Raw genomic sequence first — 55,448 nt, 5'->3', positions numbered from 1 at the left:
GCGTGCTCTTCGAAGAGTTTTACCGGCAGCAGGATCAGGTCGTCGAAGTCCACCGCGTTGAACGCCTTGAGCGTGCGCTGGTAGTGGGTGTAGACGATGGCGGCGGTCTGTTCCTTGGGGTTGCGGGCGTTTTCCAGGGCCTGGGCCGGCAGGATCAGGTCGTTTTTCCAGGCGCCGATCATGTTCTTGATCTCGTCGACGCCGTCGTCGCCTGCGTATTCCTTCTGCATGATGTCAGTCATCAGCGACTTGACGTCGGTCTCATCGAAGATCGAGAAACCGGGTTTGTAGCCCAGCCGTTCATGTTCCTTGCGGATGATGTTCAGGCCCAGGTTGTGGAAGGTGCAAACGGTCAGGCCGCGACCTTCACCTGGACGCAGCAGGGTGCCGACCCGTTCCTTCATCTCGCGCGCGGCCTTGTTGGTGAAGGTCATGGCGACGATGTACTGGGCGCGAATGCCACAGTTCTGGATCAGGTGCGCGATCTTGCGGGTGATCACGCTGGTCTTGCCGGAGCCGGCACCGGCGAGCACCAATAGAGGGCCGCCGACGTAGTTCACGGCTTCTTGCTGCCGGGGATTGAGTCGGGACATACGAAAATTCGGGAGTCGTTGACGAAATGGGCCGGCATTTTAACAGGCTCAGCGATTTGTGCTGCTCTCTCCGACTTGTGACGTACCACGCGATTCAAATTTGCCGGTTTTGTTACTTTCACGCAGGATGCGCGGTGATTTTGCGGCTAATGTACTCATTCGTGACACAAAATAACGTTTTGATAACCGTTGTCATTGGTCATTGTTCTTCGCAACGGCATAATGCCCGCCGCCCACATCATTGCAGAGTCTAGGGAGTCAGCTTGTCTACGCCTGTCGAACCCTTGCGTTTGCTGCTACTGGCCGAAGAGCCAGCGTGGACAGCGTTATTGCGCGAGTGTCTGGCTCCGATGGGGAGCGCAGCGGTGCTGATCAGCGCGCCAAGCTGGGAGTCGGTCAGCACTCTGTTCGAAGACAACCGCCATGCGGTGCTGTTGACCGTTCCCGCGTTGCAGCCGGCGCCCGGCCGGTGCAACCTGCCGACGGTGTTGCTGCTGGAGCACGAACCGGCGACCGCGCCCGACGGCGTCAGCGACTGGCTGGTGTTCGATGCCCTCGATGCCGGCATGCTGCGGCGTTGCCTGCGCCATGTGCGCGAACGCGGCGTGCTGGAAAACACCCTGCAACGTCTGGCGGAGCAGGATCCGCTGACCGGTATCGCCAACCGCCAGGGCTTTCAGACCTTGCTGGCGGCGCGCCTTGCCGAAAATGACGGCCGTGGCCTGGCCCTCGGCCATCTCGATCTCGATAACTTCCGCTACGCCAACGATGCCCTCGGCCACCAGGCCGGCGACCGCTTGATCCTGCAAGTGGTCGCCCGGCTGAAAAGTCAGCTGGAGGCCGGCGATCAACTGGCGCGTCTGGGCAGCGATGAATTCGCCCTGCTGATCGACACCCGTCGCGCCCCGCAACGGGCCGAATGGATGGCTGAGCGTATTACCGAAGCCTTGGCCGAGCCTTACTGGATCGACGGTGAAAGCCTGTTGATCGGTTCCAGTCTGGGCATCGCCCATGCCCGTGCGCAGGGGGGGGCCGATCCATTGATGTGGCACGCGCACATTGCCATGCAGCAGGCCAAGAGCACTCAAGGCTGCACCTTTCACATCTTCAACGAACGGATCAACCGCAACGCCCGGAGCATTGCCGACCTCGAAAGTGAGTTGCGCCGGGCGCTGCGCCGCGACGAACTGGAGCTGCATTACCAGCCGCGCCTGAACCTGCAGGACGGCCAGATCGTCGGCCTCGAGGCGCTGGTGCGCTGGCGTCACAGTGAACGCGGTCTGCTGCCGCCGAGCGAATTCGTGCCGCTGGCCGAGCAGAGCGGTCTGATCGTGCCACTGGGTTACTGGGTCATTTCCCGGGCCCTGCGCGACATGCAGGCCTTGCGCGAACGCGGATTGCCGGCGCTGCACATGGCGATCAACCTGTCGTTCCGCCAGTTCCAGGACAGCCAGTTGCTGCCGACCCTCAGCCGTTTGATTGCGGAGCGCGGGGTTGAGGCGCAATGGCTGGAATTCGAACTCACCGAAACCGCCGTGATGCGTCGCAGCGATCTGGTCAAGCAAACCATGGACGCCCTCGGTCGCCTCGGTGTGCGTTTTTCGCTGGATGATTTCGGCACCGGGTTCTCGTCGTTCGTGCACCTCAACAGCCTGCCGATCACCTTGCTGAAGATCGACAAGAGCTTCGTTGGCGGCATGGAACAGCGCGAAGAGAACCGCAAACTGGTGCACGCGATGATCAACCTTGCCCACAACCTGCACCTGGAGGTGGTGGCCGAAGGGGTGGAAACCCGGGAGCAACTGGATCTGTTGCGCGGGTTCGGCTGCGATCAGGTGCAGGGTTACCTGATCAGCAAGCCGTTGCCACTGGCGGAACTGGTTGACTATCTGATTGCTGACGCCAGCCAGCCTCCGCTGGGGATCGTGGTTTAGCTTCAAATCTCTGTGGGAGCGAGCGTGCTCCCGCAGGGAAACTCACTCGGGCTGAGCGATTTTGAAGCCTTGAGATTGCGGTTCCAGTCGAATCATCCGCTTCATCTTCCATTCGAACGCCAGCGTCAGGCTCACCGCCGCGCAGGCCAGCCCCAGCGCCAGACCCCACCAGACGCCGGTCGGCCCCCAGTGCAGATGAAACGCCATCAGCCATGCTGCCGGCGCGCCGATCAGCCAGTAGCAACCGAGGCCGACCAGGAAAGTGGTCTTGGCATCCTTGAGTCCGCGGATGCAGCCCATGGCAATCGTCTGGGTGCCGTCGAACAGCTCGAACCACGCCGCGACAGCCAGCAGGCTCACCGCCAGGCGGATGACCTCGGCGAACGCCGGGTCGTTATGGTCGAGGAACAAGCCGACCAGCTGATTCGGCAGCAGCCAGAACACCATCGCGAACCCCAGCATCACCACTGCACCAAAGACGATGCCGACGCGCCCGGACATCCGCGCATCGCTCAATTGCCCGGCGCCGTAATGCTGGCCGACGCGCATGGTGATCGCATACGACATCCCCGCCGGAACCATGAACGCCACCGAGACGATTTGCAGAGCGATCTGGTGCGCCGCCAGTTGGGTGCTGCCCATGGTGCCCATGCACAGCGCCGCGAAGGCGAACAGGCCGACTTCCACCGCGTAGGTGCCGCCAATCGGCAGGCCCAGGCGCCAGAGTTCTTTCAGGTACTGGCGGTTCGGCCGCGACAGGCCCTGGCGCAGCGGGTAAGCGTCATAGGCCGGATGCCGTCGGATATGCCACGCCAACCCCAGCGCCATGCAGTTGGCAACAATCGCCGTAACCAGTCCGATCCCCGTCAGCCCCAGTTTCGGCAGGCCGAACATGCCGGTGATCAACGCGTAATTGAGCAGGAAATTGGCCACGGTGCCGGCGAGACTGATGACCATCACCGGCGTTGCGCGGCCGATGGCACTGGTGAAACCGCGCAGGGCCATGAAGCTCAGGTAGCCGGGCAGGGCGAACGGCAGGGCGATCAGAAATTGCCCGGCGGCGTTGACGTTGGTCTCGGTCTGGCCGAACAGCAACAGCACCGGTTTCAGATTCCACAGCAGCAGCCCGGCGCCCAGCGCCATCAGCCACGCCAGCCACAGTCCGGCCTGGGTCAGCTTGGCGGCGCCGAGAATGTCGCCGGCGCCCTGACGGATTGCCACCAGGGTGCCGACCGCCGCGATCACACCAATGCAGAAGATCGACACGAATGAATAGCTCGCCGCGCCCAGACCGCCGCCGGCCAGTGCTTCGGGACTGAGGCGCGCCATCATCAGGGTGTCGGTCAGCACCATCAGCATGTGCGCCAACTGCGAGGCGATCAACGGCCCCGCCAGCCGCAGGATGGCCCAGAGTTCGTTATGCACAGGACGCTGCATGGTGTTCACATCCTTATAAAAGAGGGAGCAAGAGACAGTCGATTCTCAGGGTTTGGCGCAGGTTGCACAAAGGGATAAAAAGGATGGGTGGCATGATTAAAACTCATCCTGCCGCGATTCTGCTAAGTTGGCGCAATCCCGCCATTGGAGTGCTGTGCATGTCCCGTCGTCTTCCACCCTTGTATGCCCTGCGCGCATTCGAAGCGGCGGCACGCCACAGCTCGTTCACCCGCGCAGCCGAAGAGCTTTCGATTACGCAGAGTGCGGTCAGCCGGCATATCCGCACGCTCGAAGAGCACTTCGCCTGCCGGCTGTTCCATCGCAGCGGACGCAATCTGCAACTGACCGAATCGGCGCGCCTGCTGTTGCCCGGCATCCGTGAAGGTTTTGCGGCGCTTGAGCGAGCCTGCAATACGTTGCGTGCCGAAGATGACATCCTGCGCATGAAAGCCCCATCGACCCTGACCATGCGCTGGCTGCTGGCGCGGCTCAGTCGCTTCCGCCATTTGCAGCCGGGTAACGAGGTGCAGCTGACCAGTGCCTGGATGGACGTGGACTCGGTGGACTTCAACAACGAGCCTTTCGATTGCGCGGTGCTGTTGAGCGACGGGCATTTTCCGCCGGACTGGGAGGCCAGTTTGTTGTTCCCGGAAGAACTGATCCCGGTCGGGGCGCCCAACCTGCTCAATGACCAGCCCTGGGATGTGGCGCGACTGGCCGCCACCGAATTGCTGCACCCGACCCCGGATCGTCGCGACTGGCGCAGCTGGCTGGAGCACATGGGGTTGTCCGATCAGGTGTCGCTCAAGGGCGGGCAGGTGTTCGATACCCTGGAACTCGGGATGATTGCGGCCGCCCGTGGCTATGGGGTTTCCATGGGCGATCTGCTGATGGTGGCCGAGGATGTCGCGCAAGGGCGCCTGAGTCTGCCGTGGCCAACGGCCGTTGCCAGCGGACTGAATTATTACCTGGTGTGGCCAAAGACCCGTCCGGGAGGTGAACGTTTGCGCCGACTCAGCGACTTCCTGCAAGGCGAAGTCCACGCCATGGTGCTGCCGCAGGTCGCGCGCTTGAGCTGAAACGTTCGAGCCGCCACAATGCAGGCCCGGGGCCATACCCCTGCTGTGCGCTCAAGTATTCGCGTTTACCGCCGAATATGTCCAAGTGGAACCGTCGTGCCGGTTCCACGCATCACCCCCATTATTAGAATTTTCCGAGCCGCGATCAGGGAGGATCCGCAGACTCGGCCAGGAGCTGTCCATGTCTCAACCTCGCGCTCGGATCGCCTCGCAGCTGGGCCTCGCGCTCGCCGTGATACTGGCGATAGTCATCAGCGGCAGTACGGTGTTCGCCCTGCGTTCGCTGGATACCGCCAACCTCGCCACCCGTGAAGAACACCTGGCCAGCGAAGCCCGCCTGCTCGCCGACCAGTTGAGTACCTTCCACGGCACGCTGCGTGAAAGCACCCAGCGCCTCAGCGGGCTGTTCGAGAAGCGCTTCAGCGCGGGCCTGAGCATTCACCCGGACGAGCCGGTCAGCGTGGCGGGCACCCAGACCCCGGGCCTGCACCTGGGTAGCGAAGTGTTGAACAACAACTTCAAGGAAGTCGACGAATTCAAGCAGATGACGGCGGGCGTTGCCACGCTGTTTGTGCGCAGCGGCGAAGACTTCGTGCGGGTCAGCACCTCGCTGACCAAGCAGGACGGCAGCCGCGCCATCGGCACCTTGCTTGATCACGCTCACCCGGCCTACGCAAAGTTGATGGCGGGGCAGGGCTACGTCGGTCGCGCGCTGCTGTTTGATCGTTCCTACATGACTCAGTACACCCCGGTGCGCGACAGCAGCGGCAAGGTGATCGCGGTGTTGTTCGTCGGTTTCGATTACACCGACGCGCAGAACGCCCAGTTCGACAACCTCAAGCGCTTCCGCATCGGCCAGACCGGCTCGCTGGCGCTGCTGGACGAAAAGAACCAGTGGCTGGTGGCGCCGGCCGGCGTACAGGCGCTGGATCAAGCGGTCCCGGTGATCAACGGTCTGGCGAAACCACCGGGTAAAGGCCGCTTCTGGAGCGACAAGTCCGAAGACTTCTACAGCATCGCCGTGCCGTTCGAAGGCGGCCCGTGGTCGGTGGTGGCGAGCATGCCGAAAGCCGAGATCCGCGCGGTGACCTGGAGCGTCGGCACTCAGCTGGCCATCGGCAGCCTGCTGGCGATGCTGCTGGCAGTCGGCTCCGTAGTCTGGTTGTTGCGCAGCAAACTGGCGCCGCTGGGCGATCTGGTGCGTCAGGCTGAAGCCTTGGGTGCCGGTGATCTGAGCGTGCGTCTGAACGTGTCGAGCAACGATGAAATCGGCCAACTGGCCCGCGCCTTCAATCAGATGAGCCAGGCGCTGTCGACCATGGTCGAGCACATCCGCCGCGCCTCGGAAGAGGTCAACAGCCGTGCCCAGGCGCTGTCCGGTTTGTCCGGTGGCGCTTACGAAGGCATGGAGCAGCAGTCGGGCGAAATCACCAGCATGGCCGGCGCGGTGGAAGAGTTCTCCGCCACCTCGCTGAACATTGCCGACAACATGGGCAACACCCAGCGTCTGGCCCAGGAAAATGCCCAGCAGACCCAGATCGGTCGCAGCTCGATGGAAGAAGCGTCGTCCTCGCTGGAGCAGATTGCCGGTGCGCTGAACACCACGGCGACCGTGATCAACACCCTGGGTCAGCGCTCCCAGGAAATCGGCGGCATCGTCAGCGTGATCACCTCGATTGCCGAACAGACCAACCTGCTGGCACTCAACGCTGCCATCGAGGCGGCCCGTGCCGGCGAGCAAGGTCGCGGCTTTGCTGTGGTGGCCGACGAGGTGCGCAGCCTGGCTTCGCGTACCCGTCAGGCGACGGATGAAATTTCCAGCATGATTCACAGCATTCAGCAGGAAACCGGCAACGCCATCAGCACCATGGAGCAGGGCAACCTGCTGATGCAGGAAGGCCTGTCGCGTAACGCCAACGTGGCGTCGGCGCTGGCGCGGATCGATGAGCAGAGTCGTTCGGCCGGGCAGCAGTTTGCGGCAATCACCACTGCGACCCAGGAACAGAGCAGCACCGCGACGTTGTTGAGCAGCAATCTGCAGAGCATTGCGATGGCCAACAGCGAACAGCGCGAAGTGGTGTCGAACCTGGCGATCACCGCCAAGGAGCTGGAAGGCCTGGCAGCCGACCTGCGCCAGGAAGTCGACCGCTTCCGTTGATGTGGCAACAGTAACCTCCTTCGTGATTGTTTTGCGAAGGAGGTTTTTTGTTTTTACTTAAAAAATTCCTAAATCCTGCTCTTCGTCTCGCAAGGTTTCGTTTGTGATTTGCTGGTCTAGAACTGAGATGTAGTTTTTTGCCCATCTTCGAACGTTGTTGTTCTTTTTAGTAGTCAATGTTGCGATGGCTTGTTTGTCTGCCTCTAAATAAGGGACTAGAGATCCTGTCCACCCACGAGAGGCTAAATTTGCTCTTAATGTATTTATTACTTTATTTTTGTCGCCGAAAGTTTCCAGTAAAGATATGAATAATTTCGAAGGTTGGCGTCCATCTTCTATGTTTTCAATCACGTCTATGCAGCTGGCTACGAAAATTGGAGCAGTATCTGGATTTGCTAGGCACCAATCAATAACTGCTTTGACGGGCAGCGCTGATAGTACACTTGGTAGCTGCGTGCTAACGCTGTTTTCGCGATCGAGGAGTTGCTGGAGCCAATAGAGTTCCATGCCCTGTGATTTGAGAATGGCTTGGGAGAATATCGGCCATATTACTTCTCCGTACTTTTTCATTATTTCGGTAAGCAGTGGCTTTGTGTACGTCCAGATGTCATTGTGATCGTACCCATCTTTACAAGCAAAAATTAATTGATTGGCTATTTCAACTGCAAACTGCTCATCTCTAACTTTCAATATTTCATTCGATAGGTCTTGCCAGTGATGCATGTCTTTAAATAAATTTTTGTCTTTTTTACTAAGTGGGACTCTAGTGACTAGGGTCTTAATAGTGCTTCTGAGGTTGGCCTTACGGTCAGGATTGCTAAAACAATGCATATAAACGATGTTAAGTGCAACCCATGCTTCTTGACTCCCAATTTCGGACAGTTGTAGGCAGAAATTAGATATATCCTTGTCGCAGACGTTGTCTGTTACACTTCCATAGCTAAGGGTGTTGGCGGTATTGCCGTCAATTTCTCTGCTTCTTATTAAATTTATTAGTTTTTGAAGATGGTGTTGTTTTATTTCTCCGGTTCGAATAAATTCTGGATAGTATCTTTTTAGATTTTTGTTGTTGGCTAGTGTTTCGATTAGGTGTTCCCACGAGGCTGGATCTTTTTCAAAGACGCCATTAAACAAACCAAGAATGAACAATAAGTTTGGTGCTTGTTTGGTTGCTATGCGAGTCAAACTCTCTTCAATTAGTTTGATCGTGCTATTGCTTTCAATAGATAATGTTCTGCCGAAAATATAGGCTTGTTTTTGCTGGCCATCTAAAAGCAAATCTACATGAGGTAATAATTCGGTGGTTCTAGTGCTAATATTTTTTGCTAGATTCTCGGCTTTTTTTGCGGCTATATCATCATAGCCTCCATGTTCATTTTTTTTATGCTCCCATGGAGGATTTGTTACTAGGATTTTTAGCTTGCTGGGCAAGTCGGAATCTTCTGGGTTTAAAAGATCAGACCAATGATCTAATGCTGCGCGAGCTTCTGAGTTTAAGCTTTCTATATCGAAATTATATGCGTTCTTTATGCTTTCGGCGGCGGAAGGCCAGTATTTTCCGTTAATTTTAATTATTTTGTTTATTGCACCGTCGAGCATTGCAATGCGCCCTTTGCTTACAAATCCACGAATGGAGTAACCTATCGCATTCAGAACGGCTTCTTTCTGAGACGCACCTCTAGTCATCAAAATCAAGAGCAAATCGATAGACTCCTGCCAATAGTCGAAGACTTCCTGCCATATTGTCGGTCGCCACTCTTGAAGCGGTGCTTTTGTACCTTGGTACTCAGCACCGATGGTTCTATGGCCGCCGTACAAGCTTATCGCTTGCTCTAAAGATTTAATTAAAACAAGATCAATTGTTGGGGATTTTTTTTGTAAGGCTCTAGTTAATACCGAAAAGCGAGAGCTTGGAGGGGCCGAGGTTCCTGATAAATCAATTCTGAAAAGCTGAGTAAATGTTCCCGTTGCATTATTACTCCATGTTTCGTTTTCGTTTGCAGCTAAGAGCAGTAGACACCATGCCGCCTCTTCAAATACTTCCGAGTGAAAACATAGTTTTTCCAGTGCCCATACTAAGTTTCTCCGAGTGTCTCCTTGAATAGACATTAAATCTGAATGTGTTAGATTTGTTAAAGTGTTGTAGAGCGCGGAAGTGGTATCGTCGGAGTTCACGTTCACAAAAGCGCGGAAGAGTCTTGAGCCCCGTTCAGATAAGATCACCTCCGCTTGGCCAAAAGGGCCTTTTGGCCCACATAGAGCTTCGGTCAAAAGTTTAACGTTTGTATGGAAGTCTAATTTTTCAATCTGAAGGCAAAATCTATCAACCATGCCTTGTGGTAAACCATCAATAAGCTCTCTCTGTTTCTTTTCTCTAGTGTTAGTCCACCATTGGCCCGCTAAACGAATTGCTAATGGTTTTGGAACTACTTGACCAAATCGGCCCCGTCTGTCAATCAATCCCCTGCTAGTGAAGCGTTGGATGCATTCGTAAACTTTGTCAATTTCTAAACTTGTTAACTGTGCTATATACTCAAGCTGATATTCTACGTCCTCCTCTACTCCAAAAGCATCAAAAAGGGAGCAGGCTTGCAAAGTTTTTAGGTAGTCAATGTTTTCATGTTCATCTCGAGCCCATAATAGTTTATTGGCTAGCTCGTCTTCACTAAGTTCCCCTAACTTTGGGTTTTCATTTAGTCTGGCTTCAGCTAAGAGAACCGCCATTTGGGGGAAGCCTTGTGCGAAATCTGAAACTCTTTGCAGGTCGGTAAGTTTGTTTCTGTAAACTGGGTTTAGCATGTCGACGAGCTCTTCGTCGCTCATTTGCTGTAATTTATAGGATATGGTTGGAGATGAGACTGAGTCGAAGTTGTAGTCAAGTGTTAACAGGCTAATATGACTTTTCTCTCGTCGCACTTCTTTTACTAATCGCTCATGTAGTCTGTATTCGCAATTGTCAATAACTAGGATTGCCCTAAATCCTAAGCTAACCCAGTCTGCAACAAGTGCGTCAATCTGAGGTGCGTGATTTGCATCTACATAAACTACTAAGTTTTGAAGAGAAGAGTTTCCAGCGAAAACCTCAAAGGCGGTTCGAGTTTTACCAAGCCCGGAAAGCCCCATAATTCTTAGACAGGATTTTGGATTGGGGAGTTCGTTTCTTAGACTCTCAACTATTGCAGTTCGACTACTTGCGTCGAAAAAAGGAAGAACCGAAAAGTCTTCGTGCTGAGACCATAATTCAAATGTTTTTAACCCTCTTTCTACAGGTCTCCCAGACCAATGCTGTACCGCAACAACTGTGGTGATATAGCAGTTAACCCATCCTGCGATGTCGCTTGCGTCGTAAATAAGTAGTTCGCATGTGTCATGATATTTTTTATTTTTGTTTTTCAATGTTTCGCGTAAAGAACTTATTCGAGCATTTTTTTGCTTTTTATTAAGCTCTTGAGTAGTGAAGACGACGTAGCTCCCATTGTTTGACAATACTGTATCGACCTGGTTCTTAATATCTCCCTTTTCTGTCAAAAGCTCTTTTCCATAAGCTGCCGGTCCCATTTCAGTAGCTTTATTCTGGAATAGTGTCAATCTGTTTGGAATATAATCAGTTTTAGATATGCCATTGTTCCAACTAATGCGGCCGTCCTCTCCGCCATCTCCGGTAATAATATTCAGTGCAACTTCTATGCTGTTTTGTGAAAGTTCAAATTTAAAAGCCTCGGAGTGCAGAAGTTCCTTTAGTAATTGTGTTAGTTGAATGTCGCTTAGTTGCTTTATATCGGCCGATTCAATTTTGAAAGGTTTAGTCATATGAACGCCTTTGCTGAAGTCGTCGTAATATTCTTGGGGTCGCGGTGAAGCTAATCAACTCGGACTGAAGATAGCAGAAGTGAGATCAAGCGGTACCAATCAAAATTGCTCTCCGATCTTCTACGTCAATCAAAGCTGATTTAAATTCCGATTATTCAATCCGCGTTCGTGTCCCTACTCTACTGTGGCCGATACTGCAACGCTTCGGCCAGATGTTCCCGATTGATATCCGCACGCTTCTCCAGATCCGCCAACGTCCGTGCGACCTTCAGCAGCCGGTGCGCCGAGCGCAGCGACAAGGTCAGTCTTTCGCACGCCGTCTCCAGCCAGGTTTCATCGGCTGTGGATAACTTGCAGTGCTTCTTCAGCCCCGGCAAATCGAGAAACGCATTGGCACAGCCCTGGCGTCTTTGCTGACGCTCGCGGGCCTCGGCGACCAATGTGGCTGCGCTGGCGCTGTCCTCTCCCGGTTTCACCGCCGGGTTCAACGCTGTCGCTTCCCTCGCCACCGTCAGGTGCAAATCGATCCGATCGAGCAACGGCCCCGATAACTTGTTGCGATAGCGCTGCACCATGTCCGGCGTGCACGAGCACTTGCCGCTGGGCTCGCCAAGATATCCACAAGGGCAGGGATTCATCGCTGCCACCAGCTGGAATCGTGCGGGAAACCGTACCCGTTCCTTGGCCCGTGCGATGACGATGCAGCCGGATTCCAGCGGTTCGCGCAGAACCTCCAGCACCTTGCGGTCAAACTCGGGCAGTTCATCAAGAAACAATACGCCGTGGTGGGCGAGGGTGATTTCGCCGGGTTGCGGTTTTGAGCTGCCTCCGACCAGCGCCGGCCCGGAGGCCGAGTGATGCGGTTGGCGGAACGGGCGCTGCGGCCAGTGAGTCAGGGGCGCCCCGCTGGCGACGGATTGAATCGCCGCCACTTCCAGCGCTTCACTCTCGGCCAGCGGTGGCAGCAAGCCCGGCAAACGACTGGCCAGCAACGTCTTGCCCGTCCCCGGTGGCCCGCTGAACAGCAGATTGTGCGCACCGGCGGCGGCAATCAGCAGTGCCCGCTTGGCGGCCAGTTGGCCTTGTACCTCATTCAAGTCGGGATAGGGTTTGGCGGCATGGATCAGCCCGTCCGAGACATACGGCTCGACCGGTGTATGCCCATTGAAATGCGCCACGGCCTCCAGCAGATGATCCACCGCGATCACCCTCAGTCCCGAGGCCAGACAAGCCTCCTCGGCATTCGCTCGCGGCACCACCAGCGTCCGCCCGGCCTTGCGCGCCGCCAGCGCCGCCGGCAACACCCCACGCACCGCCCGCACTGCGCCGGATAACGCCAGCTCACCCAGACACTCCACGTCATCGAGCGTCAACGTCGGCACCTGCACACTCGCCGACAGAATCCCCAGTGCAATCGCCAGATCGAACCGCCCGCCATCCTTGGGCAGATCCGCCGGCGCCAGATTCAACGTGATCCGCCGCGCCGGAAACTGCAGCCCGGAATTGATGATCGCACTGCGCACCCTGTCCTTGCTCTCCTTCACCGCCGCTTCGGGCAGGCCGACCATGGTCAGCGAGGGCAAGCCATTGGCGAGGTGAACTTCAACGGTGACAGCGGGGGCATCCACGCCAATCTGGGCGCGACTGTGGACGATGGCGAGGGACATGGTCGTTCCTTGAGTTGAATCGGGGGCCGCTTCCTGCGGGTTTTTTAAGGGTAGTCGGGGAGGAGAGTGTTGGAGGGACGGCTGCCTGGGCAAACCTTCACTGGATGTTGCTGGAGTCGAAATGATTAATCGTCAGGCGTAAAAAAACCGCCAACTAGGCGGTCTTTTAATTCGGGATTCAGGTTCCGCCACCGGCGAGCCAGCCATCTGGCTCCAATTCTTTGCCATAGGTCGCGGCGACCTTCAAAAAGTGCCGCTGACTGGCAGAAATCGTATCGGCCAAACTGGGCGCTTCTACACGAAGCCTGGATGCAAGTAACGGCTGTTTTTTCCGCTTCTTCTGTTTCATAGACACCTCTCGTGTCTGGAGGAATGAATCGATCTTATTGGTCGTCCAGTGGAAAGACAAGGCGGTCGGTTGTATCGAAATGAAAGCCAAGTTTTTGGTAGTAAGGGATGGCGCCAGAGTCAGGTTCCTGGACCTCGATTTCAGTACATCCCAGTCTCCGTGCGTAGAATTCAGTTGTCAGTAGCGCCATGGGTGCGATCCAGCCTCGCAAGGTGTGGGTTCTGCCAGTTCGTCCCTGCAAAAGGATGATTTTTATGCAGATCGTGCTTTTGCGCGGAGTTGCGTAACACAAGCCGCACAGTTCTCCTTCGTACCAAAAAGCTAGGTCCAGACCCTTTGCGTCTTTGGTTTTCCACTTCAGCACGTCATCCCATGGATAGCTCACGGGCCCGCTCCACTGGTGGTATGCATTGATTGCTACAGGAGTAATTGGCTCAATTCCGAGTGATGTTGCATCCACCCCGGCCGCTAATGCTTCCGGGTCCATAGATACGGTTCGGTGTGCAAGTTTGCGGGCTTCAGATTTGAGTGTCTGATTACGGAGCTCGGTACCTTTTCCTTTTCTTCGCATTGTCTGTGTTCTGTTTGGATCAGGCCGCAGAAGGTAGCGAAGGCAGGGATACTCACGTAATCAGGCATGGGGGACAGTCCTTGTAGGACGGTACTTACGTAAGTGAAGGACGTTGGTTTGGACGGATTCAGGATTTTCTGCCCGCCAACAAGCCGCTTGGCTCAAGCTCAGGTCCGCACGTAAGGGCGACTTCAATAAACCTCCGTTGATTGGCTGACATATTTCCAGCCAGTCGGAGTGCTTCAAGGTGTAGTTCAACAATCAGAAGTAGCTTTGTCTTCCTCTTTTTATCCTTCACAGAGACCTCCATCCTGATGGGTGCATTTTCGTTTGCCAATGTAATGACAGGTGTAAGGACTGCATAACCAGGCGTAGACGCCGATTTTTGTAGGGGCATGCCCTAATAGTTGTAGGACGCCAGCGAAAGCGACTCGACGGTCTTGTATCGCAAAGTCGGATGCTCCAGTTTGACCACTCAATACAGCCTCTGGAGGCGAAAAATGAACCGCAATGGTATGCGCTCGATTCATCCCGGCGAGGTTCTGAATAAGGAGTTCATGGAGCCGTTGGGCATGCCTGTCATGGACTTGGCCATGCCCACGAACTGGCCTGAAACCGAGATCGAGAAGCTTGTGAAATGCCAGCTCAGGATCTGCGCCGATCTGGCAATCAGGCTGGCCATCCACCTCAATACCACACCTGAGTTCTGGATGAGTCTTCAGTCGACTTACGATTTACGCAGGGCCCAGCTCCGGCATGCGGGCCTATAGCGATTGCAGCATCCGCGAAGCCCTCTTCCACCAAGTGCCCGGTTCTGGGCGCTTTAGCTTTTCCCGTTCTACCACCATCAACGGCACATCCTGCAACCGAATCCACGGCTGGTTATTCCAGTGCAGCAAACTCAACGACATCTCGGGCCAATTCAGAAGGCTTAGCTGTGGGCGTTCGCTTGTGGTGGGGTGCTGGGCGTCGCGCAGGGTGGGGATGACCTGATGGGTGAGCCATTCGCGCAGGGCACGGTATTCGGGGCAGTAGTGATAGACGAGGAGGGCGTAGATGCCGGATTCGCTGATCAGGAGGGTGTTTTCGATCTGGTTGTGGATCAGGGTTTTGCGGGTTTGGTATTGGTCGGGGTCGAGTTTTCGCAGCATGCGTTCGTTGAGGTAAATGTGCAGCAGACGGCCCAGGTCGCGGGCGGAGAACCAAGGTTGGTTCTGGATAAGAAGGGCGTGAAGGTGGAGTTTGTGGCGGATGAAGACGTTGGGAATTAAATAGCTTTCGTCCATGACTCGGTTCTCGAATGTGGTGAAGAAAGCTGCCTCTGATCGTCGCCAAACAAAGAGGGTGGCAGCTATGCGCGGATTGGCGAACCGGGACATTCGAAAACCGGCAGACCCGAAGGTCTCCCACGCACAGCCGCCATAATTCGAGGTGGGAGTATTTCCCTCGTTCGAACATCATCGCGCTGCGTCAAATGTTGCCGGGTCGCCAAACCCAGTGCTGAACATTCAGCATTGGGTGAGCTTAGGAATCAGGGCTTCACGACGCAATCGGACGGCGGGGTTGCAAGCTGTAGGATTCTGCCGAGAGTCGATAGCGAATCCTGAATGGCGGGAAGGTCGTTCCGACCTTCATTCGCGGGCAAGCCCGCTCCCACAAGGGACCGCATTCACAAAGAAACGAGGTGTTACTCAGCCGGGGGCGTCAGCTTCGCTTCCAGCTCAGCCACCTTCGCCTCAAGGCTCTCAAGCCGGGCGCGAGTGCGCGCCAGCACCACCATCTGACTGTCAAACTCTTCGCGGCTCACCAGGTCCAGTTTGCTGAAGGCACTCTGCAGCAGCATCTTGAACTGGCTTTCGATTTCGGCTTTTGGCAAGGGCGTGTCGCCGCTGAACAGGCGGGAGGCGGTGCCGCTCAGGGCGTCGAGGAAGTCTTTGGGCGCGAGCATGGGATATGTCCTGGAAACAATGGCCGGCAGTGTATCACGCAGTGTCTATAGTCATTGGCGCAGGCACGGATGCACGCTTTTCGCGCAATGGGATGCACGGCTGCGCACCGTTGTTGTGCGTATCCCGTGTGCCATTTGGGTGATGGCATCTGCGACAGCGGCCAAGGGATTGAAATCAGTGGTTTTTGGCGAGATGGCAAGCTTTCTGCTTAGTCACCTTCGACCCATGCACTGATGCAGTCGCTGTGACGAATGCAGTGCGGCAGACGGAGCGGGGAGTTTCGTCTGGAGCGGTTAGCTGGCGTCGACAACGAAGCGTTACAAAGCCAGGCACTGCGCTTAGACTTGAGTCGGGTTTGTTTTCCTGGGGCAAGTCCACCAATTCGGGAGAGAGTTTCATGAAGCTAGTCACTGCCATCATCAAGCCGTTCAAGTTGGACGACGTGCGCGAGTCGCTGTCCGAAATCGGCGTGCAGGGCATTACCGTTACTGAAGTCAAAGGCTTCGGTCGGCAGAAGGGTCACACCGAGCTGTATCGCGGCGCGGAGTATGTGGTCGATTTTCTGCCCAAGGTGAAAATCGACGTTGCCATCGACGACAAGGATCTGGATCGGGTTATCGAGGCGATAACCAAGGCTGCCAACACCGGCAAGATCGGTGACGGCAAGATCTTCGTGGTCAATCTGGAACAGGCGATCCGCATCCGTACCGGCGAAACCGATACCGACGCAATCTAAACGCCGCCACAAACCCAACGCCCCAGGAGAAAACAATATGACTCTGCGTAAATTCGCAGGGCTAGGAGCCCTGTTGTCTATCGTAATGCCCGGCCTGGCCATGGCGGCAGACGAAGTGGCAGCTCCAGTCCTGAACTCCGGCGACACCGCCTGGATGCTCACCTCCACAGCCCTCGTGCTGTTCATGACCATTCCCGGCCTCGCGCTGTTCTACGGCGGCATGGTTCGGTCGAAAAACATTCTTTCCGTGATGATGCAGTGCTTCGCCATTACCGGTCTGATCAGCATCCTGTGGGTCATTTATGGCTACAGCATTGCGTTCGACACCACCGGCATGGAGCAGGGCGTCGTCAACTTCAACTCGTTCTTCGGCGGCATGGGCAAGGCGTTCCTCGCCGGTGTCACACCTTCGAGCCTGACCGGCCCTGCGGCGTTGTTCCCTGAGGCGGTGTTCATCACCTTCCAGATGACCTTCGCGATCATCACCCCGGCGCTGATCGTCGGTGCGTTCGCCGAGCGGATGAAGTTCTCCGCGATGCTGATCTTCATGGGCATCTGGTTCACCCTGGTCTATGCACCGATCGCGCACATGGTCTGGTCCGGCAACGGCGGCCTGATGTGGGACTGGGGCGTACTCGACTTCGCCGGCGGCACCGTGGTGCACATCAACGCCGGTGTGGCCGGTCTGATTGCCTGCCTGGTACTAGGCAAGCGCAAAGGCTTCCCGACCACCCCGATGGCCCCGCACAACCTCGGTTACACCCTGATGGGCGCGGCCATGCTGTGGGTCGGCTGGTTCGGCTTCAACGCCGGTTCCGCTGCGGCCGCCAATGGCACCGCCGGCATGGCGATGCTGGTGACTCAGATCGCGACCGCCGCTGCCGCACTGGGCTGGATGTTCGCCGAGTGGATCACTCACGGCAAACCAAGCGCACTGGGTATTGCATCCGGCGTCGTTGCCGGTCTGGTCGCGATCACTCCGGCTGCTGGTACCGTGGGCCCGATGGGCGCACTGGTGATCGGTCTGGCGGCAGGCGTGGTGTGCTTCTTCTGCGCCACCACCCTGAAACGCAAACTCGGTTATGACGACTCCCTGGACGCCTTCGGTGTGCACGGTATCGGCGGTATCCTCGGTGCGATCCTGACCGGTGTGTTCGCCGCACCGTCGCTGGGTGGCTTCGGCACCGTCACCGACATCGCCGCACAAGTGTGGATTCAGTGCAAAGGCGTCGGCTTCACCGTGATCTACACCGCCATCGTCACCTTCATCATCCTCAAGGTGCTGGATGCCGTGATGGGTCTGCGCGTGACCGAGGAAGAAGAATCGGTCGGCCTGGATCTGGCACAACACAACGAGCGCGGCTACAACCTGTAAGCACGCGCCGCAAAAAACTTGCCCGGCTCGCCGGGCATTTTTTTGTCTGGAATTTGTCTTCCCTGATACAGCTGAAAGGATTTTTCGTACTGCTTTGGTCGTGTTTACGACGAGTGTTTTTCTGCGGCCAAAGGCTTACATCATTGAAGGAATATTAGGGCCTTTGTTTTTTTCCAGAGCGCGCTAGAATGCGCCCCGAACGTGCGGAGAACTGTATGTGGCAACAGACTCTGATAACCCTGCGGGCACGGCCCCGGGGCTTTCATCTGGTGACGGACGAGTTGCTCGCCGGCCTGCCTGAACTCAGGGCATGCCGGGTCGGTCTGTTGCATTTGTGGCTGCAGCATACCTCGGCGTCGTTGACCATCAACGAGAACGCCGATCCGGCGGTACGTCGCGACTTCGAACGATTTTTCAATCGTCTGATCCCACAAGGAGCAGACGGCTATGAGCATAACGACGAAGGCCTGGACGACCTCCCGGCGCACTTCAAGGCCAGCGTGCTGGGCTGTCAGATCAGTTTGCCGGTAACGGCGGGTCGACTGGCACTGGGTACCTGGCAAGGCGTTTATCTGGGCGAGCACCGTGATCATGGCGGTGCCCGTAAAGTCCTCGCCACCTTGCACGGTGAAGGGGCATAAACCGTTGGTCACCAATGGTTACCGATTTTTTTCCGGCGACTTTCGACAGTCGCCAAAGCTGGTCTATAACTAATCTGCTTTTCGCAAGTCATGAGGTAGAACATGAGCGACGATGATCTGGAAAACGACGACCTCGAAGTAGGCGACGAAGACGAGGCCGAAGACGGTCTGGAAGCAGCAGCGGAAGACGTTGCTGAAGACGATGGCGGTGACGATACGCCGGCCCCGGCTGCCAAAGGCAAAGCCAAGGCTGCGGTGTCGGTCGACGAGTTGCCGAGCATCGAAGCCAAGAACAAGGAGCGCGACGCCCTGGCCAAGGCCATGGAAGAATTCCTTGCGCGCGGTGGCAAGGTTCAGGAAGTGGAGGCCAACGTGGTCGCCGATCCGCCCAAGAAGCCGGACAACAAGTACGGCAGCCGCCCTATCTGAGGCGTGTCGCTTGCTTGCTGAAATAGCCCGCCGTCGCTGCGGGCTTTTTCATGGGCGAAAGAAACTAGCCGAGGCTGTTCCAGCGGGCGAGCACCGCGGGCAGATCGTTAAGACTGCGAATCTCGGCATCCGGCAGGCGCTCCGCTTCCCAGACCTTGCCGGCCGGGTTGAACCAGATCGCTCGCAGACCGGCCTGCTGCGCCCCGGCGATGTCATCCCCCGGGTGATCACCGATATGCACCGCTGCTTCGGCGTTCACGCCACCGCGCTGCAACGCTTCATGGAACAGTCGCGCATCCGGCTTGGCGATGCCGATGTCTTCGGCGCACAGCGCAAACTTGAAGTAGTCCGCCAGCCCGAGGCGACGCACATCGGCGTTGCCGTTGGTGACCACGCCGAGGGCGTAGTGTTTGGCGAGGGTTTCCAGGATTGGCTCGACTTCCGGGAACACGTCGATCTGATGCCGGGCATGCAGAAACACTTCAAAACTCTTGTCCGCCAGATCCGACGCTTCGCCGTGGGCGTACCCGGCTTCTTCCAGCGCATGGAACAGCACCCGCCGCCGCAACGCGCTGATGCGGTGCTTGAGCCCCGGTTCGCGGGCCAGCACCCGCTCGCGGATCGACCACAGATGCTCCACCGGCACCGCGCCCAGATTCGGTGCATGTTCGCCCAGCCATTCACGCAAAACCGCTTCGGCGCTGACGATCACCGGGGCGGTGTCCCACAGGGTGTCGTCGAGGTCGAAGGTGATCAACTGGATGCTCATGAATCGTCGCCTTTCATGCGTTTGGCCCGTGGGTGGGCGCTGTCATAGACCGCCGCCAGGTGCTGGAAGTCCAGGTGGGTATAGATCTGGGTGGTCTTGATGTCCGAGTGGCCGAGCAGTTCCTGCACCGCGCGCAGGTCCTGGGAGGACTCGAGCAAATGGCTGGCGAAGGAATGTCGCAACATGTGTGGGTGCAGGTTCTGCCCCAGTTCGCGCTCGCCGGCCAGTTTGACCCGCACCTGAATCGCGCGCGGGCCAAGGCGTCGGCCTTGCTGGCTGACGAATACCGCGTCGTCCGCCGGGTTGGTCAGCGCCCGCAGCGGCAGCCATTGCTCCAATGCTTCCCGAGCCTTTTTGCCGACCGGCAACAGACGCGTCTTGCTGCCCTTGCCGAGTACCTGAACCATGCCGTCGGCCAGATCGAGCTGATCGAGATTGAGCCCGGTCAGCTCCGACAGACGCAGCCCGGAGGAATAGAACAATTCCAGAATCGCCTGATCGCGCCGGGCCAGAAAGTCGTCCTCGACTGCGCCTTCGAGCAGTTGCAGCGCTCGGTCGGTATCGAGGGTTTTCGGCAAGCGGCGCTCGCCTTTGGGCGGTGCCAGGCCGGTAGCCGGGTCGTGATCGCAAAAGCCTTCGCGATTCAGGTAGTGATAGAGCCCGCGCACCGCCGAAAGCAGGCGTGCCAGGCTGCGGGAGGACTGGCCCTGTGCATGCAGGCGGGCGATCAGGCTGCGCAGGCGCTGGATGTCAAGCGCCTGCCAGCTGCCGATGTTCTGCTTGTTGCACCAACCGAGGACTTTATCGAGGTCGCGGCGGTAGGCCGACAGCGTGTGCGGCGACACCTGCCGCTCACTGCGCAGGTGTTCGCAGTAAGCGTCCAGTTGTCGTTCCATGCTCAGCGTACCGAGCGCAGGGAGCTGTTGACCCGTGGCAGCACGCGGCCCATGACTTCGGCGATGTAGCTGAGGAACAGCGTGCCGACCGAGCTCTTGTAGTGCTGCGGATCACGGCTGGCAATGGCCAGGATTCCGTGGATGCCCTGATGGCTGACGGCGACCACGGCGGTGGAGCCGATCTGCTTGCGCTGCTCCTCGCCGAACAGGAAGTCCAGCTCATGCTCGCGCAGGCTGCCGCTGACGCTCTTGCCTTCGGTGAGCAATCCACCGATGGCGGTTTGTGCGTCGGCGTGGGTCACCCAGCGGCCGACCGGGGCCGGGTTGTCGCCGAGCAGGATCAGGCTGACGAAGGGCACCTGAAAATCCTGACGCAGACTGTCTTCGACGCTGATCACCACATCTTCCAGAGTGGCAGCGTCCATCAGGGCGAGGATCAGGCGACGGGTCTTGTCGAACAGGCGATCGTTGTCCCGGGCCACGTCCATCAAGTGCGAGAGGCGATGGCGCATCTCGATGTTGCGGTCGCGCAGGATGGACATCTGGCGCTCGACCAGCGATACGGTGTCGCCGCGACGATGAGGAATGCGCAGGGACGGCAGCAGCTCTTCGTGTTCGATGAAGAAATCCGGATGAGCCTCCAGGTACGCGGCAACCGCTGCCGCCTCCAGACTTTCGGGCGCTGTTTCAGTGGACTTTCGGGCGGGTACCTGAGGCTTGTCGGTCATGGCTTCTGCTCACTCAAAGACGCACTTGTCCTTCGTATACACGCACTGCCGGGCCGGTCATCAGCACCGGTTGGCCGGGGCCTGCCCATTCGATGGACAGGCGCCCGCCCGGCAGGTCGATCAGCAGTGGCGAATCCATCCACCCCTGGCTGATCGCAGCTACAGCAGCAGCGCAGGCACCGGTACCGCAGGCCTGGGTTTCCCCGGCACCGCGCTCCCAGACGCGCAGTTGCGCGCGATGGCGGTCGATGACCTGGAGAAAACCGACGTTGACCCGCGCCGGGAAGCGCGGATGGTGTTCGATTTTCGGCCCCAGTTCATGCACCGGTGCAGTGTTGATATCGCTGACCCGCAGCACCGCATGGGGGTTGCCCATGGACACTGCGGCCAATTCGACCGGCGTACCGTCGACATCGACCTGATAACTCAAGGCCTGCTCCGGTGCCTGGAACGGAATGTCCGCCGGCACCAGGCGCGGGGCGCCCATGTTCACGCTGATCTGGCCGTCATTACGCACGTCCAGTTCGATGATGCCGCCCTTGGTCTCGACGCGGATCTGCCGCTTGGCGGTCAGACGCTTGTCGAGCACGAAGCGGGCGAAGCAGCGCGCACCGTTGCCGCACTGCTCCACTTCGGAACCGTCGGAGTTGAAGATCCGGTAACGGAAATCCACATCCGGATTGCTCGGCGCTTCGACGATCAGCAACTGGTCGAAACCGATGCCGGTGTGCCGGTCGCCCCACATTTTTGCGTGCTTGGGCTGAATATGCGCATGCTGGCTGACCAGGTCGAGAACCATGAAGTCGTTGCCCAGGCCGTGCATCTTGGTAAAACGCAGCAGCATGGGGTTACTCCGGCAGCAGGCTTTCGCCGGCAAACAGCTCGGCCACGGTCTCGCGGCGACGCACTTCAAATGCCTGATCGCCATCTACCAGCACCTCGGCGGCACGGCCGCGGGTGTTGTAGTTGGAGCTCATTACGAAACCATAGGCGCCGGCCGAATGCACGGCCAGCAGATCGCCTTCTTCCAGCGCCAGTTCGCGTTCCTTGGCGAGGAAATCGCCGGTTTCGCAGATCGGGCCGACGACGTCATAGGTGCGCGCAGCGGTCTCGCGGGGCTTGACCGGGGTCACGTCCATCCAGGCCTGGTACAGCGCCGGGCGGATCAGGTCGTTCATCGCCGCATCGACGATGGCGAAGTCCTTGTGTTCGGTGTGCTTGAGGTACTCGACCTGAGTCAGCAGCACGCCGGCGTTGGCGACGATGAAGCGGCCCGGTTCGAACACCAGCGCCAGATCACGACCGACCAGACGCTCGCGCACGGCCTTGATGTAATCGGCGGCCAATGGCGGCTCTTCATCGCGATAACGCACACCCAGACCGCCACCGAGATCGATGTGGCGCAGGTGGATGCCGCAATCGCCGAGGCGATCGACCAGATCCAGCAGGCGATCGAGGGCATCGAGGAACGGAGGCAGAGTGGTCAGTTGCGAACCGATGTGGCAGTCGACGCCGACCACTTCCAGGTTCGGCAGGTGCGCGGCACGCACGTACACGTCTTCGGCGTCGGCGATGGCAATGCCGAACTTGTTCTCTTTGAGACCGGTGGAAATGTACGGGTGGGTGCCGGCATCGACGTCCGGGTTCACGCGCAGCGAGACCGGCGCACGAACGCCCAGCTCGGCGGCGACCACTTGCAGGCGCTCAAGCTCGTCGGTGGATTCGACGTTGAAGCAATGCACGCCGACTTCCAGCGCGCGACGCATGTCGTCACGGGTCTTGCCGACGCCGGAGAACACGATCTTGTCCGGGCTGCCGCCAGCGGCCAGGACGCGTTCCAGCTCGCCACGGGACACAATGTCGAAACCGGCGCCGATACGGGCCAGGACATTCAATACACCGAGGTTGGAGTTGGCCTTGACCGCGAAGCACACCAGGTGCGGCATGCCGGCCAGCGCATCGGCATAGGCCAGGTACTGGGCCTCGATGTGGGCGCGGGAGTAGACGTAGGTCGGTGTGCCGAAGCGATCGGCGATGGCGGACAGCGCCACACCTTCCGCGAACAGCTCCCCGCCACGGTAGTTAAAAGCGTCCATGGCGATCCCTTAGTAAACGTCGTGCTTGTGTGCCTTGGAGACAGGCTGCTTTTGCGAAGACTGGGCTTGCTCGGCCGGGTCCTGATCTTCATCGGGCAGGTACAGCGGGCCTTTCTGACCGCAGGCCGAAACGAGGCAGGCAACCGCGACGAGCGCAGCAAGGGAAGAGATCAGGCGCTTCATGGCGAAATCCTTGAATATGCGTTAATTGCGCCGGAGTATACCGGCCACCCGGCAGCTTGCCTATGCGACGGAACTCCCGTCCGGCGGGGCTCGGGCTGCGGCGCGGAAACTTTTCCTGCAAGGCGGGTGCATATTTCGTCGCCGGGCAGGGCGCTTGGTCGTTATCCTTTGCAATCGGCTGGCCGCGTCCGTATCTTGCGGCGCTTGAGCCTGATCAGACATTTTTTGAGGTTGCCGCAATGAGTTTGTCCGAAGCCCGTTTCCATGATCTGGTCGATGCCACCCAGCAAGCGCTGGAGGACATCTTTGATGAAAGTGGCCTGGATCTGGACATGGAGAACTCGGCCGGTGTGCTGACTATCAAGTTCGACAACGGCAGTCAGTTGATCTTCAGCCGTCAGGAACCTCTGCGTCAGCTGTGGCTGGCCGACCGTTCCGGCGGTTTCCATTTCGACTATGACGAGCAGGCCGGCAAGTGGGTCTGCGAGAAAACCGAAGAGTTGCTGGGCGAAATGCTGGAGCGCATCGTCTGGGAGCGCGCCGGCGAAAAACTCGATTTCGACGAAATCTGAGATGAGTACCGCGCCACGGCCTGCCAAGCCGCTCTACAGCAACGTCAGCCCGGCAGTGCCTTCGCCGTGCACCGGCGTCTGTCGGCTGGATGAGCAGAAGGTCTGTCTCGGCTGCCTGCGGCATGTCGAAGACATCCGTGAATGGCGTTCGGCCGATGACGAGCGCCGCCGGGTTATCTGTGCCCAGGCGATGCAGCGCAGGCAACTGTCCGGGACGTAGCTTGTATATTTTTTGAGCTGTGATAGTGTCCGGAAACGCCTCAACCCATCGAGGCCTGGTGAAAACCCCGTCTTTTTTTGGCGGGGTTTTGCTTTTTTTGTGTGCAGAAGAAAGGAGTCTGCCCGGATCATGACCGCACCTTCCATCACCCTTACCCGTCTGGACGTGCAACGTCTGGAGCGCCTGATCGACAGCCTGGATGAATCGCTGCCGGGCGTGATCGCGCTGCAAACCGAACTGGACCGCGCCGATACCCTGGTCGGCCACGATGAAGTGCCCGCCGACGTCGTAACGATGAATTCCCGTGTGCACTGTCGCGAAGAAGGCAGTGGCAAGGACTACCACCTGACTCTGGTCTACCCGAAGCACGCCAATGCCGACGAAGGCAAAATCTCGATCCTCGCTCCGGTCGGCAGTGCGCTGCTGGGCCTGAAAGTCGGCCAGCACATCGACTGGCCGGCACCGGGCGGCAAGACCCTGAAACTGACGTTGCTTGAAGTCGAATCGCAGCCGGCCAACGGCGGCGACTTTCCGGAGTAACTCCGCCTCAGACCTGCTCGAGCGCCTCGTTCAGAGAGCGTTCCAGGTCGGCCTTGTAACGCAGATACAGATTGCTGGAACTTTGCCCGTCACCGAGCAGGCCCGAGAGGTCGAGGTCGGTGATGTAGCAGCGGTAGCGCTCGGTTTCCCGGCGCTGGCCGACGATTTCCCGGGCGACCACGCTGAACAGCTGGTCGCCATGTTCCAGCTCGCTGAATTCCCGTTGATTGCAATACAGCGTGACCTGCACTTCGCCGGGCGCGGCTTTGCCGACGATCGCCTGCACGTCGTAGAACGGTTTGTTGACTGGCGTCTGCGGTGCGGTGCGCATTTCCACCCGTCGCGCGCGTCCGGGCCCTGATGGCAATAACTGGTAATACAAGATTTCGAGGCTGGCGGCCTGGCTCGCATCCATCGGCAGCAGCGCTTCGCGCCGGAACTGGATCGATTGCAGGAACCGCTGCAACGGCACCAACAGGCTTTGCTCGTCGTGGTAGGGCAAGTGCTGTTGCCACAGCGCATTGAATTCGTCGAGTACGTACAGCTCGGCTGTTTGCTCGATGATCCGGTAGAACACCTGTATGCATTCGGGCTGGCCCATCGGCAGGGTCAACGCCAGGTCGTGGTCTTCCAGTGCCATCGGGTCCAGGTGCAGCGGGCTATAGCGTGGCTGTTCCTCGCCCAGATAATCGAGCAGCGCCGGCAGGGTGGCGAGGGCGACGTGGTTGACCTGGCCCGGCACCAGCTCCAGCACGTGATAGTGCTGCTGCACCTGGATCAGGTAGCGGTGATTCAAGTCGCTGAGCAACAGGGTCTGCGCGGTATCGACGATTTCTTCTACCCGGCGGGCGATGAATTGCGCGCGGTTGTGGCAGAAGCAACGTACCCGCAGCGATGGCTGCTGCGGTCCGCGCGGCAGGTTGTTGAGGTAATCGCGCAGGCAGTCGAGCAGCGCGTGCGGGCCGTCGAAGCGGTTGACCAGCACTTCGTTCCAGCTGTTGAGCGTGACCTGATCGAGGGTCAGTACGAGGTTCTCGCGGACCCCGGCATAACTCAGGGAATCGGTGCGCTCGGTGGTCATGAGGATGTTCAGGTCGCGGTGATGCTTGAGCGGGTCGACCCCGACATTCACCAGCATCAGCACCTCGCTCGGCACACTGGCGCGCAGCAGTGGTTCTTCTGCAACCGTGGTCAGGGGCAGGGCAATGCTCTGTTGCAGGCTGCCGAGCAAATTGAACAGCTCGAACTCGCTCATGTCGCTGGTGCCGGGGTGCAGCGCCAGTCGTGTGCTGCTGTCGATCACGCCGTTGCGGTGACACCAGGTCAGTAGCTCCAACAGATGCCGGCAGCGCTTGATCGGAGCGAAATGCTCCCACTCCAGCGCCGTGAGACTGCCGTTGTACAGGCCCCATTGGGTTTGGCCGGGCTCCTTTTTGTTCGGCGACTGCACCAGGGTCAGGGTGTCTTCAGCCAGGTCAGGGGCGATGCCGGGGTTGATGAACTCGACCTTGTCGGCCTTGCGTTCGAATGCGGCGTACAGGCGCCGGCCGAGAACGTTGAGGTCGCGCTTGTTGATCAGGCTCACGGTCTGTTCGGTGCGGGCGAACTGGGTCAGGAAGCGGTAGCTGTAGTTCAGCTCGTTGACCAGGGCACGGCGCTCCGCACTGACCTGGCGGACTTTCCACTGGCTGCGGCTGTCGAGCAGTGCCAGTTGCCGCTGGTCCCAGTGCCATTCGCTGGCCAGTCTTTCCAGCAATGAGCGCTGCCAGCTCTGGGTGCGGCTGTTGCCGGTGAGCTTGCGGTTGATCTTGAGGTACAGCGCCCGACGCACCAGCTCCAGCCGTTCCGGCTCGTTGCGCGCAGTGAGGTACTCCTCGATCCGGCGGTAAACCACCATGTACGGATCCAGCTCGTCGAGATCCAGCCGATTGGCGAATACGGCCTGCTTGAAGCGCAGGCTGAGGCATTGCACCTGCGGATGTTCGCTGGCGTAGACCTCGATCAGCAGCAGCTTGAGCACCGACTTGTAAGGCGACTCGATGCCCTTGAACAGTTGCCACAGCCCGGCGCCCACGAACTCGCCCGGCGGAATGTGGGCCAGGGGGCCGAGGTCGAGGGTTTCATCGTTGCGGATGAAACGCTTGGAAATCAGGGTGTGGGTGTACGCGTCGTAGGCACGTTCTTCGTAAACCGGCACCAGCCACCAGATCGGCGTACGCCCGGCCAGCCAGATCGCGGTGCGGTAGAACTCGTCCAGCAGCAGATAGTGCTGAGTGGTGCCGCAATCTTCGGAGCTGAGCTGGGTATCGCGCTCGCCTTTGACGAAGCGTGCCGGGTCGATCAGGAAGAAATGCGCCTCCGCGCCCTGGCTGGCGGCCCAGGTTTCGAGCAACTGGCACTTTTTACGCAGCTCGGCCAGTTCACTGTCGCTCAGGTCGGGGGCGTGGCACACCCACACGTCCATGTCGCTCTGGTCGGCCTGGGCCAGGGTGCCGAGGCTGCCCATCAGGTACAAACCATGAATAGGCCGTGGCGGATTGCTGCCATGGCGCGGCTTGTAGGAAAACGAACGCGTCAGGCGCTGGGCTTCGGCGAGTGCATCGGCGTCCGGTTCGTAATTCGACAGTCCGGCCGGCGTGCTGCCCGAGACATAGCCGGGCAACAGCGGATGATTGACGTGGAAAAACAGCGGTAACAGGGTCAGCACGCTTTGCTGGCGTGTCGACAGGCCTTCGAGGGCCCGGTTCAGGCGGCCTTCATTGAGTTTGAGAAAGCGTGCACGCAGCTGGCTGAGAACCTTGCGGTCGATGCCTTCGTCCAGGTCGGGGCGGATTTCATGGGTGAGGGTCATGTCGGCTCAAACCGGCGCGCAGGGCTCGGAGGCAAGGGGTCTCGGGTGTCCGGGAGTTTAGCGCCTGAGCGGCAGGAGTTTTAAGCTGAATTTGTTTTTTTGACGTCAGATTTCTATCGCGCGGCGAGGGGCGACGTTCATGGCTGGCCCGCGGAAATCCCGTGGCAGGGGTTTCCGTGGGCAAAGTCGGGAGGATCAGGCGGTTTGTTGCTCTTTGAGAATCGTCAGTACGGTTTGCACGTTCTGTGCGGCATCGCGACCGAGGCTGGTCAGGTAACCGCCATCAGGCTGGTCTGTCAGTTCTTTTTCGAACAGGCGTTGTGCAGCGGCAATGTGCTTCGGGGCAGCGGTCTGATGAATTTTCAGACCTTCCTGGGAACTGTCCAGGTTGAAGAGTGCGAGGACTTCCAGTTCGGCAACCAACTCAGGGGTAAGCGACATAAGGACTCCAGACTTTCTAGGAATTGGACGACAGCGCCCCTAAGGTGAACCTGCCGGCGCGGCCTGTCCAGTACGCGTGCCAGGGTTTTTGTCCCGGGGTGGATTCCAGTGTAGTCAGAGGGCGGGAGAAGGCCGCAGAGATGGGTGACAAATTGTGTGGGAGCAGGTCTGCTCCCACAGGAGCGGCCGTTTACTGCTTTTCCGGTGGCAGTTCCGGCAGAGCGCGCAGCGCCGTTTCGTACCACTCGGTATCGAACGCGCGGTCATCGTCGAGCATCGCGTCGATTTCGTAGGCCAGCACATGGGCCATCAGGTTCAGAATGTCTTCGCGCTCGTAGCCGACCAGGGTCAGCTTGTTGAAGGTTGCCTTGGCCGCTGGCGGGTTGTCGCTTTCGATCTGGTTCTCGATCGCTTCGATCAGCGTCGATTCGGTGAACTCTTCTTCATCATTGTCGATGTCAGTCGGCTCGCTCATGGCAGGCTCCTCAAGGAAAGGCGCCAGTTTACCCGCATTCAGCGGCGTGATGCTGCTGGCACGAATCCCCGGGGCGATCTATAAACAGGCACTGCCCACCCCGCACGGCCTGGAGGCTATGTGATGTTCAAGCTCTACGGATTCTCAGTCAGCAACTACTACAACATGGTCAAACTGGCGCTGCTGGAAAAAGGCCTGCCGTTCGAAGAGGTCACGTTCTACCCGACGCCTACGCCTGAATCTCTGGCCATCAGCCCGCGCGGCAAGGTCCCGGTGCTGGGGGCCGAAGGCGGCTACATCAATGAAACGATGGTGATGCTCGAATACCTCGAAAGCAGCCAGAGGGGCGTCCCGCTGCTGCCGACGGAACCGTTCGCGCGGGCTCAGGTGCTGGCGGTGGCCAAGGAGATCGAGCTGTATATCGAGCTGCCGGCCCGTGCCTGTTACGGCGAAGCGTTTTTCGGCACGGCGCTGCCGGAGGCGATCAAGGAAAAAACCAAGGCTGAATTGCTGCTGGGCTTTGCGGCCCTGGGACGCCACGGCAAGTTCGCCCCGTATGTGGCGGGCGACCGCCTGAGCATTGCGGATTTGTACTTTCTCTACAGCGTGCCGCTGGCGGCTGCGGTGGGGCACAAACTGTTCGGTCTGGATCTGCTGGCGGACATGCCGAAGGCCAAGGCGTTGCTGGAGCGACTTGAGCAGAATCCGCATGTGCAGAAGATTGCGGCGGACAAGGAAGCAGCGATGCCGGCGTTTTTGGCGATGATCGCCGCCAAAAAGTAGAAAACCTTGAGCAAGTTCGCGGGCAAGTCGACAACTCGACTTGCCCGCGATGCTTTTAGCGGCTGGCGATCAATGCCTGACCGCGAGCAACGGCTGCCTTGACCTGTGCCGGCGCAGTCCCGCCGATGTGGTCACGGGCATTCACCGAGCCTTCCAGGGTCAGTACGGCAAACACGTCCTGCTCGATCTGGTCGCTGAACTGACGCAGTTCTTCCAGGCTCATCTCCGCCAGATCCTTGCCGGTGTCGACGCCGTACTTTACCGCGTGGCCAACGATCTCGTGGCAGTCACGGAACGGCAGGCCACGGCGTACCAGGTAGTCGGCCAGGTCAGTGGCGGTCGAGAAACCGCGCAGTGCCGCTTCACGCATGATTGCGTGTTTCGGTTTGATCGCCGGGATCATGTCGGCAAAGGCACGCAGCGAGTCGCGCAGGGTATCGGCGGCGTCGAACAGCGGTTCCTTGTCTTCCTGATTGTCCTTGTTGTAGGCCAGTGGCTGGCCTTTCATCAGGGTCAGCAGGCCCATCAGGGCGCCGAACACACGGCCGGTCTTGCCACGTACCAGCTCTGGCACGTCGGGGTTTTTCTTTTGCGGCATGATCGAGCTGCCGGTGCAGAAACGGTCCGGCAGATCGATGAACTGGAACTGCGCGCTGGTCCACAGCACCAGCTCTTCGGAGAAGCGCGACAGGTGCATCATCGCGATGCTGGCGGCCGAGCAGAATTCGATGGCGAAGTCGCGATCCGACACGTTGTCCAGCGAGTTGCCGCCGACAGCGTCGAAGCCCAACAGCTGTGCGGTGTATTCGCGGTCGATCGGGTAGGTGGTGCCGGCCAGCGCGGCGCTGCCCAGCGGCATGCGGTTGGTGCGCTTGCGGCAGTCGACCAGACGCTCGTAGTCGCGGCTGAGCATTTCGAACCAGGCCAGCATGTGGTGCCCGAAGGTCACCGGTTGCGCGGTCTGCAGGTGGGTGAAGCCCGGCATGATGCTCGCGGCTTCGCGCTCGGCCTGCTCCAGCAGGCCTTTTTGCAGGCGGGTGATCTCGGCCAGAATCAGGTCGATCTCGTCGCGCAGCCACAGGCGGATGTCGGTGGCGACCTGGTCGTTGCGGCTGCGGCCGGTGTGCAGTTTCTTGCCGGTGATGCCGATGCGGTCTGTCAGGCGTGCCTCGATGTTCATGTGCACGTCTTCGAGGTCCACGCGCCAGTCGAACTGGCCGGCCTCGATTTCGCCCTGGATGGTCTTCAGGCCATCGATGATGCTGTCGCGCTCGGCATCCGTCAGCACACCGACCTTGGCCAGCATGGTGGCGTGGGCAATCGAGCCCATGATGTCGTGGCGATACAGGCGCTGGTCGAAAGTGACGGAGGCGGTGAAGCGGGCGACGAAGGCGTCGACGGGTTCACTGAAGCGGCCGCCCCAGGACTGATTGGTCTTGTCAGTGCTCATGAATTCGCTCGTATCGGCTTGAAGAAAGAAGGCGTGAAACGCTGGCGCGGATAATAACAGGGTTGCCAATCCTGTCGCTGACACTGGTCGATACGTTTTTTTCTCATCTCTGCGTTCATAGTCACCGCCGGTTCCGGGGGATTTGCGCAAGGATATTTTCCGATTGAGCAATATCGGCCCGGCAAGCGTCTACAGTAGGACTAAGGGTCGGCGCGACTGTGGATCGTGCAAAGGTCTGGCAGCCGACTATAAGAAGAGAGGGGTGGGTGTTTTGACCATCGGCATACCCTGCGTAAAACGCAGACAGGCGCGAGCCTTGAGGGGTGCGTCCCGGGTGCCGGCAAATATTGCCGGCCGACGTACGGCACTTTTTGGCGCTCGCGCTAGTCTTAGCGTGGATCGCGGTGACGGACGTCACTCCACTTGTCTACGCTATCCTTGTGCGAGACTCACGCAGGAATCCAGCGCAATATGAATGTCCTGATCGTTGATGACGAACCACTGGCCCGCGAGCGCCTCGCCCGAATGGTGAGCGAGCTCGAGGGCTACACAGTCCTGGAGCCCAGCGCCACCAATGGCGAAGAGGCGTTGGCACTGATCGACAGCCACAAGCCGGATATCGTGCTCCTTGATATCCGCATGCCGGGCCTCGACGGCCTGCAGGTGGCTGCCCGTCTGTGCGAACGTGAAACACCGCCAGCCGTGGTGTTTTGCGCAGGTCCCGATGAATTTGCCGTGGAAGCCCTGCAGGCCAGCGCCGTGGGCTATGTGGTGAAACCCGTGCGAACCGAACATCTGCAGGAAGCCCTGAAAAGGGCCGAACGTCCGAATCGGGCTCAGCTATCGGCCCTGACTCGTCCTGCCGCGGAAAGCGGCAATGGCCCCCGCAGCCACATCAGCGCCCGAACCCGCAAGGGCATCGAGCTGATCCCGCTGGACCAGGTGGTGTATTTCATTGCCGATCACAAATACGTGACCCTGCGCCATGAAACCGGTGAAGTCCTGCTGGACGAGCCCCTCAAGGCACTGGAAGACGAGTTCGGCGAGCGCTTCGTGCGGATCCACCGCAATGCGCTGGTCGCCCGCGACCGCATCGAGCGGCTGCAACGCACCCCGCTGGGCCACTTCCAGTTGTTCCTCAAGGGCCTGAACGGTGACGCGCTGATCGTCAGCCGCCGGCATGTGGCGGGCGTGCGCAAGATGATGCAAGGGCTTTAGTCCGCTGGCGTCGGGCGGCTCGTTTTTCCATTCACCAGGCATTGCCGGCCAGGGAGGCCACGCCGTTTCTGATTCAGGTCAAAGTGGATTTGGCTGAGCTGTTATTATCCGCCGTATCTATTCAGTACGGATTGATCCATGTCCTCTCGCGAAATCCGCATCGCCACCCGCAAAAGTGCACTGGCCCTCTGGCAGGCCGAATACGTCAAAGCCCGTCTGGAAGCAGCCCACCCGGGACTGCTGGTGACGCTGGTGCCCATGGTCAGTCGCGGCGACAAGCTGCTCGATTCGCCCCTGTCGAAAATCGGCGGCAAGGGCCTGTTCGTCAAGGAGCTGGAAACCGCGCTGCTGGAAAACGAAGCCGACATTGCCGTCCATTCGATGAAAGACGTGCCGATGGATTTCCCTGAAGGCCTCGGTCTGTTCTGCATCTGCGAGCGCGAAGATCCGCGCGACGCGTTTGTCTCCAATACCTGTTCCAGCCTCGACGCGTTGCCGGCCGGCAGTATCGTCGGCACCTCCAGCCTGCGTCGCCAGGCACAGTTGCTGACCCGTCGTCCCGACCTGGAAATCCGTTTCCTGCGCGGCAACGTCAACACCCGTCTGGCCAAGCTCGATGCCGGCGAGTACGACGCGATCATCCTCGCGGCGGCCGGTCTGATTCGCCTCGGTTTCGAAGATCGCATCACCTGCGCAATCAGTGTCGACGACAGCCTGCCGGCCGGTGGCCAGGGCGCCGTCGGTATCGAATGCCGCAGCGCCGACACTGAAATCCACGCCTTGCTCGCGCCTTTGCATCACGCCGATACGGCTGACCGTGTGAGCGCCGAACGTGCCCTCAACAAACACCTGAATGGCGGCTGCCAGGTGCCGATCGCCTGCTACGCCGTGCTTGAAGGCGAGCAATTGTGGCTGCGTGGCCTGGTCGGCGAACCGAGCGGCGGCAAGCTGCTGAGTGCCGAAGCCCGGGCGCCGCGCTCTGACGCTGCAGCGCTGGGCGTGCAAGTTGCTGAAGATTTGCTCCGCCAGGGTGCCGACGACATTCTCAAGGCGGTCTACGGCGAGGCAGGTCACGAGTGACGGCCTGGCGCCTGCTGCTGACGCGCCCCGCGGACGATTGCGAGGCGCTGGCCGAGGTGCTGGCCGGGCAGGGGATTTTCAGCAGTTGCCTGCCGCTTTTGGAAATCGCGCCGCTGCCGGTCTCTGACACAATGCGCCAGACGTTTGCCGGGTTGTCGCGCTACAGCGCGGTGATCGTGGTCAGCAAGCCGGCGGCGCGCATCGCTGTGCAGATGATAGATGCCGTGCCGGCCATACCCTGGTTCAGCGTGGGTGCGGCGACGGCGCAGATTCTTCAGGATCGGGGTCTCGATGCGCATTGCCCGGACGAGGGCGATGACAGTGAAGCCTTGCTGCAATTGCCGCGTCTGCTCGACGCCGTTGCACGGCCCGGCGCACGGGTGTTGATCCTGCGCGGAGAGGGCGGTCGCGAGCTGCTGGCCGAGCGCCTGCGCGAGCTTGGTGCTAGTGTCGAGTATCTGGAAATGTATCGCCGTGACCTGCCGGACTATCCGGCGCAGGAACTGCCCCGACGGATTGCGGCGGAACGCCTGAACGGGCTGGTGGTCAGCAGTGGACAGGGTTTTGAGCACCTGCGCCAATTGGCCGGCGACACATGGCCGGTGCTGGCGCAGTTGCCGTTGTTTGTTCCAAGCCCAAGGGTCGCCGGGCAGGCACGTGCCGCCGGGGCCCAAACAGTTGTGGATTGCCGCGGCGCGAGTGCCGCGGCCTTGCTGACGGCGTTACGGGAGCATCCCGTGCCCGTTCCCTAATGCAAAGGATGGATACGTGAGCGAAACAGCCTTGCCTAAAGATGACGTCCAACCTGTGATCGACGCACCGGTTGATGCACCGCCACCGGCCACCGAACCGCGCCGAGGCAACGGATTGGCCATTGTCGCGCTGCTGCTGGGCGCCGCCGGTATAGCGGTGGGTGGCTGGGGTGTCTGGCAGGTGCGGCACCTGCAAGCCAACACTCAGGAGCAATTGAGTCAGGTGCAGGCGTTGAATGATCAGGCCCAGAACCTGAAACTCAACGAGCAACGTCTGACCGAGCGTCTCGGACAACTGCCGGGCGCTGACGAGCTCGCCGAGCGCCAGCGTCTGGTGACCCAGCTTCAAGGTGATCAGCAGCGCCTCAATCAGCGCCTGGAAACCGTCCTCGGGGCCAGCCGCAAGGACTGGCGTCTGGCAGAGGCCGAGCATCTGTTGCGTCTGGCCAGCCTGCGTCTTTCGGCCCTGCAGGACATCAGCAGCGCTCAGGCGCTGGTGCAGGGGGCCGACGAGATCCTGAAGGAACAAAATGATCCGGGTTCGTTTGCCGCGCGTGAACAAGTGGCGAAAACCCTGGTGGCGTTGCGCAGTACCGAGCAGCCCGATCGTACCGGCCTGTTCCTGAAGCTGGGCGCACTGCGCGATCAGGTCATCGGGCTCACCGAGCTGGCGCCCGAATACAAGGATCGCGGCGATTCGCTGCTGGGCCTGACCGCCGATGGCGACGGCGCCAGCCGCTGGTCGCAGTGGTGGGATCAGATCTCGCGCTACATCCGCATTGATTTCAACGCCGATAAAAACGTAAGGCCACTGCTCGCCGGGCAGAGTCTGAGCCAGGTGCGCCTGGCCCTCAGTCTTTCGCTGGAGCAGGCGCAATGGGCGGCGCTCAACGGCCAGGCCGCGGTGTATACCCAGGCGCTGACTGAAGCGCGGGATGTGCTCAAGGGCAACTTCAACCCGGACAATCCGCAGAGCAAAATCATGCTCGAGCAGGTGGCGGAGCTGAGCAAGCAACCGGTTACGGTGGTCACCCCGGATCTGGCGGGCACCCTCAGCGCGGTACAGGCCTACCTCGAGCGCCGTAACGTCAACGCTGAAGACTCGGTGAAACCCTTCGCCAAACCTGCCGCCACCGCGCAGGAGGCCACGCCATGAAGCGCCTGTATGTCATCGTGTTTCTGGTGATCGCTGCGACGGCGGCCCTCGGTCTGGCAATTGCCGAGCATTCCGGTTACGTGTTGGTGGCTTACAAAAGCTTCCGCTATGAGTCGAGCCTTTGGGCGACCCTGGCACTGGTGGCGGTGCTGTGGCTGTTGATCTGGGGCATCAAGACCTTGGTCGAACTGGTGCTGACGTCCGGTGGCGTAGTCAATCCCTGGTCGCGGCGCAATCGCAGTCGCCGCGTACAAGTGGCGATCGAACACGGTCAGCTGGATCTGGCTGAAGGTCGCTGGGCCAGTGCGCAGCGCCATCTCTACCGGGCTGCCGAGGCCGAGCGCCAGCCATTGCTGTATTACCTCGGTGCCGCCCGTGCCGCCAACGAGCAAGGCAACTACGAAGAAAGTGATCGGTTGCTGGAGCGTGCCCTTGAGCGCCAGCCACAGGCTGAACTGGCGATTGCCTTGAACCACGCGCAACTGCAAACCGACCGTGGTGATACGGATGGCGCACTGGTGACCCTGCAGGCCATGCGCGAGCGTCACCCGCACAACGTTCAGACCCTGCGTCAGTTGCAGCGCCTGCATCAACAACGTGGCGACTGGTCGGCAGTCATTCGGCTGTTGCCCGAGTTGCGCAAGGACAAAGTCCTGCCCTCCGCCGAACTGGCCGAACTGGAACGTCGCGCCTGGGGGGAGAACCTCTCGCTGGCAGCACATCGCGAGGAAGATGGCACGGTCGGTCTGCAGTCGCTCAATCGCGCCTGGCAGCAATTGACCTCGTCGCAGCGCCACGAGCCGCCTCTGGTTCTGGCCTACGCCGAGCAACTGCGCCAGTTGGGAGCCCAGGTCGAAGCTGAAGAGGTATTGCGCGGCGCCCTCAAGCGCAAGTACGACAGCCACCTTGCGCGGCTCTATGGTCTGGTGCGCGGCAGCGATCCCGCGCGTCAACTGCAAACCGCCGAAGGCTGGCTCAAGGATCATCCCGCCGACCCGAGTCTGCTGCTGACGCTCGGTCGACTGTGCCTGCAAGCCAGTCTGTGGGGCAAGGCGAGGGACTATCTGGAAAGCAGCCTGCGCACGCAGCGCAATCCGGAGGCCTGTGCGGAACTGGCGCGGTTGCTGGCTCGACTCGGCGATACCGATCGCAGTAACCAGCTGTTCCAGGAAGGGCTCGGTCTGCTGGATGAGCGTCTGCTGGCCTCGCCGTTACCGGTCCAGGCTCATGCCTGAATGGACGAGGGAGTACGCTCCCTCGCTCATGTTCTTGACTGAATAGTTACCGTCTTTTCTCTTCTTGGGCAAAGTCCTACAAGGGACTACATCCATTCCTCTCGCGCTTGTCGGGATTTCCCTACACTTCTGGTGAAGTGTCGCCAGTGGCCCGCCTTGAAAGGCCGAGGCCCTTTCCTCTACCGTAACTGCCTGTCTTTATTGTTACGGATAAGCCATGTCGGCGACCTGCTCACGCTCCCTGTTCTTTATGGTTTTCACGGCGGGAATCCTGGCGCTGGGAGCTTCCTACTACCTTGAATACACGGTCGGCCTCATGCCGTGCAGCCTGTGTCTGGTGCAGCGACTCTTTCTGAGTGTCCTTACCGCCTGCTGTGGCGTGGCGGCCGTGCATGGGCCCGGACGCTTCGGTCTGTCGCTCTACTGGTTCGGTGCGCTGTCGGCCAGCCTCGGCGGCACGATGGCGGCCTGGCGACAGGTACTGCTGCAGAGTGATTCGCTGCATCACCTGGCGCAGTGCGCGCCCGGCGCGCAAGAGTTGTTCAGCCACCTTCCCTGGCTCTGCGCATTGGGGCGGATGTTCAATGACAGCGAGGATTGCGCGCAATTGTCCTGGACGCTGTTCGATCTGAGCATTCCGGAGTGGAGTCTGCTGTTCTTCGTCGCCATGTCGATCCTGGCGGTTTATCAATTGCTGCGCCTGGCCTGGAGCGCTCTGCAACGACCGCTCAGCGGCGAACCGTCGCACCGGGCATTGGCCGGGGATTAAACACTTGTATGAACTTTCTCTCCTGCGTACCTTGAAGCCATAGGCGTGCGGGCATAATCTGGCCCGCACGTGTCATTGGATTTATGTTGCTCGGTGACACTCTGCCTGCCCGCCTCTCAAAGCAACAGCCAAAGAAAGAGGCGCAGGTGCAGGGCAGCATGACCCACAAGGGAAGAGAGATCGCCATGCTCGAAAGTTGTCAGAATGCTCAGGAACGTTGGGGTGGAGTTCATCTGCTGATCGACCGCTGGCTCCAGGAGCGTGAGGAACTGATCGCCGCTTACGACAAGCTGGGTGCCAAACCTCAGTCGCTATCCGAGGATCGAAAGCCTTTGCAGGAATTCTGCGGTGTGCTGGTCGATTACGTTTCGGCGGGGCACTTCGAGATCTACGAACAGCTGACGGGCGAGGCCAAGGCCTTCAATGACAAGCGCGGCCTGGAACTGGCCGAGACGATCTATCCGCGGATCGATGTCATCACCGAAAAACTGCTCGCGTTCAACGACCTTTGCGATGAAGGCAAATGCGTTGCGGAGAAATTCAAGGAGCTGGGCGGCCTGCTTCACGAACGCTTCGAACTGGAAGACTGCCTGATCGAAGTGCTGCACACCGCCCACAAGGAAGAGGATTCGGTTCAGGCCTGAGCCGACCCTGCAAGACACACAAACGGTGCGCCCCAAACGCACCGTTTTTTATTGGGCGATCAACTGGTCGCGCCGCGCAATTCGACTTCGAACACCAGCGGTGTGAATGGCGCGATCAAGTCGCCGGCACCGTCGGCGCCGTAAGCCTGATCCGATGGAATCACCAGGCGCCACTTCGCGCCCACCGGCATGTTTTGCAACGCGGTGCGCCATCCGGCGATCACGCTGTCGAGATTGAACCACTGCGGCTGAGTGTTCTGGTCGAACACGGTGCCGTCCGGCAGCCGTCCGATATACAGCACCTGTACTTTTCCGTCGGGGCCGGCTTTTGCGCCAGTTCCCGGGGTCAGCTCGGTCAACAGAATGCCGTCAGCCAGCTCCTTTACGCCGGGCTTGGCCTTTTCCGCCGTGAGAAAGCGCTGCTCGTTTTCCATTGCCGCATCACTTGAAGGCATGGTCGCGTGCTCGGCCGTCTGCGATTCGTGATCGGCCAGAATCTGTTCGATCCGCGCTTCGCTCAATGCCAGAGGCTTGCCTTGATAAGCCTGTTGCAAGCCTTCGATCAATGCCTGGATCTGCAGTTGCGGAACCTCCTGACGCAGCCGTTCACCGAGGCTCGCGCCGAGACTGTAGGCCAGATCATGGGCATCGTTCGCGGTGTTTTTTTCGTCGGCCTGGACCGCCGAAAAGAACATGCAGAGGGATAAAAAAAGGTAGCGCGACATGGGCACTCTCCGTCCTGAATTGCGGTGGATTATGCCAGCGCGAACGTCTGCAACGGTGAACTGCTTTTGCCAATGCGCAGAAGTTTTTCGCAAGCCTGCAACCGAGTGCTTTCGATACTGTCAACATGCCCTAGCGGCGGTAGCAGCAGAGGTCTAGTATGAGCCGCACTCACGTCAGCCAGGAGGTAAACCATGTCGGCCACCAAGAAGCCTGTAAACACTCCGTTGCATTTACTCCAACAACTCTCGGGCAGCTTGCTCGAGCATCTGGAAAACGCTTGCTCCCAAGCCTTGGCTGATGCTGAAAAACTGCTCGCCAAACTGGAAAAGCAACGCGGCAAGGCGCAAGAAAAACTGCACAAATCCCGCACCAAATTGCAGGACGCAGCAGCAGCCGGTAAAGCCAAGGCGCAGACCAAGGCCAAGGCTGCCGTGAAGGAACTCGAAGACCTGCTCGATGCGCTGAAGGAGCGTCAGTCCGATACTCGCGGCTACATTCTGCAACTCAAGCGCGATGCCCAGGAAAGCCTGAAACTGGCGCAGGGTGTCGGTCGTGTTCAAGAAGCCGTCGGCAAGGCGTTGTCCCTGCGTTCGGCCAAACCGGCAGCGGCGCCTGTGAAAAAAGCGGCCGCCAAACCTGCTGCGAAAGCCCCTGCCAAAGCCGCCGCAAAACCAGCCGCGAAGAAACCCGCTGCAGCCAGCGCTGCCAAACCGGCGGCCAAAACCACAGCGGCCAAACCAGCTGCCGCGAAGCCGGCTGCAGCAAAACCAGCCGCCAAACCTGCGGCGAAAACCGCTGCTGCGAAAGCGGCTCCGGCAAGAACCGCCGCTGCAAAACCTGCTGCCAAGCCAGCCACCAAAGTGGCCGCTAAACCGGCAGCAAAACCAGCCGTGAAAGCCGCCGCTAAACCAGCCGTCAAAACGGCTGCTGCCAAGCCTGCGGCGAAAACCGCTGCCAAACCGGTTGCTGCCAAACCTGCTGCCAAAGCTGCAGCGAAACCAGCGGCCAAGCCTGCGGTAAAAGCTGCGGCCAAACCTGCTGCAAAACCAGCGGCCAAACCGGCTGCTGCAGCGAAGCCTGCAACGACTGCCGCCAAGCCAGCGACCGCTGCCAAACCGGCCGCCAAACCAGCAGCGAAACCTGCTGCAAAACCTGCGGTGAAAAAGCCTGCCGCTGCCAAGCCAGCAGCAAAACCAGCTGCAGCGAAACCGGCCACTGCGCCTGCTGCCAAACCTGCCGCAGCGGCAACCCCGGCTCCGACCGCAGCTCCTGCATCCGCCGCCACTACCTCGACCACCGCAACCACGCCATCGTCGGCGCCGGTGTCGAGCGTCGCCAGCAACCCGTCCAGCGCTTCCTAAGCGCCGGTCGCCGCGACGCGCAGCACTTGCAGCGCGTCGCGGTTCAGGTTGGCCGCCAGGCCGGCCAGCACTTGCAGCCAGTCACTCGATTCCTTCGAATTACGCTTCCAGCCTTGCGCGGCGCCTTCCAGTCGTGACAGCAGCGCACGCTCCGCCTCAAGTTCCAATCCTTTGATCTGCTCGCGCATCCCCTCGAGCACCGGATCGGTGTCGGCCAGGGTTTTCCACTGCATGCGCAATGCGCGTAATGGCTGCACCACTTCCCGGTCCCAAGGCTCTGTCAGCTCCAGAAGCTGTCGAGCACGTACCTCGTCACAGGTTGCATCGCGTTGTTCCAGCCATAAACCGCACAGCATCAGGCACACGTTGGCCCCCGCCGATTGCAGGCGCAGGCAGGCATCCTCCACGCCGGGACGGGCGTAGACGGCAAGGGCAAAGCTCCACAGGTCAGAGGACATCGTGCTACTCGCGCCAGTTGCGGGGGAAGCTGGTAGACTCCGCCGCCATTATGATCCGACTTCAGAACCTGACTTTACAGCGTGGCCCGCAACGTCTGCTAGAAGACGCCGAGCTGACCCTGCACGCCGGCCACAAAGCCGGCCTCATCGGTGCCAACGGCGCCGGCAAATCCAGCCTGTTCGCCTTGCTCCGCGGTGAGTTGCACCCGGACTCCGGCGACTGCCTGCTGCCGGCCGACTGGCGTATCGCCCACATGCGCCAGGAGGTCGACACGCTCGAGCGCCTGGCGGTCGACTATGTGCTGGACGGCGACCTGCGTCTGCGCGAAGTACAGCGCGAGCTCGCAGCAGCCGAAGAGGCCCATGACGGCACCGCGCTGGCCCGCCTGCACGCCGAACTCGACAGCGCTGACGGCTACACCGCCGATGCGCGGGCGCGCAAGCTGCTCGCCGGTCTCGGTTTCACCAACGAGCAGATGGATCGTCAGGTAGGAGATTTCTCCGGTGGCTGGCGGATGCGTCTGAACCTTGCGCAGGCTTTGATGTGCCCATCAGACCTGCTGCTGCTCGACGAACCGACCAACCACTTGGACCTCGACGCCATCATCTGGCTCGAAGAGTGGCTGAAAAGTTACCCCGGCACCTTGCTGCTGATTTCCCACGACCGGGATTTCCTGGATGAAGTGGTCGATCACGTGGCCCACGTCGATCAGCGCAAGCTGACGCTCTACCGTGGCGGCTACACCGCGTTCGAACGCGCCCGTGCCGAACGTCTGGCCCAGCAGCAACAGGCCTACGAGAAGCAACAGGCGCAGCGTGCGCACATGGAAAGCTACATCGCCCGCTTCAAGGCCCAGGCCACCAAGGCCCGTCAGGCCCAGAGCCGGATCAAGGCCCTGGAGCGGATGGAGGAGCTGTCGGCGGCCCACGTCGATTCGCCGTTCGATTTCGTGTTCCGCGAGTCGACCAAGATCTCCAGCCCGCTGATCGACCTGTCCGATGCGCGCTTGGGTTACGGCGAGAAAACCGTGCTGGAGAAGGTCAAGCTGCAACTGACCCCCGGCGCGCGGATCGGCTTGCTCGGCCCCAACGGCGCGGGTAAGTCGACCCTGATCAAGAACCTCGCCGGCGAACTCGAACCGCTGGCCGGGCGCCTGACTCGCGGTGAGAACACCGTGGTCGGTTACTTCGCCCAGCATCAGCTCGACTCGCTGGACGCCAAGGCCAGCCCGTTGCTGCACTTGCAGCGTCTGGCGCCGACCGAGCGCGAACAGACCCTGCGCGACTTCCTCGGTGGTTTCGACTTCCGTGGCGCGCGGATCGACGAGCCGGTGCTGAATTTTTCCGGTGGCGAAAAGGCCCGTCTGGCCCTGGCGTTGATCGCCTGGGAGCGGCCGAACCTGTTGCTGCTCGACGAACCGACCAACCACCTGGATCTGGAAATGCGCCTGGCGCTGACCATGGCGTTGCAGGAGTTCAGCGGTGCGGTGCTGGTGGTTTCCCACGATCGGCATTTGCTCAAGAGCACCACCGACAACTTCTTCCTGGTCGCGGACGGCAAGGTCGAGGAGTTCGATGGCGACCTCGAAGACTACGCCCGTTGGCTGGTCGAATACCGCCAGCGCAACGCCCCGGTCAGCAACACGCCGGTCAACCCGGACAAGACCGACAAGAAGGCCCAGCGTCAGGCCGCCGCTGCATTGCGTCAGCAACTGGCGCCGCACAAGCGTGAGGCCGACAAGCTCGAAGCCGAGTTGGGCAAGCTGCACGAGAAACTGGCCAAGGTCGATGCCAGCCTCGGCGACAGCGACATCTACGAGCCGGCGCGCAAGAACGAATTGCGCGACCTGCTGGCCGAACAGGCCAAGCTGAAAGTCCGCGAAGGCGAGCTTGAAGAAGCGTGGATGGAAGCCCTGGAAACGCTGGAAAGCATGCAGGCGGAGCTGGAGGCGTTGTCCTGATGGAAGCCTTCAAACTTCCATTGCCGGCGATGTGGGTCGAGCCGATCTGGCTCGGCGTGCAGATTCTGCTGATCCTGCTGGCCGGTTACTTCACCCAGCGTGTCGTCGCCCGATTCCTGACTCGCCTGGGCGAGAAGTACCCCTTCCCTCCGCAGCTGCTGATGCCGCTGCGCGGTGGCCTGCGCTGGCTGATCATGGGCAGCGCGTTGATCTTCGTGCTGGAACGCCTCGGGGTGTCGGCCACGGTGCTGTGGACCGCGCTGTCGGGCTTCGTCGCGGTGGCGGCGGTGGCGTTCTTCGCCATGTGGAGTGTGCTGTCGAACCTGCTCTGCGCGATTCTGATCTTCACCGTCGGCCCGTTTCGTCTGGGCGATGTGGTGGAGCTGGTGGACACCACCGACAAGCCCGGCGTCAAAGGCCGGGTGGTGGCGATCAATCTGCTCTACACCACGCTGATCGAAGCCGAAGAACTCGGCACCGGCAGCGCCATGGTGCAGGTACCCAACAGCCTGTTCTTCCAGCGTTCGGTGCGACGCTGGCGCGGTACGGATGTCTTCCCTTCCAGCGGTTTCGAAAAGTGATCGGCCGCCGGCCACGTTGGTCGGCGGCCGCAACATCCTGCAAAAATCGGTAGTCATCCGGCCAAATCCGCATTAGCGTTGAGGATTGTCACGAGTCCGAAGTCGAGGTGTGCGATGGAGCTTCAAACATGGCTGGCGTTTTTTGCCGCGTGTTGGGTAATCAGTCTTTCTCCGGGTGCCGGCGCCATTGCGTCGATGTCCAGCGGCCTGCAATACGGTTTCTGGCGCGGTTACTGGAACGCCCTGGGCCTGCAGATCGGCCTGGCTGCGCAGATTGCCATCGTCGGCGCCGGTGTCGGCGCGATCCTCACCGCTTCGGCCACCGCGTTCCATGCGATCAAATGGTTCGGTGTCGCCTACCTGGTCTATCTCGCGATCAAGCAGTGGCGCGCACTGCCGATGGACATGAGTGACGACGCGGCGGTCCGGCCGATCGGCAAACCGCTGGCCCTGGTGTTCCGTGGTTTTCTGGTGAACATCAGCAACCCCAAGGCGCTGGTGTTCATGCTCGCGGTGCTGCCGCAGTTCATCAACCCTCACGCGCCACTGCTGATCCAGTACGTGGTGATCGGTGCGACCATGATCTGTGTCGACCTGATCGTCATGGCCGGCTACACCGGGCTGGCGTCGAAGGTGCTGCGCCTGTTGCGCACGCCGACCCAGCAGCGACGCATGAACCGCACGTTTGCCGGGCTGTTCATTGGCGCGGCGGCGTTCATGGCGACGTTGCGCAAAGCGGCCGTATAAAGCGTGCAGCCGCAAAAAAAGGCGACCTGAGAAGGTCGCCTTTTTCATTTCCGGCAGTCGGTCAGTGCAGAATCACCGGCGCCGTATCACGCGGCAGATTGTTGCGCTGCTGCGGTTCACGTGGTTGCTCGTAACCGCCACCGCCAAGTTGCATGCTCAGCTGTCCGGCCACGTCTTCGCCCAGCGCCTTCGACACGTCACGCACCACCCGTGGGCGGTTGAGCGAGATCTTGATGTCGCGGTGGTTCACCAGTTTGGTGTCCTGCGCTTCACCCATCGCCGTGAAGGCCGAAGTGATTTCGAAGGTCTTGGTGTTGATCAGGCTGAAATCGGCCACCAGCGTCAGGCCCAGCACGGCTGAATAGCTGTCGGTGTTCGCCAGCTCGTTCACGTCCTGGGTGAAGTCGATGTCCGACACGGTGCCGAACAGCACGTAGTCGGCACCCTTGAAGTTGCCGGCCTTGATCCGCTTGATCACGTCGTAGACGTCACCCTTGGAGGACGCGGTGTATGGCGTGCCCTGCACCAGCTGGAACATGCCGGTGCGCAGGATTTCACCCTTGATGTCGCCGGTGAACTTGCGCAGTTCGGTCTGTTCGATGTAGCTGGTGGTGGCTTCGAGCTCGTTGTAGCTCGAAGAACCGCTGGCGCTGTAGTAACCCTCACGGTAATTGTTCTGGGCCGAAACGATGTGGATGTATTGCTCCACACGTTCCTGATACGCCAGATCCGTCACCGCGACTTTCGGGGCCGCTTGCACGCTGAACGCGCAAGCCAGGGCCATCATGCCAATCCATGTGCGCATCGATTAACGCTCCGTGGTTTTGCGGATCTCTTTCTCGTCCATCCACTCGGCCAGACCGCTTTCAACGTCGATCAGTTGCAGGCTGAATTTGTAGAAGACGTCCTTGTAGTCGCTGCTGCGCTTGACGATCGAGCTGATCGAACCTTCAAGACGGTATTTGGCGGCGACCATGTTGCCAGTCTTGGCCACGGTGCTCTTCTTGTACAGGCCGCTCTGGTTTTGCAGTTTGAGCTGGTCGACCTGACTCTGCATTGCGGTGTTGTCGCTGGCGAAGCGGGCGGTGCCGGACTTCATCAGCTGGGTCTTGATGCTGGTGGTGATTTCGCGGGTGTCGATGTATTCGCTGGTCTTGTTCTTCACGTCGTAGACCTGAACCACCGGACGGCCCTGCAGAATGCCGGACTGGGCCAGGGAGCGGGTCATCGACTCGGCGATCATCTGCAGGTCGGTCGAGCCGAACTCGTTGGTCACGGTTTCAACGGCCTTGGTGTCGCCATAGCTGATGTTCTTGCTGCCCAGGGTCGGCGAAGTGTTGGCGCAACCGGAGGCCAGCAGGGCGAGGACGGCGATGAAGGAAAAGCGTGCAAACATGGGAATGCTCTCTGAATCGGGAATAGGGTGTCGGGCTTAAGGCGTCTTCATTTCAAGACGGAAATCCACGGCTTTGGGCGTTGGTGCGATGCCCTGGATGAAGCTGGTCTGGGCGCCGTACATCATCTGACTCTTCCAGACTTCTTCTTCGGCAATCGGGAAGCCTTCCGCACCGAGCCACGCGAAGCGGTAGTAGAAGGTCTTGTTGCTGTTGAGGGTGTTGGTCAACTGCACATTGACGGTCATGAAGCCGTTTTCGCGGGCGACGCGCATGGCGCCGACCGCGATGTGTTTCTGCGGGCCCATGGCCACGACCTTGCTCGCGGCGCTGCCCGGCTCCGGTGGTGGCGGGGTGGCGCAGCCGCTGGCCAGCACGGCGAGGGCGGCGACGGCGAAGAGTTTGAAGCGCATGCAAAGACTCCGTTCTTAAGGTTGTTTGAGACTGGCCACGGCGGTGGCGCCAGCACTCGGGATCACGTGAGCGGCGAGGCCCGCGGCGAATACCTGGTTGCCCACGGCGCGCAGGGTGATCACCTGAAAACGCTGATCGACGTTGATCTTGACCACCGAACCGCCCACGGCACTTGGCAGGGTGACCTGATGTTCACCTTTTTTCAGACGCAGGCGCACCACTTGGGTGGTGTCCGGCAACGTGCGCCACGTACGGGTATCGGCACCTTCGAGCACCGCTGAAGAGATACCGACTGCCAGACCCGCCAGCGGGTTGGTTTCGTTGATCTTCTTCTGCGCCACGCCCTTGGTGATCGCGCGCACGGTGGTGCGCAGGATGATTCCCGGCATGTCATCGCGCAGGGCGCGGCGGGACATGGCGGTGGTGCTGTTGAGGGCCGTCAGGTCCAGTTGCCGGCCGTCGACGCCGATCTGCGCAAACGTCGCGGTCGAGGTGTCAGGCTTGATGATCGGGAACGACAGCGGAGTGATTACCACGTTGTTGGAGATTGGCAGCGGCAGCGGCACGCGGATCGAGTCACGGGCCGGCGCCAGACCGCTCTGCACCACGATCAGAATGTCGCTGTCATCGCTCTTGACCGGTTTGTCGAGGTTGACCAGCGCCTGCTCCAGCAGCGGCGTTTTCGGACGCAGCTCGGCAGCCTTGCGATAGCCTGGTGCGGCGAGGTCTTTCTCGCCCAGGGCTTCGTAGACGAAACCGGCCAGGTAATGGCTGAACGCACTCTGATAGCTGTTTTTCAGGCCGATCACTTCCGGGGCGTCGAGGCTGGCGACCGGGTAGCCCTGCAAGTCCTTGTACTCGGTCTTGATGCCTTGCTTCTCGGCTTCCTCTTCGCTCTTGAGGTATTCCTTGTCACGCAGTTCGGCGATCACCGCTTCACGTTCGTGAGTCTTCTTGATCGCGGTGCGGGCGCCGTCGAAGTCGTTGACCGCCAGCAGATTCAGGGCCATTTGCGTGGTCAGCATGACTTTTTCGTAGTCGTAGCCTTCGTAGCGACGGACTTTGTCATTGACCAGGAAGCTGCCGAACTGGGCCAGGTACTTGTCGGTGTCGAGCTTGACCGAGTCTTCCCACTTGCCCACCACCTGATCGGCGCTGGTCCAGGCGTTCTGGCTGCCGGACAGATCGCCCTTGGCGCGCAGCAGTTCGCCTTTCTCGAAGTAATAGAGCAGGTCCTTGTCCGGGCCGGTGTTGTTCTTTTCCAGCAGAGTCAGGGCGGCGTCAACGTTGCCGGTGGCCAGTTGCTGGTTGGTCTGGGCCAGTTCGGAGTCGTAGTTGCGAAACGCCGAACAGCCGGACAGCAGGGTGACGGCGCCAAGCGCGATCAGAGTGGGAGCGCGGAATGCCATGGGGTACTTCTTCCATGAGTAACGACAGCCTCGGGTGCGGGTCGGGCTGCTGGGACCGATCGGCAGTGGCGTTGGCCTCCTGCCAATTCCTCATAATCAGAGGAGCTTTAATGCCGCATCGCGATAACGAGGGCGCGGCATTATAGGCGGCGGATGCTGGCTATGTAATAGCTTTTTAATTGCACCGATTAGTTAGATGCCATTATTTATTTCAGGCCGGATACCACGCGGCTTTCCGCTGAAACGGACGCCTGGAAAGCACTGCCATTGGCATAGATTCGGTCGCCGAGGGCTCGCAGGCCGATGAACTGGCGATCCTGATCGATGCGGATTTTCAGCGGTGCGACACCGGGTGCGGTAGGCAGGCTGATCAAGTGTTCGCCTTTCTTCAGACGCAGGCGCAGCACTTGCGTGAGGTTGGGCAGGGTGCGCCAGGTGCGGGTGTCTGCGTGCTCGAATCCATCGTAATGGGTTACATAGGACGCCTTCGCCGGGTTGCGCCGATTGTCGGTGCCTTGGACGTCTGCGGCGAGGAACGCTCGATACGTGGTGCGCTGAATGATCCCGGGCATGTCGTCACGCAGGGTGCGCAGGGACATGTCGGTGATGTTGTTGATCGTGATCAGCTTCTTTTGGCGGCCGTCGAGGCTTATCTGATTGAAAGGCTGGGTGGAGGTGTCGGGCACCATTACCGGAAACGATACATTGGCGACGATCACCTGACCGTCCTCAAGCTTCACCGGATACGGCACGCGCACCGAGCTGCGAGCCGGTGCCAGCCCGCTTTGCACGATGATCAGCACGTCGCTTTCGCCGGCCTTGAGCCCGGGGCTGTCGAGGTCACGCAATGCCTGTTGGAAGAACGGCATGTCAGGGCGCAGTTCTATGGCCTGACGATAACCCGGTGCAGCCAGATCCTTTTCACCCAGGGCTTCATAAGTGAAGCCGGCCAAATAATGGCTGAACGCACTTTGATAGCCGTTCTTCAGAGCGATGACTGCAGGCGCATCCAGCATGACGACCGGGTAACCTTGCAGGTCCTTGTAATGCACACGGGCGCCCTGGTCCTTGGCGGCGTTTTCAACACGCTCGTATTCGAGCTCTCGTTGCCGGGCGATCAGTGTTTCGCGCTCGTGGGTCTTCTTGATGTCCGCACGAGCACCGTCGAAGTCGTTCACGGCCAACTGATTCAGGGCCATTTGCGTGGTCAGCATGACCTTTTCATAGTCGTAACCATCGTAGCGACGAATCTTGTCGTTGATGATGCTGCCCCATTGATTGCCCAGGGCGGAAAGCAGCTTGTCGCCGTTGGTTTCAATGGCGTCCTGGCGCTGAATCACCATCTGTTCGGCGCTGCGCCAGGCAACCTGACTTTGCGGCAACTCGCCGGCAGCGCTGAGTACCGCGCCTTTCTCGAAGTAATAAAGCAGGTCTTTCTCTTCATCCGGGTTATGCGCCTCGATCAGGGCCAGCGCACCGTCGGTGTTGCCCGCTTTCAACTGATCGGTTGTCTGTTCCAGTTCCAGGTCGTAATTGCGGTAGGCCCCGCAACCGCTCAATTGCAGGACCGCGCTTAACAGCAAGGGAAACAGCAGACAATGGCGCATGACCACGAGATTTTCCTTAATCGAAAGGGGCGAGAGGCGACGCAGTATAGAGGCGAGTGATGGCTATGTGCTGCAGCACAATGCGCGTAATACCGATGCGGCCAACGAGAAAGCTTGAGTCAGGCTCCCCCGACGTGAACAATGTGTTACTTCGCATTTCCAATTGAGACCCTTTCATGACTGCCTTGTCCCGATTCCTGGCCTGGCTGGTGTTCCCGTTGTTTGCCCTGAGCAGCTTCAATCTGCTGGCCGATACCGTGGAAGGCGCGCCGCAAGCGCTGCACCTGCTCGATTACATCAGCGCCGATTACCCGCCAACGGTACAAGCGGGCAAGGTCATCGACGATGCCGAATACCGCGAGCAGCTTGAGTTCACCCACGCCTTGCAGGGGCTGATCGCCGGCATGCCGGCCAAACCGGAGAAGGCCGGCCTGGAGCAGGGCATCGACGCTCTGCTCGCCGCCATCACCGCGAAGCAGGACGGCGCGGACGTCGCCCGTCAGGCCCGGCAACTGGGGGCGAAACTGGCGGTGGCCTATGAAGTCAGCCAGGCCCCGATCATCACCCCGGATCCGACCCGTGGCGCGCCGCTCTATACCCAGCACTGCTCCGTGTGCCACGGCACCAACGGTGCCGGCGATGGCCCTGCGAGTGTCGGCATGGAGCCCGCGCCGGCCAACCTGCGTGACGCGGCGCGCCTGGATCACCTGAGCCTGTACGCGATCTACAACACCCTCGGCCAGGGCGTCGAAGGCACCGACATGCCGGCCTTCGCCGATCAACTGGACGATCGTCAGCGCTGGGATCTGGCGACCTATATCGCTCAGTTCAGTGTCGATCCGGCCACGGCCAAAACCGACAAGACTTACAACATCGCCGACCTCGCCCGTCAGACGCCGGCCGAAGTGCAGGCCTCTGAGGGGCTTGAGGCGGCTGCGATCTTCCGTGCTCAACGGGCGCAACCGCCGCAGGTCAAGCGTGGCCCGGCGCAGTTGCTCGACTACACCGCCGCGACTTTGGACAAGAGCCTGGCCGCTTATCGTGCCGGCGAACGTGATCAGGCGTATGACTTGTCCGTTGCAGCGTATCTGGAAGGTTTCGAACTGGTCGAAAGCTCGCTGGATAACGTCGACGCCAACGTGCGCAAGGACACCGAAAAATCCTTGATGGCCTACCGGCAATCGCTGCAGGACGGCTTGTCGGTGGAGCAGGCCGAGCAGCGTCTCGACGCGGCGAAGGCCAAGCTCAAGGAATCGGCCGGTCTGCTCGGCAGCGACGGTTTGAGTGGGTCGTTGAGCTACATTTCCGGTCTGCTGATTCTGCTGCGTGAAGGCCTGGAAGCCATTCTGGTACTGGCAGCGATCCTCGCGTTCCTGCGCAACACCGGCCAGCAATCGGCGGTGCGCAGTGTCAACGTCGGTTGGGGACTGGCGTTGCTGGCCGGTCTGGGGACCTGGGCGCTGGCGGCGTATGTGATCGACGTCAGCGGCTCCCAGCGTGAACTGCTGGAAGGCGCCACGGCGTTGTTCGCCAGTGTCATGGTGCTGTGGCTCGGGGTTTGGATGCATGACCGTCGGCACGCGGCAGCCTGGCAGGATTACATCAGTCAGAGCCTGGTCGGTGGCGGCGGACGGTTTGGCTTCGCGGTCCTGGCGTTCTTCTCGGTGTATCGCGAGCTGTTCGAAGTGATCCTGTTTTACGAAACCCTGTGGTTGCAGGCCGGTCCTGCCGGACACAACGCGGTATTGGCGGGCGGCGCAACGGCGCTGGTGCTGCTGTTCGGCCTGGCGTGGATCATTCTGCGCGGTTCAGCGAAATTGCCGTTGACGCTGTTCTTCAGCATCAACGCGGCGCTGCTCTGTGCGTTGTCGGTGGTATTCGCCGGTCACGGTGTGAAGGCGTTGCAGGAAGCCGGGATTTTCGGCACCCGGCCGGTGGCGTTCTTCGATTTCGACTGGTTGGGGATCCATGCCGATGCCTACTCGTTGACCGCGCAGGCCGTCGCGATTGCGGCGATCATCGTGCTGTACGGTCGCAGTCGGGTGGCTGAAAAACGTAGGGTGACGGCTGCTTGAAGGCATTCGCTGCGCTCATATTTGCGAGGTAGAAAACATGCGCGTATGGATCGATGCCGACGCCTGCCCGAAGATGGCCAAGGAGCTGGTGGTCAAGTTCGCCCTCAAGCGCCGCTTTGAAGTGGTGCTGGTGGCTGGGCAGCCGCAGAGCAAACCGGCGCTGGCAATCGTCAAGCTGATCGTGGTGCCGAGCGGCCCGGATGCGGCGGATGATTATCTGGTGGAGTACGCGGTGCCGGGCGAGCTGGTGATCTGCAGCGACATTCCGCTGGCCGACCGGCTGGTGAAGAAGGGCGTGGCAGCGCTGGACCCGCGAGGCAAGGAGTTCGACGCGCAGAACATGGGGGAGCGGTTGGCGACACGCAACCTGTTTACCGATCTGCGCGAACAGGGCCAGGTCAGCGGCGGCCCGGCGCCGTTCGGCGATCGGGAGAAGCAGGCGTTCGCCAATGCGCTGGACCGGATCCTCACCAGGCTCGCCCGCACAACCTGAACACTACACAAATCCCTTGTGGGAGCGGGCTTGCTCGCGAAGGCGGTGTGTCATTCAACGAATAGTTGTCTGACCTGACGTCTTCGCGAGCAAGCCCGCTCCCACATTGGGTGTGTGTTCGACCAAGAGATCAGGCGTCGTTTTCGTGGGTCAGCTCAAGCACGCGATCCACCAGCTTGTTGATCCCGGAGGCCGCCTCACTGATCGACTGCGCCAGCATGTAGGCCGGTGTGGTCACCAGTTTGCGTGCCTTGTCTTCGATGATGTCGGTCACCGCGCAGTCTTCGTGGGTGGCGCCCATCTTGCCGATGGCTGCTGCGGTGTCGGCATCGTTGCCAATGGTGCAGGTCACACCCGGGCCGTAGATCTTGGCGGCCAGCGCCGGCGAAATGCAGATCAGTCCCACCGGTTTACCCGCTTCGGCAAAGGCTTCGGCCAATGCCAGTACGTCAGGCTGGACGCAGCAGCCAGCGCCGTCGACGGCGAAGTTCGACAGGTTCTTCGCCGCGCCGAAACCGCCGGGCACGATCAGCGCATCGAAATCATCGACATCGGCTTCACGGACATCCTTGACGTTGCCCCGGGCGATGCGCGCCGATTCCACCAGCACGTTGCGCGACTCGGGCATCTCTTTGCCGGTGAGGTGGTTGATCACATGCAATTGCGCGATGTCCGGGGCGAAGCACTGCACCTGGGCGCCACGCTGATCCAGGCGCAACAGGGTGATGACGCTTTCGTGGATCTCGGCGCCGTCGTATACGCCGCAACCGGACAGGATCACTGCAACTTTTTTGCTCATGGGTTTCTCTCCAGATTCATGGCGCTAAATGTCCACTAATTTGTCGTTCGTTGCCATAGGGTCTAGCCGCGGCTACACCTAGGATCTGTGCACACGGATCTCGATCGGGGCGCGTCATGAACTTCATTCTGTATGCGGTGCCGTTTTTCTTCGTATTGATCGCGGCCGAGCTGATCGCCGACCGTTGGCGCGGGGTGAGCAACTATCGCCTGGCCGATGCGGTGAACAGCATCAGCACCGGGGTGCTGTCGACCACCACCGGCCTGCTGACCAAGAGCGTGGGGCTGGTGACCTACGGCTTTGCCCTGGAGCATCTGGCGCTGCTCAGGCTGCCGGCGGACAGTGTCTGGGTGTGGTTCTTCGCCTTTGTTCTCTACGATTTCTGCTACTACTGGCTGCACCGCATGGGGCACGAACGGAACATCCTCTGGGCGGCGCATTCGGTGCATCACCAGAGCGAGGACTACAACCTTTCCACTGCCTTGCGCCAGACCAGCACCGGGTTTCTGCTCGGCTGGATCTTTTACCTGCCGATGGCCGTGCTCGGGGTGCCGCTGCTGGTGTTCGTCAGCGTTGCGGCGCTGAATCTGCTGTATCAATTCTGGGTTCATACCCGGCACATTCCCAAGCTCGGGTGGTTCGAATGGTGCTTCGTCACGCCGTCCAATCATCGGGCTCACCATGCACAGAACGCTCTCTACATGGATCGCAACTACGGCGGGGTGTTCATTATTTGGGACCGTCTGTTTGGCTCGTTCCAGGAAGAGGACGACGATGAACCGGTGATTTTCGGCGTGACCACACCGCTGGCGAGCTGGAATCCGTTGTGGGCCAACCTGCAGTTCTACGCGCAGCTGTGGGACGACGCGCGGCGTGCCGGGCGCAAGTGGGACAAGTGGCGGATCTGGTTCATGCGCACGGGATGGCGGCCGGCGGATGTGGCGGAGAAATACCCGATGAGCAAGCCGGACCTGAGCCGGTTCCGCAAATTCGAAGTGCCGCTGGGCGCCCGACAGCAGGGGTATGTGGCGCTGCAATTCAGTGTGTACGTGGCGCTGGGCAGTTATCTGATGAGTCTGGAACACCGTCTGCCCACCAGTGCATTGGTGCTGGGCTGGGGCGCGGTGGCGTTCGGTTTGTTTGTGTTGGGCGTGGCCCTGGAGAATCGCCCGTGGGCGCTGAAACTGGAGCTGCTGCGGTTGGCGGCGAACCTGCCGCTGGTGTGGCTGGCGCCGCAGGTCGGGCTATGGCCGGCCGGCCCGCCGATGTGGGTCGGCCTGTTCGGTTACAGCCTGCTCAGCGGCATCGGGCTGTATTGCTGCCACCGGCGCTTTACTCGGCTGGCGTCTTAGGCTCGGCGGCCTCGGCCTGTTCGGCTTTGTGCCGTTCGGCCTTGGCCAACTGCTCGTCCTCATAGACTTTCTTGGCCAGCCGGGCATTCTTGAACCGGCGGCGCAGCCACAGGCCCAGGCCGAGCACCAGCAGCGCGCCCAGTACCCACAATTCATACTTCTTGATGCTGCCGAGCATGCCTTCGAGCACGGCGCCGAAATGGTAGGCGGCAGCGGCCAGGGCGGTGGCCCAGATCGCGGCGCCGATACCGTTGAGCAGCAGATAGCGTCCCGGCGGATAGCCCGACAGGCCGATCGCCACCGGCATCACCGTGCGCAGGCCGTACACGAAGCGGAAACTCAAGACCCAGATGTCCGGGTGCTTGCGGATGTGTTCCAGCGCGCGGTCGCCCATCATCTGCCAGCGCGGCTTGCGCGCCAGCAACTTGCGTCCGTGTTTGCGGCCCAGGAAGTACCACAGCTGATCGCCGGCATAGCTGCCGAAGAACGCCACGACCACCACCAGTTTGATGTCCATGTATTCACGGAACGCGAGGAAGCCCGCGAGCACCAGGATGGTTTCGCCTTCGAAAAACGTCCCGAGAAACAGGGCAAAATAGCCGAAGTCATGCAGAAATTGTTGGAGCATTGTCTGGGTGCTGGCGAAATGAACGCGCAGCCTAACCCTTCGGACACATTCAGGAAAGTGTCGAAATGTGTCTCGACGTTAACATTTCCTACAACGACAATGGATTGCGGCTACGTGTCACAGGGGTGCACATAACTGTAATACGACCGTCATAATGGCCGCTTATAACTGTCACGCTCGCCCGTTTGCGCGGGCTCAGGAGTCTGCCGTGAGCTTTACCCCAGCCAACCGCCTGTTCCCCGCCACCCGCCTGCGTCGCAATCGTCGTGATGATTTTTCCCGGCGGCTGGTGCGTGAGAATGTCCTGACGGTCGATGACCTGATCCTGCCGGTGTTCGTGCTCGACGGTGAAAATCGCCGCGAAGCCGTGGCCTCGATGCCGGGCGTCGAGCGCCTGACCATCGACCTGCTGCTTGAAGAAGCCGCCAAATGGGTCGAATTGGGGATTCCGGCACTGGCGCTGTTCCCGGTCACGCCACCTGAACTCAAATCCCTCGATGCCGCCGAAGCCTGGAATCCCGAAGGTATCGCCCAGCGCGCCACCCGCGCCCTGCGTGACCGATTCCCGGAGCTGGGCGTGATCACTGATGTCGCCCTCGACCCGTTCACCACTCACGGTCAGGACGGCATTCTTGACGAAGAAGGCTACGTGCAGAACGACATCACCGTCGATGCACTGGTCAAACAGGCGTTGTCCCATGCTGCCGCTGGCGCCCAGGTGGTTGCCCCGTCGGACATGATGGACGGCCGCATCCAGGCGATCCGCGAAGCGCTGGAGCTGGCCGGTCACGTCAACGTGCGGATCATGGCCTACTCGGCCAAGTACGCCAGTGCCTATTACGGCCCGTTCCGTGACGCCGTGGGTTCGGCCGCGAACCTGGGCAAGGCGAACAAGGCCTCCTACCAGATGGACCCGGCCAACAGCGACGAAGCGCTGCACGAAGTGGGCGCGGACTTGTCTGAAGGCGCGGACATGGTCATGGTCAAACCCGGCATGCCGTACCTGGACATTTTGTTCCGGGTAAAAGATGCCTTCAAAGTGCCGACCTTCGTCTATCAGGTCAGCGGCGAATACGCCATGCATATGGCGGCGATCCAGAATGGCTGGTTGAGCGAAGGCGTGATCCTCGAATCCCTGACCGCCTTTAAACGTGCCGGCGCTGATGGCATCCTCACTTACTTTGCTGTCCGCGCCGCTCAATTGTTACGAGAGCAGAAATAGCCCTCCCAGGAACATTCGATGAATACCGAAGGACTCACTGAAGTTGCCGTAAAAGAAGCTCAACCCGTGGTCGAGCAGATTACCGAAACCCCGCCGGAACTGGAGCCTGCGCCACCCGCGCCGGCAACTGAACCCGTCGCGGCGGCACCGGTGATCGCGATTCCCGGCCTGGATGACAGCAGCCTGTACATCCACCGTGAATTGTCGCAACTGCAGTTCAACATCCGCGTGCTGGAGCAGGCGCTGGACGAGTCCTACCCGTTGCTGGAGCGGCTGAAGTTTCTGCTGATCTTCTCCAGCAACCTCGACGAATTCTTTGAAATCCGCGTCGCCGGCCTCAAGAAGCAGATCACCTTCGCCCGTGAACAGGCCGGCGCCGATGGTCTGCAACCGCATCAGGCCCTGGCCCGCATCAGCGAGCTGGTGCACGGTCATGTAGACCGCCAGTACGCGATCCTCAACGACATTCTGCTGCCAGAGCTGGAAAAGCATCAGGTGCGCTTCATCCGTCGCCGCCACTGGACGACCAAGATCAAAACCTGGGTGCGCCGCTACTTCCGCGACGAGATCGCGCCGATCATCACCCCGATCGGCCTCGACCCGACGCACCCGTTCCCGTTGCTGGTGAACAAGAG

General features: G+C 60.1%; 55 protein-coding genes and 1 pseudogene (2 of these 56 running past the window's edge). 29 read left to right on the top strand and 27 right to left on the bottom strand.

The genetic code is table 11. The annotated features are described in order from the left end of the window. Positions 1-593, bottom strand: partial view of a DNA helicase Rep gene (gene rep / locus NE357_RS28110; protein WP_039765244.1) — the beginning only. 1,417 nt of this gene lie to the left of the window's left edge; the window shows 593 of its 2,010 coding nt (coding positions 1-593); its start codon is at positions 591-593; its stop codon lies off the left edge, out of view. A 263-nt stretch (positions 594-856) separates the two neighbouring features. Between rep and NE357_RS28105 the strand changes: the two genes are divergently transcribed. Beyond that, complete coding sequence (locus NE357_RS28105; RefSeq protein ID WP_169432444.1) at positions 857-2,527, top strand: putative bifunctional diguanylate cyclase/phosphodiesterase; 1,671 nt, start codon at positions 857-859, stop codon at positions 2,525-2,527. Between the two features lie 42 nt (positions 2,528-2,569). Here NE357_RS28105 and NE357_RS28100 read toward each other — a convergent pair whose 3' ends face one another. Then, positions 2,570-3,964: a NorM family multidrug efflux MATE transporter gene (locus NE357_RS28100; RefSeq protein WP_169432443.1), complete on the bottom strand. Its 1,395-nt coding sequence runs from the start codon at positions 3,962-3,964 to the stop codon at positions 2,570-2,572. A gap of 158 nt (positions 3,965-4,122) precedes the next feature. Between NE357_RS28100 and NE357_RS28095 the strand changes: the two genes are divergently transcribed. Both NE357_RS28095 and NE357_RS28090 read left to right on the top strand, forming a co-directional pair. Then, entirely contained in the window at positions 4,123-5,043 is a 921-nt protein-coding gene (locus NE357_RS28095; RefSeq protein WP_169432442.1) for a LysR substrate-binding domain-containing protein, read from the top strand. Positions 5,044-5,224: 181 nt separating this feature from the next. Then, positions 5,225-7,201, top strand: a complete 1,977-nt coding sequence (locus NE357_RS28090; RefSeq protein ID WP_169432441.1) for a methyl-accepting chemotaxis protein — start codon at positions 5,225-5,227, stop codon at positions 7,199-7,201. A 57-nt stretch (positions 7,202-7,258) separates the two neighbouring features. Here NE357_RS28090 and NE357_RS28085 read toward each other — a convergent pair whose 3' ends face one another. The 4 genes from NE357_RS28085 to NE357_RS28070 all read right to left on the bottom strand — a co-directional run bounded on the left by NE357_RS28085 (position 7,259) and on the right by NE357_RS28070 (position 13,514). Beyond that, positions 7,259-11,011, bottom strand: coding sequence for a hypothetical protein (locus tag NE357_RS28085; protein ID WP_169432440.1), 3,753 nt, complete (start codon positions 11,009-11,011; stop codon positions 7,259-7,261). A gap of 179 nt (positions 11,012-11,190) precedes the next feature. Next, complete coding sequence (locus tag NE357_RS28080; protein WP_169432439.1) at positions 11,191-12,678, bottom strand: YifB family Mg chelatase-like AAA ATPase; 1,488 nt, start codon at positions 12,676-12,678, stop codon at positions 11,191-11,193. Between the two features lie 178 nt (positions 12,679-12,856). Beyond that, positions 12,857-13,027: a hypothetical protein gene (locus NE357_RS28075; RefSeq protein WP_169432438.1), complete on the bottom strand. Its 171-nt coding sequence runs from the start codon at positions 13,025-13,027 to the stop codon at positions 12,857-12,859. Between the two features lie 34 nt (positions 13,028-13,061). Continuing rightward, the gene (locus NE357_RS28070; protein WP_371915525.1) at positions 13,062-13,514 is read right to left on the bottom strand and encodes a GNAT family N-acetyltransferase; all 453 of its coding nucleotides are present in this window, start codon (positions 13,512-13,514) and stop codon (positions 13,062-13,064) included. Positions 13,515-14,098: 584 nt separating this feature from the next. Between NE357_RS28070 and NE357_RS28065 the strand changes: the two genes are divergently transcribed. Further along, entirely contained in the window at positions 14,099-14,368 is a 270-nt protein-coding gene (locus NE357_RS28065; RefSeq protein WP_169432437.1) for a HigA family addiction module antitoxin, read from the top strand. Here the strand turns inward: NE357_RS28065 and NE357_RS28060 are convergent. Then, entirely contained in the window at positions 14,363-14,884 is a 522-nt protein-coding gene (locus NE357_RS28060; protein ID WP_169432436.1) for a BRO-N domain-containing protein, read from the bottom strand. The two genes, NE357_RS28065 and NE357_RS28060, sit on opposite strands and share 6 nt — an antisense overlap. Before the next feature lie 401 nt (positions 14,885-15,285). Then, positions 15,286-15,546: an accessory factor UbiK family protein gene (locus tag NE357_RS28055; RefSeq protein WP_011336527.1), complete on the bottom strand. Its 261-nt coding sequence runs from the start codon at positions 15,544-15,546 to the stop codon at positions 15,286-15,288. Between the two features lie 398 nt (positions 15,547-15,944). On the opposite strand from NE357_RS28055, the gene glnK reads away from it, so the two are divergent. The 4 genes from glnK to sutA all read left to right on the top strand — a co-directional run bounded on the left by glnK (position 15,945) and on the right by sutA (position 18,728). Continuing rightward, on the top strand, positions 15,945-16,283 hold the full coding sequence (glnK, locus tag NE357_RS28050) for a P-II family nitrogen regulator (RefSeq protein ID WP_002555808.1): 339 nt from the start codon (positions 15,945-15,947) through the stop codon (positions 16,281-16,283). Positions 16,284-16,320: 37 nt separating this feature from the next. Then, entirely contained in the window at positions 16,321-17,658 is a 1,338-nt protein-coding gene (locus NE357_RS28045) for an ammonium transporter (protein WP_027610437.1), read from the top strand. A gap of 215 nt (positions 17,659-17,873) precedes the next feature. Continuing rightward, positions 17,874-18,299: a secondary thiamine-phosphate synthase enzyme YjbQ gene (locus tag NE357_RS28040; RefSeq protein ID WP_169432435.1), complete on the top strand. Its 426-nt coding sequence runs from the start codon at positions 17,874-17,876 to the stop codon at positions 18,297-18,299. Between the two features lie 102 nt (positions 18,300-18,401). Continuing rightward, positions 18,402-18,728, top strand: coding sequence for a transcriptional regulator SutA (sutA, locus tag NE357_RS28035; RefSeq protein ID WP_007951900.1), 327 nt, complete (start codon positions 18,402-18,404; stop codon positions 18,726-18,728). A gap of 64 nt (positions 18,729-18,792) precedes the next feature. Here the strand turns inward: sutA and NE357_RS28030 are convergent, their stop codons facing one another. The 6 genes from NE357_RS28030 to lptM are packed head-to-tail and all read right to left on the bottom strand — an operon-like array spanning position 18,793 to position 23,400. Beyond that, on the bottom strand, positions 18,793-19,497 hold the full coding sequence (locus tag NE357_RS28030) for an HAD family hydrolase (protein ID WP_445576625.1): 705 nt from the start codon (positions 19,495-19,497) through the stop codon (positions 18,793-18,795). After that, complete coding sequence (gene xerC / locus NE357_RS28025) at positions 19,494-20,393, bottom strand: tyrosine recombinase XerC (protein WP_169432434.1); 900 nt, start codon at positions 20,391-20,393, stop codon at positions 19,494-19,496. Before xerC ends, NE357_RS28030 begins: the two co-directional genes overlap by 4 nt. A 2-nt stretch (positions 20,394-20,395) precedes the next feature. Beyond that, positions 20,396-21,121 (bottom strand): DUF484 family protein, encoded by a 726-nt coding sequence (locus NE357_RS28020; protein WP_169432433.1) that lies wholly within the window; start codon positions 21,119-21,121, stop codon positions 20,396-20,398. Positions 21,122-21,134: 13 nt separating this feature from the next. Then, entirely contained in the window at positions 21,135-21,965 is an 831-nt protein-coding gene (dapF, locus tag NE357_RS28015; RefSeq protein WP_169432432.1) for a diaminopimelate epimerase, read from the bottom strand. Between the two features lie 4 nt (positions 21,966-21,969). Continuing rightward, the gene (gene lysA, locus NE357_RS28010; RefSeq protein WP_169432431.1) at positions 21,970-23,217 is read right to left on the bottom strand and encodes a diaminopimelate decarboxylase; all 1,248 of its coding nucleotides are present in this window, start codon (positions 23,215-23,217) and stop codon (positions 21,970-21,972) included. Positions 23,218-23,226: 9 nt separating this feature from the next. Further along, a complete protein-coding gene (gene lptM, locus NE357_RS28005; protein ID WP_007951888.1) occupies positions 23,227-23,400 on the bottom strand; it encodes an LPS translocon maturation chaperone LptM in 174 nt (57 codons plus the stop codon). Positions 23,401-23,639: 239 nt separating this feature from the next. On the opposite strand from lptM, the gene cyaY reads away from it, so the two are divergent. The 3 genes from cyaY (at position 23,640) to rnk (ending at position 24,732) form a co-directional block, all read left to right on the top strand. Further along, positions 23,640-23,972 carry an iron donor protein CyaY gene (cyaY, locus tag NE357_RS28000; protein WP_114886277.1) on the top strand — a complete coding sequence of 111 codons (333 nt, stop codon included), beginning with the start codon at positions 23,640-23,642 and terminating at the stop codon, positions 23,970-23,972. 1 nt (position 23,973) lies between these two features. Further along, entirely contained in the window at positions 23,974-24,192 is a 219-nt protein-coding gene (locus NE357_RS27995) for a DUF1289 domain-containing protein (RefSeq protein ID WP_169432430.1), read from the top strand. Positions 24,193-24,321: 129 nt separating this feature from the next. Further along, on the top strand, positions 24,322-24,732 hold the full coding sequence (rnk, locus tag NE357_RS27990) for a nucleoside diphosphate kinase regulator (RefSeq protein ID WP_169432429.1): 411 nt from the start codon (positions 24,322-24,324) through the stop codon (positions 24,730-24,732). 7 nt (positions 24,733-24,739) lie between these two features. On the opposite strand, the gene NE357_RS27985 is transcribed toward rnk, so the two are convergent. From NE357_RS27985 to NE357_RS27975, 3 genes are all read right to left on the bottom strand, one after another. After that, entirely contained in the window at positions 24,740-27,583 is a 2,844-nt protein-coding gene (locus NE357_RS27985; protein WP_169432428.1) for a class I adenylate cyclase, read from the bottom strand. A gap of 195 nt (positions 27,584-27,778) precedes the next feature. Further along, positions 27,779-28,024, bottom strand: a complete 246-nt coding sequence (locus NE357_RS27980; RefSeq protein WP_007951883.1) for a TIGR02647 family protein — start codon at positions 28,022-28,024, stop codon at positions 27,779-27,781. 190 nt (positions 28,025-28,214) lie between these two features. Then, positions 28,215-28,499 carry a hypothetical protein gene (locus NE357_RS27975; RefSeq protein ID WP_085689966.1) on the bottom strand — a complete coding sequence of 95 codons (285 nt, stop codon included), beginning with the start codon at positions 28,497-28,499 and terminating at the stop codon, positions 28,215-28,217. A gap of 123 nt (positions 28,500-28,622) precedes the next feature. On the opposite strand from NE357_RS27975, the gene NE357_RS27970 reads away from it, so the two are divergent. Continuing rightward, complete coding sequence (locus NE357_RS27970) at positions 28,623-29,282, top strand: glutathione S-transferase family protein (protein WP_169432427.1); 660 nt, start codon at positions 28,623-28,625, stop codon at positions 29,280-29,282. Between the two features lie 55 nt (positions 29,283-29,337). Here NE357_RS27970 and argH read toward each other — a convergent pair whose 3' ends face one another. After that, complete coding sequence (argH, locus tag NE357_RS27965) at positions 29,338-30,732, bottom strand: argininosuccinate lyase (protein WP_103368168.1); 1,395 nt, start codon at positions 30,730-30,732, stop codon at positions 29,338-29,340. A 343-nt stretch (positions 30,733-31,075) separates the two neighbouring features. Between argH and NE357_RS27960 the strand changes: the two are divergent. From NE357_RS27960 to rsd, 8 genes and pseudogenes are all read left to right on the top strand, one after another. After that, positions 31,076-31,207, top strand: a pseudogene (locus NE357_RS27960) (sensor histidine kinase); the annotation flags it as partial. Next, complete coding sequence (locus tag NE357_RS27955) at positions 31,204-31,950, top strand: LytR/AlgR family response regulator transcription factor (protein ID WP_169432426.1); 747 nt, start codon at positions 31,204-31,206, stop codon at positions 31,948-31,950. The pseudogene NE357_RS27960 and the gene NE357_RS27955, both read left to right, overlap by 4 nt. Before the next feature lie 138 nt (positions 31,951-32,088). After that, positions 32,089-33,030, top strand: a complete 942-nt coding sequence (hemC, locus tag NE357_RS27950) for a hydroxymethylbilane synthase (protein ID WP_169432425.1) — start codon at positions 32,089-32,091, stop codon at positions 33,028-33,030. Next, complete coding sequence (locus tag NE357_RS27945; protein ID WP_169432424.1) at positions 33,027-33,782, top strand: uroporphyrinogen-III synthase; 756 nt, start codon at positions 33,027-33,029, stop codon at positions 33,780-33,782. The genes hemC and NE357_RS27945 overlap by 4 nt, the downstream gene beginning before the upstream one ends. 16 nt (positions 33,783-33,798) lie before the next feature. Then, positions 33,799-34,938: a uroporphyrinogen-III C-methyltransferase gene (locus tag NE357_RS27940; RefSeq protein WP_169432423.1), complete on the top strand. Its 1,140-nt coding sequence runs from the start codon at positions 33,799-33,801 to the stop codon at positions 34,936-34,938. Then, positions 34,935-36,173, top strand: a complete 1,239-nt coding sequence (locus NE357_RS27935; protein WP_169432422.1) for a heme biosynthesis protein HemY — start codon at positions 34,935-34,937, stop codon at positions 36,171-36,173. Before NE357_RS27940 ends, NE357_RS27935 begins: the two co-directional genes overlap by 4 nt. Positions 36,174-36,390: 217 nt before the next feature. Next, the gene (locus NE357_RS27930) at positions 36,391-36,942 is read left to right on the top strand and encodes a disulfide bond formation protein B (RefSeq protein WP_169432421.1); all 552 of its coding nucleotides are present in this window, start codon (positions 36,391-36,393) and stop codon (positions 36,940-36,942) included. Between the two features lie 185 nt (positions 36,943-37,127). After that, on the top strand, positions 37,128-37,586 hold the full coding sequence (rsd, locus tag NE357_RS27925; RefSeq protein ID WP_169432719.1) for a sigma D regulator: 459 nt from the start codon (positions 37,128-37,130) through the stop codon (positions 37,584-37,586). A gap of 59 nt (positions 37,587-37,645) precedes the next feature. On the opposite strand, the gene NE357_RS27920 is transcribed toward rsd, so the two are convergent. Further along, complete coding sequence (locus tag NE357_RS27920; protein ID WP_169432420.1) at positions 37,646-38,311, bottom strand: FKBP-type peptidyl-prolyl cis-trans isomerase; 666 nt, start codon at positions 38,309-38,311, stop codon at positions 37,646-37,648. A gap of 192 nt (positions 38,312-38,503) precedes the next feature. On the opposite strand from NE357_RS27920, the gene NE357_RS27915 reads away from it, so the two are divergent. Then, positions 38,504-39,673: an AlgP family protein gene (locus tag NE357_RS27915; RefSeq protein ID WP_169432419.1), complete on the top strand. Its 1,170-nt coding sequence runs from the start codon at positions 38,504-38,506 to the stop codon at positions 39,671-39,673. On the opposite strand, the gene NE357_RS27910 is transcribed toward NE357_RS27915, so the two are convergent. After that, positions 39,670-40,131, bottom strand: coding sequence for a TIGR02444 family protein (locus NE357_RS27910; protein ID WP_169432418.1), 462 nt, complete (start codon positions 40,129-40,131; stop codon positions 39,670-39,672). The genes NE357_RS27915 and NE357_RS27910 overlap by 4 nt on opposite strands. A gap of 50 nt (positions 40,132-40,181) precedes the next feature. Between NE357_RS27910 and NE357_RS27905 the strand changes: the two genes are divergently transcribed. The 3 genes from NE357_RS27905 to NE357_RS27895 all read left to right on the top strand — a co-directional run bounded on the left by NE357_RS27905 (position 40,182) and on the right by NE357_RS27895 (position 43,420). Then, on the top strand, positions 40,182-42,092 hold the full coding sequence (locus NE357_RS27905) for an ATP-binding cassette domain-containing protein (RefSeq protein ID WP_102685848.1): 1,911 nt from the start codon (positions 40,182-40,184) through the stop codon (positions 42,090-42,092). Then, positions 42,092-42,673 carry a mechanosensitive ion channel family protein gene (locus NE357_RS27900; RefSeq protein WP_169432417.1) on the top strand — a complete coding sequence of 194 codons (582 nt, stop codon included), beginning with the start codon at positions 42,092-42,094 and terminating at the stop codon, positions 42,671-42,673. Before NE357_RS27905 ends, NE357_RS27900 begins: the two co-directional genes overlap by 1 nt. A 114-nt stretch (positions 42,674-42,787) precedes the next feature. After that, positions 42,788-43,420, top strand: coding sequence for a LysE family transporter (locus NE357_RS27895; RefSeq protein WP_169432416.1), 633 nt, complete (start codon positions 42,788-42,790; stop codon positions 43,418-43,420). Positions 43,421-43,481: 61 nt separating this feature from the next. Here the strand turns inward: NE357_RS27895 and NE357_RS27890 are convergent, their stop codons facing one another. The 5 genes from NE357_RS27890 to NE357_RS27870 all read right to left on the bottom strand — a co-directional run bounded on the left by NE357_RS27890 (position 43,482) and on the right by NE357_RS27870 (position 48,244). Continuing rightward, complete coding sequence (locus NE357_RS27890) at positions 43,482-44,225, bottom strand: penicillin-binding protein activator LpoB (RefSeq protein WP_085612047.1); 744 nt, start codon at positions 44,223-44,225, stop codon at positions 43,482-43,484. A 3-nt stretch (positions 44,226-44,228) separates the two neighbouring features. Further along, positions 44,229-44,816, bottom strand: coding sequence for a penicillin-binding protein activator LpoB (lpoB, locus tag NE357_RS27885; RefSeq protein WP_169432415.1), 588 nt, complete (start codon positions 44,814-44,816; stop codon positions 44,229-44,231). A 36-nt stretch (positions 44,817-44,852) separates the two neighbouring features. Beyond that, a complete protein-coding gene (locus NE357_RS27880; protein ID WP_085731449.1) occupies positions 44,853-45,227 on the bottom strand; it encodes a YcfL family protein in 375 nt (124 codons plus the stop codon). A gap of 15 nt (positions 45,228-45,242) precedes the next feature. Beyond that, a complete protein-coding gene (locus tag NE357_RS27875) occupies positions 45,243-46,637 on the bottom strand; it encodes a COG3014 family protein (protein WP_169432414.1) in 1,395 nt (464 codons plus the stop codon). 206 nt (positions 46,638-46,843) lie between these two features. Next, positions 46,844-48,244 (bottom strand): COG3014 family protein, encoded by a 1,401-nt coding sequence (locus NE357_RS27870; RefSeq protein WP_169432413.1) that lies wholly within the window; start codon positions 48,242-48,244, stop codon positions 46,844-46,846. A gap of 176 nt (positions 48,245-48,420) precedes the next feature. Between NE357_RS27870 and NE357_RS27865 the strand changes: the two genes are divergently transcribed. Both NE357_RS27865 and NE357_RS27860 read left to right on the top strand, forming a co-directional pair. Further along, a complete protein-coding gene (locus tag NE357_RS27865; RefSeq protein ID WP_169432412.1) occupies positions 48,421-50,319 on the top strand; it encodes an FTR1 family protein in 1,899 nt (632 codons plus the stop codon). Between the two features lie 37 nt (positions 50,320-50,356). Continuing rightward, entirely contained in the window at positions 50,357-50,812 is a 456-nt protein-coding gene (locus NE357_RS27860) for a YaiI/YqxD family protein (protein ID WP_169432411.1), read from the top strand. Positions 50,813-50,942: 130 nt separating this feature from the next. On the opposite strand, the gene elbB is transcribed toward NE357_RS27860, so the two are convergent. After that, on the bottom strand, positions 50,943-51,611 hold the full coding sequence (gene elbB, locus NE357_RS27855) for an isoprenoid biosynthesis glyoxalase ElbB (protein WP_169432410.1): 669 nt from the start codon (positions 51,609-51,611) through the stop codon (positions 50,943-50,945). A 116-nt stretch (positions 51,612-51,727) separates the two neighbouring features. Between elbB and NE357_RS27850 the strand changes: the two genes are divergently transcribed. Beyond that, entirely contained in the window at positions 51,728-52,963 is a 1,236-nt protein-coding gene (locus NE357_RS27850; protein WP_169432409.1) for a sterol desaturase family protein, read from the top strand. On the opposite strand, the gene NE357_RS27845 is transcribed toward NE357_RS27850, so the two are convergent. Then, entirely contained in the window at positions 52,944-53,591 is a 648-nt protein-coding gene (locus NE357_RS27845; protein WP_169432408.1) for a DedA family protein, read from the bottom strand. The two genes, NE357_RS27850 and NE357_RS27845, sit on opposite strands and share 20 nt — an antisense overlap. 208 nt (positions 53,592-53,799) lie before the next feature. On the opposite strand from NE357_RS27845, the gene hemB reads away from it, so the two are divergent. Together hemB and ppk1 are read left to right on the top strand one after the other, a co-directional pair. Next, on the top strand, positions 53,800-54,813 hold the full coding sequence (hemB, locus tag NE357_RS27840) for a porphobilinogen synthase (protein ID WP_007951836.1): 1,014 nt from the start codon (positions 53,800-53,802) through the stop codon (positions 54,811-54,813). A gap of 18 nt (positions 54,814-54,831) precedes the next feature. After that, a protein-coding gene (ppk1, locus tag NE357_RS27835; RefSeq protein WP_169432407.1) for a polyphosphate kinase 1 crosses the window boundary here: on the top strand, positions 54,832-55,448 show its 5' portion. Its footprint extends 1,609 nt past the window's final position; 617 of the gene's 2,226 nt are visible here — the first part of the coding sequence; it begins with the start codon at positions 54,832-54,834; the stop codon falls past the right edge of the window.

This window comes from Pseudomonas sp. G7(2022), assembly GCF_052660475.1.
The sequence above is the reverse complement of the archived record's forward strand: the minus strand, read 5'-3'. Positions and strand labels throughout refer to the sequence as shown.

What these genes read in the sequence shown, in the direction of transcription:
- NE357_RS28100 (WP_169432443.1), bottom strand. Translation starts at nt 3,964, where the DNA reads ATGCAGCGTCCTGTGCATAACGAACTCTGGGCCATCCTGCGGCTGGCG.
- NE357_RS28095 (WP_169432442.1), top strand. Translation starts at nt 4,123, where the DNA reads ATGTCCCGTCGTCTTCCACCCTTGTATGCCCTGCGCGCATTCGAAGCG.
- NE357_RS28090 (WP_169432441.1), top strand. Translation starts at nt 5,225, where the DNA reads ATGTCTCAACCTCGCGCTCGGATCGCCTCGCAGCTGGGCCTCGCGCTC.
- NE357_RS28085 (WP_169432440.1), bottom strand. Translation starts at nt 11,011, where the DNA reads ATGACTAAACCTTTCAAAATTGAATCGGCCGATATAAAGCAACTAAGC.
- NE357_RS28080 (WP_169432439.1), bottom strand. Translation starts at nt 12,678, where the DNA reads ATGTCCCTCGCCATCGTCCACAGTCGCGCCCAGATTGGCGTGGATGCC.
- NE357_RS28075 (WP_169432438.1), bottom strand. Translation starts at nt 13,027, where the DNA reads ATGAAACAGAAGAAGCGGAAAAAACAGCCGTTACTTGCATCCAGGCTT.
- NE357_RS28070 (WP_371915525.1), bottom strand. Translation starts at nt 13,514, where the DNA reads ATGGACCCGGAAGCATTAGCGGCCGGGGTGGATGCAACATCACTCGGA.
- NE357_RS28065 (WP_169432437.1), top strand. Translation starts at nt 14,099, where the DNA reads ATGAACCGCAATGGTATGCGCTCGATTCATCCCGGCGAGGTTCTGAAT.
- NE357_RS28060 (WP_169432436.1), bottom strand. Translation starts at nt 14,884, where the DNA reads ATGGACGAAAGCTATTTAATTCCCAACGTCTTCATCCGCCACAAACTC.
- NE357_RS28055 (WP_011336527.1), bottom strand. Translation starts at nt 15,546, where the DNA reads ATGCTCGCGCCCAAAGACTTCCTCGACGCCCTGAGCGGCACCGCCTCC.
- glnK (WP_002555808.1), top strand. Translation starts at nt 15,945, where the DNA reads ATGAAGCTAGTCACTGCCATCATCAAGCCGTTCAAGTTGGACGACGTG.
- NE357_RS28045 (WP_027610437.1), top strand. Translation starts at nt 16,321, where the DNA reads ATGACTCTGCGTAAATTCGCAGGGCTAGGAGCCCTGTTGTCTATCGTA.
- NE357_RS28040 (WP_169432435.1), top strand. Translation starts at nt 17,874, where the DNA reads ATGTGGCAACAGACTCTGATAACCCTGCGGGCACGGCCCCGGGGCTTT.
- sutA (WP_007951900.1), top strand. Translation starts at nt 18,402, where the DNA reads ATGAGCGACGATGATCTGGAAAACGACGACCTCGAAGTAGGCGACGAA.
- NE357_RS28030 (WP_445576625.1), bottom strand. Translation starts at nt 19,497, where the DNA reads ATGAGCATCCAGTTGATCACCTTCGACCTCGACGACACCCTGTGGGAC.
- xerC (WP_169432434.1), bottom strand. Translation starts at nt 20,393, where the DNA reads ATGGAACGACAACTGGACGCTTACTGCGAACACCTGCGCAGTGAGCGG.
- NE357_RS28020 (WP_169432433.1), bottom strand. Translation starts at nt 21,121, where the DNA reads ATGACCGACAAGCCTCAGGTACCCGCCCGAAAGTCCACTGAAACAGCG.
- dapF (WP_169432432.1), bottom strand. Translation starts at nt 21,965, where the DNA reads ATGCTGCTGCGTTTTACCAAGATGCACGGCCTGGGCAACGACTTCATG.
- lysA (WP_169432431.1), bottom strand. Translation starts at nt 23,217, where the DNA reads ATGGACGCTTTTAACTACCGTGGCGGGGAGCTGTTCGCGGAAGGTGTG.
- lptM (WP_007951888.1), bottom strand. Translation starts at nt 23,400, where the DNA reads ATGAAGCGCCTGATCTCTTCCCTTGCTGCGCTCGTCGCGGTTGCCTGC.
- cyaY (WP_114886277.1), top strand. Translation starts at nt 23,640, where the DNA reads ATGAGTTTGTCCGAAGCCCGTTTCCATGATCTGGTCGATGCCACCCAG.
- NE357_RS27995 (WP_169432430.1), top strand. Translation starts at nt 23,974, where the DNA reads ATGAGTACCGCGCCACGGCCTGCCAAGCCGCTCTACAGCAACGTCAGC.
- rnk (WP_169432429.1), top strand. Translation starts at nt 24,322, where the DNA reads ATGACCGCACCTTCCATCACCCTTACCCGTCTGGACGTGCAACGTCTG.
- NE357_RS27985 (WP_169432428.1), bottom strand. Translation starts at nt 27,583, where the DNA reads ATGACCCTCACCCATGAAATCCGCCCCGACCTGGACGAAGGCATCGAC.
- NE357_RS27980 (WP_007951883.1), bottom strand. Translation starts at nt 28,024, where the DNA reads ATGTCGCTTACCCCTGAGTTGGTTGCCGAACTGGAAGTCCTCGCACTC.
- NE357_RS27975 (WP_085689966.1), bottom strand. Translation starts at nt 28,499, where the DNA reads ATGAGCGAGCCGACTGACATCGACAATGATGAAGAAGAGTTCACCGAA.
- NE357_RS27970 (WP_169432427.1), top strand. Translation starts at nt 28,623, where the DNA reads ATGTTCAAGCTCTACGGATTCTCAGTCAGCAACTACTACAACATGGTC.
- argH (WP_103368168.1), bottom strand. Translation starts at nt 30,732, where the DNA reads ATGAGCACTGACAAGACCAATCAGTCCTGGGGCGGCCGCTTCAGTGAA.
- NE357_RS27955 (WP_169432426.1), top strand. Translation starts at nt 31,204, where the DNA reads ATGAATGTCCTGATCGTTGATGACGAACCACTGGCCCGCGAGCGCCTC.
- hemC (WP_169432425.1), top strand. Translation starts at nt 32,089, where the DNA reads ATGTCCTCTCGCGAAATCCGCATCGCCACCCGCAAAAGTGCACTGGCC.
- NE357_RS27935 (WP_169432422.1), top strand. Translation starts at nt 34,935, where the DNA reads ATGAAGCGCCTGTATGTCATCGTGTTTCTGGTGATCGCTGCGACGGCG.
- NE357_RS27930 (WP_169432421.1), top strand. Translation starts at nt 36,391, where the DNA reads ATGTCGGCGACCTGCTCACGCTCCCTGTTCTTTATGGTTTTCACGGCG.
- rsd (WP_169432719.1), top strand. Translation starts at nt 37,128, where the DNA reads ATGCTCGAAAGTTGTCAGAATGCTCAGGAACGTTGGGGTGGAGTTCAT.
- NE357_RS27920 (WP_169432420.1), bottom strand. Translation starts at nt 38,311, where the DNA reads ATGTCGCGCTACCTTTTTTTATCCCTCTGCATGTTCTTTTCGGCGGTC.
- NE357_RS27915 (WP_169432419.1), top strand. Translation starts at nt 38,504, where the DNA reads ATGTCGGCCACCAAGAAGCCTGTAAACACTCCGTTGCATTTACTCCAA.
- NE357_RS27910 (WP_169432418.1), bottom strand. Translation starts at nt 40,131, where the DNA reads ATGTCCTCTGACCTGTGGAGCTTTGCCCTTGCCGTCTACGCCCGTCCC.
- NE357_RS27905 (WP_102685848.1), top strand. Translation starts at nt 40,182, where the DNA reads ATGATCCGACTTCAGAACCTGACTTTACAGCGTGGCCCGCAACGTCTG.
- NE357_RS27900 (WP_169432417.1), top strand. Translation starts at nt 42,092, where the DNA reads ATGGAAGCCTTCAAACTTCCATTGCCGGCGATGTGGGTCGAGCCGATC.
- NE357_RS27895 (WP_169432416.1), top strand. Translation starts at nt 42,788, where the DNA reads ATGGAGCTTCAAACATGGCTGGCGTTTTTTGCCGCGTGTTGGGTAATC.
- NE357_RS27890 (WP_085612047.1), bottom strand. Translation starts at nt 44,225, where the DNA reads ATGCGCACATGGATTGGCATGATGGCCCTGGCTTGCGCGTTCAGCGTG.
- lpoB (WP_169432415.1), bottom strand. Translation starts at nt 44,816, where the DNA reads ATGTTTGCACGCTTTTCCTTCATCGCCGTCCTCGCCCTGCTGGCCTCC.
- NE357_RS27880 (WP_085731449.1), bottom strand. Translation starts at nt 45,227, where the DNA reads ATGCGCTTCAAACTCTTCGCCGTCGCCGCCCTCGCCGTGCTGGCCAGC.
- NE357_RS27875 (WP_169432414.1), bottom strand. Translation starts at nt 46,637, where the DNA reads ATGGCATTCCGCGCTCCCACTCTGATCGCGCTTGGCGCCGTCACCCTG.
- NE357_RS27870 (WP_169432413.1), bottom strand. Translation starts at nt 48,244, where the DNA reads ATGCGCCATTGTCTGCTGTTTCCCTTGCTGTTAAGCGCGGTCCTGCAA.
- NE357_RS27865 (WP_169432412.1), top strand. Translation starts at nt 48,421, where the DNA reads ATGACTGCCTTGTCCCGATTCCTGGCCTGGCTGGTGTTCCCGTTGTTT.
- NE357_RS27860 (WP_169432411.1), top strand. Translation starts at nt 50,357, where the DNA reads ATGCGCGTATGGATCGATGCCGACGCCTGCCCGAAGATGGCCAAGGAG.
- elbB (WP_169432410.1), bottom strand. Translation starts at nt 51,611, where the DNA reads ATGAGCAAAAAAGTTGCAGTGATCCTGTCCGGTTGCGGCGTATACGAC.
- NE357_RS27850 (WP_169432409.1), top strand. Translation starts at nt 51,728, where the DNA reads ATGAACTTCATTCTGTATGCGGTGCCGTTTTTCTTCGTATTGATCGCG.
- NE357_RS27845 (WP_169432408.1), bottom strand. Translation starts at nt 53,591, where the DNA reads ATGCTCCAACAATTTCTGCATGACTTCGGCTATTTTGCCCTGTTTCTC.